The sequence below is a fragment of the Stenotrophomonas sp. YJH_SMC_6 genome (assembly GCF_059371335.1).
Window position 1 is genome coordinate 168,792 of the sequence record NZ_JCAFUM010000009.1, and the last position, 48,781, is coordinate 217,572.

Below are 48,781 nucleotides of genomic sequence, written 5' to 3' on the forward strand. Positions count from 1 at the left end.
CTGGCGGACAGGCGCATTCAAGCGCGGGCGGGGGAACTAGACCGCATCCACGGTCCAGTGATCAAGACGTTTCAGCGAGGGCCAGCCCCAAGCCGGGGCGATCATCGGCCGCTGCGCGCCCAGGCCAGGCGTTGCAACGCGGTGCGCACATGGTTCTCGACGGTGGTCACCGACACCCCGAGGCGGCGGGCGATCTCGGCCTGGGTCAGGCCCTGCAGGCGGTTGAGCCGGAAGATGGTGCGGGTCGGCTCCGGCAGGTGTCCGGCCGCATCCAGCACACGCTGCAGCTCGTCCTGGGCCATGGCCTGTTCCTCGGTCGAGATGACCTCGTCCGCTCCCCACAGGTAGTGGTCGGCCAGCAGGCGGTTGCGCCGGGTCGATTCGCGGCCGTGGTCGGTGGCCAGGTTGGCGGCCAGCCGGTACAGGTAGGCACGCGGATTGTCGATGGCCTGGCTGTCATCGACACCACGCGCCTTGAACCACACCGCCTGGATCACGTCCTCGGCGCCGTTGTCGCCCCCCAGGATGCGTTGCACCCGGCGCAGCAGCGCAGGCCGCTCGCGGATCAGCAGTTCGGTGAGGGAGGCGGCATTGGAGGACATGCGCGGAACCGGGACGACAGACGGAAGGCGCCGCGCATGCTACTCCGTTAATGAGAATCCGTCACGTTCGCATCAATGGATGCACCCGGTCAGCCCGTCATAGACGCTCTGCGAGGTCCCCGGCAACGGGTCATGCAGTGGATTGCGGGCGGCGAGCGCGGCATGGAAGGCCTCCACCGGTGTGCCAGGCACCAGCGGCAGGCGGCACAGCCAGGTCGGTTGCCGGGCGACGATCGCACCGTCATGCCGCGACACAGCCAGGTCACTGGCGGCAAATGCCCACAGGCACTCATGCACCGTGCCGCGCACCGCGTCCACCGAGCAGCGCAGGCGCAGGGCGCGGATATCGCTGTACTCGCCTTCGCAGAAGGTATCGCCGCAGATCGCGTCGAACCCGTACTGCAGACGTCCCTCCAGGGCAAAGAAGCGGTCCCAGTTGGCTTCCTGCCGCGGGTAGTCGATCAGGTCGACGTAAGGAGAGGCCTGGGCCAACGGCGCAACCAGCAGCATGCAGAACAGGGCGAACGGCAGGGCAGACACTTTCATCGGCGGACTCCTTGGCAAGGTCGATCCAGCTTGCGCCCCCGCACCGGCCGGCCCTATCAGCCAACCCCGGCCTGCCGCGTGGGTCCCTGCCCCACGCAGCGGTCAGCCCCTCCCTCTGCACAGCGCCCGGCAAAGGCATAAAATGGGGGGCTATCCGTCTATATCCCCCACCTGGAGCACGACCATGGGTCTGGAACTCGTCTCGCCCGGCAAGAACCCGCCGGAAGAAATCAACGTCATCATCGAGATCCCGAAGGACTCGGAGCCGGTGAAGTACGAAGTGGACAAGGAAACCGGCGCGATCTTCGTCGACCGCATCCTGTCCACCCCGATGCGTTACCCCTGCAACTACGGCTACGTGCCGAGCACCCTGTGCGGCGACGGCGATCCGGCCGACGTGCTGGTGGTGCTGCCGCTGCCGCTGGTGCCGGGCTCGGTCGTGCGTTGCCGTCCGGTCGGCGTGCTGAAGATGAGCGATGAGGCAGGCAGCGACGAGAAGATCCTGGCCGTGCCGGTGTCGAAGATCTTCAGTGGCTACGCCCACGTTGAAGACATCGCCCAGGTCTCGAGCCACTGGCTGGAGCGCATCGGCCACTTCTTCGAGCACTACAAGGACCTGGAGAAGGGCAAGTGGGTCAAGCTCGATGGCTGGGGCGGCGCCGCTGAGGCCAAGCAGATCCTGATCGAGGCGCACCAGCGCCATCTCGACAGCAAGGCCTGAGCCTGAACCGGATCGCTCCGGCATGCCCTGCCGGAGCGATGCGGGTCACGTTTCATGATGACGGCACATCACTCTTGCCGTCGTATTAGGTAAATTGCGTCACTTCACACGTCATCGACATCCACCGTCGAGACAGCCAGGGGAATGTGTCGTGCGTATTCTGCTTGTAGGGGATGCAGCCAGCCTGCCGGCTGAGCTGACCGAATTCATTGCCGATCTTGGGGAAGACTGGCAGCCGCTGACCGCCACCGATGGCCAGGCCGCGATGACCGCGGTTGCCACCCAGGGCGTGGACGCGGTGATTGTCTGCCCGCAGCTGCCGGACCTCAATGCCACCACGCTGCTCGGCCAGATCCGGACCCTGCGTCCGGAAACCATCCGCATCGCGCTGGTGGATGCACAGCATGGCAACCGGCCGCCGCCGGCGCGCCTGATCGGCGTTGCCCATCGCTTCCTGCCGCTGCCACTGGCGCCGGAAGTGCTTCTGGAAGCGCTGACCAGCCTGGAAGAGCTGCGCGAAGTGCTGGACAGCCCGCGCCTGCGCGATGCCATCGGCCGCATCGAGAAACTGCCGTCGCCGCCGCACCTGTACCTGAGCCTGACCCAGGCGCTGGAGCATGATGACGATGCCGACAGCGCCGACGTCGCCAAGCTGGTGGCCGCTGATCCGGCCATCGCCGCCAAGGTGCTGCAGCTGTCGAATTCGGCGTTCTTCAGCCAGGGCCGCACCATCGCCGACCTGCGTACCGCTGTGACCCGGCTGGGCCTGGCAACACTGCGCGACCTGGTACTGGCCAGCGAAGTGTTCTCGGCGCCGACGCTGTCGACCGCCGAACGCAACTCGCTGCAGCAGCGCGCCCTGCTCGCCTCGCGGCTGGCCGCACGCCTGCTGCCCGAATCCAGCGCCGAACTGGGCGCAACCGCAGCACTGCTGGCCGACATCGGCCTGCTGCTGCCCGGCGTACGCAACGAGCGCACCGAGCCGTCGCTGGCTGGTGATACCCGCCCGGGCCATGCCGAAGCCGGCGCCTACCTGTTGGGGCTGTGGGGCCTGCCGATGCCGATCATCGAGGCGGTGGCGTTCCACCTGCAGCCACAGCGCGCCAACACGCGCAGCTTCTGGGTAACCGGTGCGGTGCACGTGGCGCTTGCGCTGGTCAACGGCGATCCGGTGGATGAGGACTACCTGCAGCGCGCGGGCGTGCTCAACAAACTGCCGCAGTGGCGCGATCATGCCAACAGCCTGATGGGGCTTACGCCCAGCGAAGCCTGAGCACACCGGCCATGCATGCGATGAAGGCGCGCCCGCAAGGACGCGCCTTCGTTGCATCAGGGCTGCGCGCAGTGGTCGTACACGCAACGTTCGAAGAGAAGCTGGCAGTAAGCCGCATCTTCGCCGGCCTTGATGCAGTCGCTGCGCACTTCGGCGCAATAGCGTCCATTGGCACACACCAGCGGGCCGGCCGACACACTACCGGCCAGGCTCAGGACGGCAAGAACTGCAGCTGCGAACATCCGTGGCATCGCATTTTTCATTTCGCGCTCTCCTTGGTCCGGAATGGACCTCCGCGACCGTACCAGCGGTCCAATTGCGACAAGCGTGACCCCTGTCGCTGAACCGCCCGATTCAGAGTTTCCCGACCCGGCTCTGCCAAACGCAAAGAGGGCGGGCCTTGCGGCCCGCCCTCCTCGTCTTGCCTTCAGGCTTCGATGGATCAGAAGCGCTGGTTGTACTGGATGAACAGGAAGCGGTCGTAATCCAGCATCGGGTCCAGCTGCACGGCACTGGCGTTGGTCACCGCGTAGGTGATCGGCGGGGTCTTGCCGAACACGTTGCGGGCACCGACGGTCACGCTGCCGTTCCACGGGGCCTGCCAGGTGGCCGAGATGTCGTGATAGACGATCGCGCCCTTCTTGTTCGCACCCTTGCCGCCGGTCCAACCGCCGTTCTCGGTCACGTAGCCCGGGTCGTTGCACTCCAGACCTGCCTTCTGGTCATAGCAGAAGTCACGGAAGCCGCCGTAGTAGCGCATGGTCCAGGTGGCCGACAGGTCACCCTTGGTCCAGCTGGTGGCCAGGGTGCCGCGAACGCGCGGATAGTTCCAGTAGCCTGCGTAGTCATCCCATGCAGAACCCTTGGTGGCCTGCTGGCGGAAGCTGGACAGGTAGTTGGTGTCCAGGTTGAACGACAGGGTACCGAAGCTGTATTCCGGCAGGCGGTAACGAACGCCGAAGTTGTAGCCTTCGGTTTCCAGCGAGCCCAGGTTCGCGTTGCCGCGGCTCAGGCTGTTGACCTGGCCGGTGACCGCGTCACGACCGTACTGGCCGCAGAACTGGTCGACGCCATTCTGGTAGCACTGGTTCAGCACGTAGTTCGCATTGACCGCAGTGATCACGTTGTCGACGGTGATCTTGTACCAGTCCAGCGAGACGTTCAGGCCGCTGACGAAGCTCGGGCTCCAGACCAGGCCTGCGGTGCGGGTCTTGCTGGTTTCCGGCTGAAGGCTGTCGTTGCCGACGCCCGACTGGAACGGGGCATTGCCCTGGGTGTCACGCGCAGCAACCGGACGGCCAGCGGCGTCGGTCTGGCGGAAGCCCGGGGACAGGCCTTCGGCGGCACAGCGGGCGGCGACAGCGCCGTTGCTGCGCTGGCCGAACACGGCATCACACGGATCGGTGAAGTTGTCGAAGGTCTGCGAGCCGCCACCGAAGGTGTCGCTCAGGGTCGGGGCACGGAAGCCCTCGCCGTAGGTGGCACGCACCAGCAGGTCGTCGATCGGCTTCCAGGTCACGCTGAACTTGCTGTTGATCGTGTTGCCGAACTTGTCGTAATCCGAGTAACGGCTGGCGACATCCAGCGACAGTTCCTTGGCACCCGGCAGGTCACGCAGCAGCGGCACCATCAGTTCCAGGTAGAACTCGTTGGTCTTGTACTTGCCTTCGGTCGGCTGTGCGGCCAGGTCGGTGGTGTAACCGGCGGCCGACAGTGCGTCCGGATGGTCGTAGCCCGACACTTCGCGGTGCTCATAGCCAGCAGCGAAAGCGAACTCGCCCGCATTGCCCGGCATGTCGAACAGCGAACCGGTGATGTTGGCGAAGTACTGCTTGCTCTTGCTCTGGCCGGTCGAGTTCAGCAGGGTGTTGATGTACTTCAGTGCATCCGGGGTCGCGGCGCTGGCGCCGCCCAGCAGATCGAACGGGGTGCAGCGGCCCGGGCCGATGCCCAGGTCGATCGGGTTGGCGGCGGTGCCGCACTGTGCAACACCGTTGCTGTTGATGAACGACGGGCCCAGCGCATTCTTCAGTGCCAGCAGGTTGATGTTGCCGGTGCTGGTCTGGGTCACGTCGTACTGGTTGTAGTTGATGCCCACATCCCAGTCGAACGGACGGTTGTTGAAGTCGAAGTTGCCTTCCAGGGCCGCATCGAAGTGCAGCGACTTCACGTTGTTCTGGGTAACGCGCGGCAGCTCGAAGATGCGGCGGCCCCAGCTGGTGAGATCAACGCCGGCACCCGGGTTGGCCCAGTTGCCCATCGGGTTGTAGATGCTGTCCTTGCTGATCGCGACCGGGAAGGTCGGCTGCGAGGTGCCGGTCAGCGGATAGCCGGCGATCTGGCGCTTGGAATCGCGCTCGGAGTACATCGCCGTCGACTTCAGACGCAGGTTGTCGTTGATGTCGTAGCTGGCCGAGGTGAACATCGACTTCGACTCACCGCCCTGGTTCAGCATCATCTGCTGCGAGGCGTTGTAGTAGTCGTCGGTGTTGATGGGGTGGTAGTTGTCCATGTTGTTGGACGGCTGACCCACGCCCACCGGGGTGTTCCACGAACCGGTGTGGTTGACCACCCAGGTGGTGGGTTCCCAGTCACCATCTTCGTTGTACTCGCCCGCACCCGGGGTACCGGCAGCGCGCGGATCGGTGAAGCGGCCCCACGGGCCGGCCGGGCTCAGGCCGTCCGTCGGATGGCCCTGGCCATAGGTGTAGCGGGTCAGGCCACGGTCCTTGGCCCACACCGGATCTTCCTTGGTGTAGTTGGCGCCGAAGACGATCGAGGAACGCTCGCCGCTGGCACCCAGGGTCAGGCTGTACTGGGTCTTGGCACCGTCGCCGTGGCTGTTCTGGCCGTAATAGGCACTGGCCTCTGCGCCGTCGAAGTTCTTGCGCAGGATGATGTTGACCACGCCGGAGATGGCGTCGGAACCGTAGATCGCCGAGGCGCCGTCCTTCAGGACTTCAATGCGCTCGATCAGCGAGGTCGGGATGGTCGACATGTCGGTGAAGCCGGCCAGGCTGGTGCTCCAGCGCTTGCCGTTGACCAGCACCAGCGTGCGCTGCTCACCCAGGTTGTACAGGCTGACGTACTGGCCGCCCTGTTCCGGGTTGGACGCCAGCACGGCCGCCTTGCTGAAGGTCTGGGTGCCTGCCACGGACAGGTTCTGCAGCAGGTCGCCGACGCTGACCAGGCCCGAACGCTGGATGTCCTCATGGCTTACGGTGAGGACCGGCTGGGAGGTTTCCACATCCACCGAGCGGATGCGGGAGCCGGTGACTTCCAGGCGATCAAGGGTGGTCGGGGCACTGGCTTCCTGTGCGGAAGCAAATGCCGGTGCCAGCGCCAGCGCAATGCCGGCGGGCAGCAGGCCCAGCCGCACGGCAGGGGTGCGAACGTTCATCAATCTCTCCAAGGTACGTGTTAGTAGCGTGTTAAAACGCTCCAGCACGTTACGATTGCGTTGCGATGCTGTATTTGCGCGACCCAACCGGAGACTTTGCAGAGTGTGGCGGGAGCAAGCCGCCGTTTTCCCTGAACCGGGAAGCAGACTGCCCGTAACGGGCGCGGAAGGCCCGGGCGAAGCTGCAGCAGTTGTCGAATCCGCTGGCTGCGGCGACCTCGCCCACCATCATGTCGGTGTCGCGCAGCAGATCGGCGGCCCGTTCCAGGCGCAACCGTGCCGAAAGCGACTGGGGGCTCTCTTCATACAGGCTCTGGAAGGTCTTGGAGAGGTACCAGCTGGAGAAGTTGGTCAGCTCGGCGAGTTCGCCGATCCGCACCACGCGGTGGCTGTTGCCCTCCAGATAGAGACGGGCACGCTGCATGCGGCCGAACACCTGGCGCTTGCGGCTGCGCGAGCGACCGGGGCAGCGCTGCACGTTGTCGGCCAGGTCACGCTGCAGGCCGGCCAGATGCAACAGCAGCGGGCGCAGCGCCTGCGCAGGCAGGCCGCTGTCGAGCGCATCGCGCCACAGGCGCAGGGCAACGCGGGCGTCGCCGCGGCTCATGCGACCACGACCGGCATACAGGCCGCAATCGGCCATCTCGGACAGCACCCGCATCGCCTCCGCATTCAGGCTGAGGCCCACGCACAGTCCGTTACGGCCGGCCTGCACCAGCGGGCGCGACTCCTTCTCGAAGGCGATCCACTCGCCATGGCGCAGGCGGAAACGCCCTTCCTTGGCTTCCACCCAGGAACTGCCCCGGACCTGCAGCCAGACCGTGAAGCTTGACCCTGCCGTCTGCAGGCTGCCGAGCCGGGCCACGCCCATGCAGGTCGGCGCGAGATCGTCGAGCGCCTTGTCGAGGGAGACGGTTTGGCCACGATCGGCCAGCGAGAGTTGACGCATAGGGCACCACGGGTTTGCCTGATACAGGCTTCCGTTTTGCCTAATCAGGCGTCAGCCCGTCAGGAAAATCCGCCGAGATCGCCACGAATTCGCGGCGAGAACTCCACGAAGAAATCACGAAGAGATATTTTTCTTAAGTATCAATGACTTGAGAAACGCGGGAAACAGGACTGGCGTCGACCGGGGCAGCTGCATGACGCCGATGTCGGCACCATCGCTGACGGCCAGGGCGACGTACAGATCCCGGCCATCGGCGCTGGCACTGATGCCGTTGCCCGCGCTGAGCCGCTGCCGGTCCAGGCAGCGCTCGGGGGCTTCGGTCCCGGCCTGGATATGGATCAGGGTCGTACCGCACTCGGTCGAGTTGCCGAGATACCCGATGCCACCGGTGCCTGCCACCGTCCAGGTGCGATAGCGCCATCGGCTGGGCCGGTCTTCACTGACCTGCTGCACGCTGGCCGGCGACAGTGCCGCATCCACCGACCACAAGCCGCCGGACGCCAGGCGGGTGAACAGCACGCGGCCATCGCCCCGATCGAAACGTGCCTGGGAGACGCCGTCGATGCTGGCCAGGCGACGCCAGGGGGTCACGCTGCGATCGAACAGGCTCAACCGGGTGCGCTGCTCTGCATCGCGCTCGACCACCAGCAGCTGTTCCGGGGTTGCCCCGTACAGGGCCTGCAGGGGCTGATCCACCGGAACCGGCAACGGTTGCAGGTGTTCGTCGCGCGGTGCGATCTCGTAGACCACGGTACGCCCATGCTCATCGCGCCCGACCACCAGCAGCTGGCGGCTGTCGGCCGACCAGTCCGGCGCCTGCCGTCCCTCCGGGCGCAGGCCCTCGATCGGCCGCAGTGAATCGGGCCGCTGCATGTCCGCCCACCACAACGCGAAACTGCCGGAACGATCGGAGGTGAAGACCAGCTGGCGACCGTCGGGCGCCGCCATCGGTTGCCCGTCACGGCCGCTGGACGCGAACAGCCGCTCGGCGCTGCCGCCGGCCATCGGCACCTTGAACACGCCGAACTGGGCACGGCGGTGAACGAAGGCCAGCACGTCGCCGTGGCGTGACACCGCAGGCCATTGTGCGTCGTCGAGGCCGGCATCACGCAAGGTGCGGCGCTCAACGTCCAGGTAGTACAACCGCACCTCGCTGTCCACGCGCCGGCCGAACACGATGCTGCGCCCATCGCCCAGCCAGGCCCAGCCACGCTGTTCGGCCGATTCGTTGGTCAACTGCTCCAGCTCACCGCCCCCGGCCGGCATCCGCCACAGGTCACCCATCTGCGGATTGCGCACGAACACCAGCCACTTGCCATCGGGGGAGTAGCGTGGCGCGTAGTCAAAATCATCCTGGTCGACCGCATAGTCCAACGCCCGCCACTGGCCGCTGGCCAGGTCGAGCACACGGATGCCGCGATGGGCATAGCGGCCCACCATGCTGCCAAAGACCAGGCCGCGGCCATCCGGCGTCCAGTCGAAGCTGAGCAGCTCGGTTCCGTCGCAACGGGTCGCCTGGCGCACACCGCCGCCGGTAGCGCTGGCGATCAGCACCTGGCAACCGCCGTCGGCTCCAAAGCGGGCAAACGCGATCTCGCGCCCATCCGGTGACCAGCTCGGGAAGCGGTCACTGGCCCCCTTCGGCGGCAGCGCCAGCTGCCGGGCCGGCGCATTGCCCGAGGTCTGCACCTTGATCGCACCACCACCGGCGCCGTCCTCGTTGGCGCCTTCATAGGCAACCTGGGAGCCATCCGGCGAAAGCGTGGGATAGGTTTCAAAACCACTGGTGGCGGTGATCAGGCGATAGGGACGCTGCGGGCTGCCGATCACCCGCACGCCGTTCTCGACCGCTGCATCCACCGGTGAGCTCGGCTCCGGCCCGCGCCGGAGCAGCAATGTGGCCATGACCAGCAGCGCGGCCAGCATCATCACACCCAGCACCCACAACAGCTGGCGGCGCAGCTGGCGCCAGCCACGCCGGCGTGAAGGCGCTGCCGGCACGGCTGCGAGCGGATGCCCGCTGCCACCGGCCACCGCCGGCATGACCTCTGCGACCACATCGGCGTCCAGCACCGGCTCAAGATCCTCCAGCGCCTGCACCGGTACCAGCAGCCGATAACCGCTCTTGGCGATGGTCTCGATGTAGGCCTGGCCATTGTCGTCGTCGTTGGCGAACGCCTTGCGCAGCTGGGTGACGGCCTGGGTCAGCACGTCATTGGTCGGCAACGTATCGGGCCAGACCTCGGCAAACAGCTCTTCACGGGTGACCACGCGCCCAGGCTGACGCATCAGCACGCGCAGCACGCCCAGCGCTTTCGGCGTCAGCCGCCGCGGACGGCGCGCGCCTTCAACCTCGACCTCACGTGAGGACAAGGTAATGACGCAGTCGCCGACCCGCACGCGGTCGGCCTCAATGGGCGTGAGTTCGCTGCTGTTCATTTTCCGCTATACAGTAGGGACGGGACCTGGGCAGGGCTCACCAGCAATACCGTCCCCACCGTCCCTGGACAGGGTCATCGAAAAGCCAGATTCCGCACAAAGCATCGGCGCATACCGCAAAAACAATAACGCCCCCGGATATTAGCCTAAGCCGGTTACCCCGCCTATGACGGGGTCGACACTCAGGCTCTCTCTCGCCGACGCATTCACATAATCTGCATCACTATTCGCGCCCTTTTGGGCGCGAAATTTTTATCTGGCGTTCATTTTCACATGCGCCGAAGCATGGTCAATCCGACCAGACGCGACACCACCAGGCCGATATACATGACGCCTGCGAACTGTTCGAGCATCACCAGAGCCCGTGCCTGCGGGTGCAGCGGCACGACGTCGCTCAATCCAACACCGGACAACAAGCTGAAGCTCAGATAAAGCAGCTCCATCCAGCTGCGCTCGGGGCCAGCGGTCGTACCCTGGAAACTGCCTGGATACCACTGCTGGCACACCGCGAACGCAAAGGCGAACGCCCAGGCCAGCAGCGTGAAGGTTGCCCCGGCCGCGAACAGCTCGTCGCGGGTCACTCTATGGTCCTGCAGCATGTAGGCGATCAACGCCCCCGCCGTATAGAAGTACAGCAGGCTTTCCAGCAGCTGCGCCGTGGTCAGCAGCGCGCTGCGGTCCAGCAGAGCGCCAGCCAGCGAGAACACCACCGAAGGAATGGCCAGCAGCAATGCCAGCCAGGTTCCCAACGGACTGCGCTGGACCACCCACAGCGCAAGGCCGAGCACCGCCATGCCGAACATGCCCAGCGCCGCCCGGCCAGCGGCGGTGTCATCGAGGGCGGGATACAGCAGCACCGCGATCAACTGGGCGGCCAGGAGCCAGGCCGAAGGATGGCGGCGGGCGATGGCCAGCCAGCGGGTGGTCGTGGCAACGGGCATGGCGTCCTTTCCCCTGGGCGATGCGCGGAGGATAGCCGGGCGCGGCGTGATGAACGGTAGTGCCGGCCATTGGCCAGCACTCTCCCCGGTCCCGTGCACGACGGAATGCCGGCCGGCGGCCGGCACTACCCGTTACCCGTCACCCCTGGTGGTAGACCTCGGCACCGGCAGCACGGAACTCCTGCGACTTCTCCTTCATGCCGGCCTCTGCGTAGTCGCGCACGTCCTGGGTGATCTTCATCGAACAGAAGTGCGGGCCGCACATCGAGCAGAAGTGGGCCAGCTTGTGCGCGTCCTTCGGCAGCGTCTCGTCGTGGAATTCCTTGGCCTTCTCCGGATCCAGCCCGAGATGGAACTGGTCCTCCCAGCGGAACTCGAAGCGCGCCTTGCTCAGCGCGTTGTCGCGCACCTGCGCGCCCGGGTGCCCCTTGGCCAGGTCGGCCGCGTGCGCGGCAATGCGGTAAGCCATGATGCCGTCGCGCACGTCCTGGCGGTTGGGCAGGCCGAGGTGCTCCTTCGGCGTCACGTAGCAGAGCATGGCCGTACCGAACCAGCCGATCATCGCCGCACCGATCGCACTGGTGATGTGGTCGTAGCCCGGCGCGATATCGGTCGTCAGCGGGCCCAGCGTGTAGAACGGCGCTTCGCCGCACTCACGCAGCTGCTTGTCCATGTTCTCCTTGATCAGCTGCATCGGCACGTGGCCGGGGCCTTCGATCATGGTCTGCACGTCGTGCTTCCAGGCAATCTTCGTCAGCTCACCCAGCGTCTCCAGTTCACCGAACTGCGCTGCATCGTTGGCATCGGCGATGCAACCCGGGCGCAGGCCATCGCCCAGCGAGAAGGTCACGTCGTAGGCCTTCATGATTTCGCAGATCTCTTCGAAATGCGTGTAGAGGAAATTCTCCTTGTGGTGCGCCAGGCACCACTTGGCCATGATCGAACCGCCGCGGCTGACGATGCCGGTGACCCGCTTGGCGGTGAGCGGCACGTAGCGCAGCAGTACGCCGGCGTGGATGGTGAAGTAGTCCACGCCCTGCTCAGCCTGCTCGATCAGGGTGTCGCGGAAGATTTCCCAGGTGAGCGCCTCGGCACGGCCATCGACCTTTTCCAGCGCCTGGTAGATCGGCACGGTGCCGATCGCCACCGGCGAGTTGCGGATGATCCATTCACGGGTCTCATGGATGTGCTTGCCGGTGGACAGATCCATCACCGTGTCGCCGCCCCAGCGGATCGCCCACACCAGCTTCTCCACCTCTTCGGCAATGCCGGAAGACACGGCGCTGTTGCCGATGTTGGCGTTGATCTTGGTGAGGAAGTTGCGGCCGATGATCATCGGCTCGCTTTCCGGATGGTTGATGTTGTTGGGCAGCACCGCACGACCACGGGCGATCTCGTCGCGCACGAACTCAGGCGTGATGATCTTCTGGATCGACGCACCGAACGCTTCGCCCGGGTGCTGCTGCAACAGGCCGGCATCGCGGATCGCGTCCAGCCGCTGGTTCTCGCGGATGGCGACGAATTCCATTTCCGGCGTGATGATGCCGCGGCGCGCGTAATGCATCTGGGTGACGTTGGCACCGGCACGTGCACGGCGTGGCAGGCTGCGCGCGGGGAAACGCACCGCGTCAAGCTTCGGGTCATGCTCGCGATCGCGGCCGAACGAAGAACTCAGTCCTTCAAGCTGCTCGGTATCACCGCGCTCTTCCACCCAGCCGCGACGCAGTGCCGGCAAACCGGCGGACAGATCGATGCGCACCTCCGGGTCGGTGTACGGGCCCGACGTGTCGTAAACGGTCACCGGCGCATTCTCTTCGCCACCGAACAGCGTCGGCGTACGGGTCAGCGCGATCTCGCGCATCGGCACCTGCAGATCCGGGCGTGAACCGGGCACGTGGATCTTGCGCGAGCCGGGAATGGGCCGGGTCACGGATGCGGAGAGTTGCTGGGCCTGTTGCTGCAGGGCGGAGAGCTGTGCGTTCATCGGGCATCGTCCAGGAAGGTCAGGGACGAAGCGGCGGCGCACGGCACCCGCGCACGGACGGTCCTTGGGCGGAGTCCGGGCACAGCTGCATTGCAAAGCTTCCCTACGCCGGTATGAGCCGGATCAGGTTCCAAGGGACTGTCTCAACCGTGGCCACATGGCCCGGTACCCCCGCTTCTTGGTGCGCATTAGAGCATAGACCGCCCGCCTCCGGGATCAGATCGCCATTCGTTAACGGAACCATGACGTCGCGTTCAGTAACGTGCACGCCATCGCGTTGCTGAGATCGATGCGTTCCCCGCCGCCTTCGCGGCCCCTGCCCGGTCCGTGCTGCATGCCGCCGGCCCTTCGCCGCAAGCTCTGCTCGCTCCCCTCAATCCCCCTTGATCGGAGAAGCTCCTTCATGGTGTTTCGCGTTTCCATCGCACTGGTTCTGCTACTGGTGCTGCTCGCCGGTATCGCCCCCGGCCCCTTCAACACCGTGGTCCAGTCGATGCTGGCGGAAGTCATCCGCAGTGTCGGCTGGCTGTACCTGCTGGTGGTGTTCCTGGCGCTGGTGTTCCTGATGTACCTGGCGTTCGGCCGCTTCGGCAATCTGCGCATCGGCGGCGAGGACGCCGAACCCGAGTTCTCGCGTGCCAGCTGGATGTCGATGCTGTTCGCCGCCGGCATGGGCATCGGCCTGGTGTTCTGGGGTGCGGCCGAGCCCATCTCGCATTTCAGCAAGCCGCCGGAAGGCCTGGCGCCGCAAAGCCTGGATGCGGCGCGCGCATCGATGCGCTATGCGTTCTTCCACTGGGGCCTGCACCCGTGGGCGATCTACGCACTGATCGGTCTGGCGATGGCCTGGTTCCAGTTCAACCGCAATGGACGCGGCCTGGTCAGCGACATGCTGCAGCCGATCATCGGCCGCCACCATCGCGGCTGGATCGGTCGGGTGGTCAACATCGCCGCCGTAGTTGCCACCGCGATCGGTGTCGCCACCACGCTCGGCTTCGGCACCATCCAGATTGCTGCCGGTATCGAACGCGTCTTCAGCGTGCAGGCTACCGTCGCCGTGCAGATGACCATCATTGCCGTCGCCTTCGTTTTGTACATGGCCTCCACCGCCAGTGGCGTGGAGCGAGGTGTGAAGTGGCTGTCCAACTTCAACCTGGCGTTGGCTGCCCTGCTGGCAGCCATCCTGCTGGTGCTGGGGCCGACCGGCTTCATCTTCGATACGTTCACCACCACGCTGGGCTCCTACCTCAACCAGCTGGTGACGATGAGCCTGCGCATGTCACCGTTCTCCGGCAGCACCTGGGTGGCGGACTGGACGATCTTCTACTGGGCCTGGTGGATCTCGTGGGCGCCGTTCGTGGGATCGTTCATCGCGCGCATCTCGCGCGGCCGCAGCGTGCGCGAGTTCGTGATCGGCGTCGTGCTCGCACCGACGCTGCTGGGCTTCTTCTGGTTCGCGGTGTTCGGCGGCACTGCGTTGTGGGCACAGATCTTCGGCCACGCCGATCTGGTGCAGGCGCTTGGCAATGGCTACGAGACGGTGTTGTTCACACTGTTCGACAGCATGCCGCTACCGTTGTTGCTGTCGTGCATCGCGCTGGTGCTGCTGATGATCTTCTTCGTGACCTCGGCCGATTCGGCGGTCCTGGTGCTGGCCAGCATGTCCACCGACGAGGCTGGCGACCCACCGTTGAAGCGCAAGCTGGCCTGGGGCATTGCGGTGGCACTGATTGCAGCGGCGTTGCTGCTGGCCGGAGGCCTGGACGCGCTGCAGGGCATGATCACGATCGCGGCATTGCCATTCGCGCTGCTGATGGTGCTGGTGATGGTGTCGCTGTACCGGGTGCTGGACCAGGAGTACACGCGGGAGCGGCGGCAGGCGCAGCGCCAGCGGCACATGATCGATGCGTGGATTGCACGCGAGATGGCGGCGCAGGAGGAGACGCAGGCCGAGGCAGCGCGCGCGCACGATCAGGATTGAGGGTTGTTTTGCAGCCTGCGGCTGCACCGCTTTTTCAGGCAAGGGCCAAGGTCAAATTCAAAGGCGGCTCTGGATTGCTGCTGGTTGGGTGGGGCGGTGTGGGTGGGCAGGACACGCCGTGAACCCATCCATGGGGGCTCGATGGCGCCATCCATGGCGCCAACGGTCCTGCCCACCCACACCACCCCACCCCCGACAGTTTCCCGGTAACGGTTGGTTTTCCACGCTTTGCGTGGAAGAGGTGTATCGGAAAACAAGAAGGGGTCGGATCCGTTTTCCTTCGGAAAACGGATCCGACCCCAACCCACAGCGCGCGGCTGTTGCTGTTGCCGTTGCCTTTGCTCTTGCTCTTGCTCTTGCTCTTGCTCTTGCTCTTCTTTTTCTTTTCCTGCGGTGACGGCCACGGAAACTGCCCGTGGCCGGGCGGGTGGGTTGGCTGGGGGCGTGAGCCGCATGGATGCGGCGACCGAGCTTACATGGACGTACTTGCAGCGGCCCCCAGACAATCCACCCGCCCGGCCAAGCCCCGTATCACTGCCACCACCGCAGAGGGGGCTCAGCCCGTTGGCCGGGAAACTCAGTACCCCGCCGCCTGCCCATCCTTGCGACTCTCCGAAGCTCCGTAATAAACCCCGCTCTCGGGATCGCGCATGATCGCCTGGTACCCGCCATAAGGCCCATCGGCGAACACGATGCGATGCCCCTTGCGCATCAGCGTACGCACCGTCTCGTAGGGGAAGCCGGTCTCCAGATTCACTTCGCCGCCGTCGGTCATCGCCGTGGCCTGGCCGGTCGGCTCGGTGGAACCTTCATGCTGGATGCGCGGCGCATCGCCGGCTTCCTGCAGGTTCATCCCGAAATCCACCAGGTTCATCACGATCTGCGCATGGCCCTGCGGCTGCATCGCGCCGCCCATCACCCCGAAGCTGGCATACGGCTTGCCGCCCTTGGTGATGAACCCCGGAATGATGGTCTGGAATGGACGCTTGCCCGGCGCGTAGCCGTTGGGATGGTTCTTCTGCAGCACGAACATCTCGCCACGGTCCTGCAGGATGAAACCCAGACCGGGCGGTGCCATGCCGCTGCCCATGCCACGGTAGTTGGACTGGATCAGCGAAACCATCATGCCGTCGGCGTCGGCCACGGTCATGTAGATCGTGTCGCCCTCCTCCAGCTGCTTCGGCGTGCCCGGCTGCACTTCCTTCAACGCCTTGTCCATCGAGATCAGCGCACGACGCTGCGCGGCGTACTCCTTGGAGATGAGCTTCTGCACCGGCGCCGGCTGGAACGCCATGTCGGCGTAGAAACGCGCACGGTCGGCAAAGGCCAGCTTCTTCGCTTCGACAAACAGGTGCACGTGTTCCGGTGAACCGAACGGGATCTTCGAGAAGTCGTAGCCTTCCAGCACGTTGAGGATCTGCAGTGCGGCGATACCCTGGCTGTTCGGTGGCAGTTCCCAGACGTCGTAGCCACGGTAGTTGCTGCTGACCGGTTCGACCCACTCGCCATGATGGTCAGCCATGTCCTGGTAGCTCAGGTAGCCACCGTTGGCCTTGAAGTAGTCACCGATGGTGTGGGCGATCTCGCCCTTGTAGAAGGCGTCGCGGCCACCGTCGGCGATCTTCTGCAGGGTGCTGGCCAGGTTCGCGTTCTTCCACATCTCGCCCTTGCGCGGGGCGTGGCCGTTGATCGTGAACTGCTCCTTGAAGCCCGGGTACTGCGACAACTTGGGCACCGAGCGGTCCCAGTAGTAGGCGATCACCTCGGCCACCGGGTGACCCTCGCGGGCGTAGCGGATGGCCGGCGCCAGGTTGTCGGCCATCGGCTTGCGACCGAAGCGGTCGTGCAGCGCGAACCAGCCATCGACGGCACCCGGCACCGACACCGGCAGTGGACCGGTGGCCGGGATGTCCTTCAGGCCACGGCGCTGGAACTCGGCCAGGGTGAGCGACTTCGGCGAGCGGCCCGAGCCGTTGTAGCCGTAGAGCTTCTGGGTCTTCGGGTCCCACACGATGGCGAACAGGTCGCCGCCGATGCCATTGCCGGTGGGTTCCATCAGGCCGAGCGCGGCGTTGGCGGCAATCGCCGCGTCCACTGCCGAACCGCCGCCCTTCATCACGTCCAGCGCGATCTGGGTGGCCAGTGGTTGCGAGGTCGCGGCCATCGCATGCGGGGCGATCACCTCCGAACGGGTGGCGAAGGTGTGGCCGGTGATGCGGTCGGCGGCGAAGGACAGCGCGGGTACGGCAGCCAGTACGGCGGCGGCGAGCAGGGAACGGGCAAGGCGTCGGGACACGGTCGGGTTCCGATGGACGGGTGGTTCCCCGATCTTCGCCGCTGCGGCCTTCACGCGGTATCGGACAGACGTCATGGACGTTGATCCTTGGGCGGAAAAATCCACCGGATTCCGCGCAAAAACCGCCCCGAAAGGAGTGAATTCGGGTTCACCGAAACACTTTCAGCAGCAACCATCCTTGTGCCGCAAGCGATTGCGCTGGATGCAGCGGAAACCGATAGAAAATCCGTCGCGAGGGTTGACACCGCCGAAATGGCTGTGTTTCTCTCGATCACATGTTGCATCACAACACGCCACCGCGAACCCACATCGAAGCCGCCGACACCGGCGCCGCCTCGCTGCGTTCGATTCTTGTGCTCGTACTTATTACCCAACCAACAGGTGCGGGACGAGCCAGCGTGTAAGCAACACACACACCGGAACTCTTCAAAAACCCGCACCCGCCCCGGTGCGGGTTTTTTCATTTCAGAACCTGGTTTCAGACGCAACCACCATGACCAACGCTCATCGCACAACCCGGACCTGCACCACCACGCCTCGTGGTGGCTGTGCCTGTGCGATGCGCGGCGCCTCCTCCACCGCTTTCCCCTGACCGGCCGGCACGTCACCTCGACGACCGGCCGTTCTTTTTTCTTCCCACCGCAAGGAACCTCCCCCATGAGCACCAACGACCTGCCCCAGACCAAGATCGCCGTCATCGGCTACGGCAGCCAGGGCCGCGCCCACGCACTGAACCTGCGCGAATCCGGCTTCGACGTGGTGGTAGGCCTGCGTCCGGGCGGCCCGACCGAAGCCAAGGCGCAGGCCGATGGCTTCACCGTGATCGCGCCCGCCGAGGCCGTGAAGGACGCCGACCTGGTTGCCGTGCTGACCCCGGACATGGTGCAGAAGAAGCTCTACAACGACGTGCTGGCGCCGAACATGAAACAGGGGGCGTGCCTGCTGTTCGCGCATGGCCTGAACGTGCATTACGGGATGATCGAGCCGCGTGCCGACCTGGACGTGGTGCTGGTCGCGCCGAAGGGCCCCGGCGCGCTGGTGCGCCGTGAGTACGAGATCGGCCGTGGCGTGCCGTGCATCTGGGCGGTCTACCAGGACATCAGCGGCAAGGCCGCGCAGCATGCGCAGGCCTATGCGGCCGGCCTCGGCGGTGCGCGCGCCAACCTGATCCAGACCACCTTCAAGGAAGAAACCGAGACCGATCTGTTCGGTGAGCAGGCGGTGCTGTGCGGCGGTGCCTCGGCGCTGGTGCAGGCCGGATTCGAGACCCTGGTCGAAGCCGGCTACCAGCCGGAGATCGCCTATTACGAAGTGCTGCACGAACTGAAGCTGATCGTGGACCTGTTCTATGAAGGCGGTATCTCGCGCATGTTGGAGTTCATCTCCGAGACCGCGCAGTACGGCGACTACGTCAGCGGCCCGCGCGTGATCGATGCCGGCACCAAGGAACGCATGAAGGAGGTGCTGAAGGACATCCAGGACGGCACCTTCACCAAGAACTGGGTGGCCGAGTACGAAGCGGGCCTGCCGAACTACAACAGGTTCAAGCAGGCCGACCTGGAGCACCCGATCGAGAAGGTGGGCAAGGAACTGCGCGCCAAGATGGTCTGGTTGCAAGGACAGGCCGCGTAACCACGCGGCCCTCCCCCACCCGCTTTGCAAGGTTCCCCCATGAACTCTTCGACACATCGCAGCGCGCCGCCCAACGGCGCGCGCTGGCTGACCCAGGCGCTGGAGGCCGAAGGCGTCCGCACGCTGTTCGGCTATCCCGGTGGCACCATCATGCCGTTCTACGACGCGCTGGTGGATTCGTCGCTGAAGCACATCCTGGTACGCCATGAGCAGGGCGCGGCGCTGGCCGCCAACGGCTTCGCCCGCGCCAGCAACCAGGTGGGCGTCTGCGTGGCCACCTCCGGCCCGGGCGCCTCGAACCTGGTCACCGGCATTGCCGATGCGATGCTGGATTCGGTACCGATGGTCTGCATCACCGGCCAGGTCGGCACGCCGCTGCTGGGCACCGACGCCTTCCAGGAACTGGATGTGTTCGGCCTGACGATGCCGATCGTCAAGCACAGCTGGCTGGTGCGCAGCGTCGATGACCTGCCGCGCGTGGTGGCCGATGCGTTCCGCATTGCCCGTGAGGGTCGCCCCGGCCCGGTGCTGATCGACCTGCCCAAGGATGTGCAGCTGGCCGATGCCAGCCATCTGCCGGCGCATGTGCCCAGCAGCGTCGAACCGCCGCCGGCGCCGGCCGAGGCCGCCATCGCCGAGGCCATCGCCGCGCTGGCGGCGGCCGAAAAGCCGGTGGTCTACGCAGGTGGCGGCATCGCCCTGGGTGATGCCGTGCAGGACCTGCGCGACTTCGTCGAGGCCAGTGCCATCCCCACCGTGATGACCCTGCGCGGCCTCGGTGCACTGCCGGCCCACCATCCGCAGTCGCTGGGCATGCTGGGCATGCACGGCACCCGCGCGGCCAACATGGCGGTGCAGGAAAGCGACCTGTTGCTGGTGCTGGGCGCGCGCTTCGACGACCGCGCGACCGGCAAGCTGGCCGAGTTCGCGCCATTTGCCCGCGTCGTCCACATCGATGCGGACGCCTACGAGATCTCCAAGCTGCGCAGTGCCGACGTCGCCGTGCCTGGCAATGTCGGTCACGCCATCCGCGCCCTGCGTGCGGCCTTCCCCTCCCCCAAGGCCCACCAGGATGCATGGCGCAAGCGCTGTGCGCAGCACCGCGATCGCTTCGCCGCCCGCTACGACGCACCGGGCCAGCACATCTACGCCCCGGCGCTGCTGAAGCGACTGAGCGAGCTGGCCCCGGCCGATGCGGTGATCGCCTGCGATGTCGGCCAGCACCAGATGTGGGTGGCCCAGCACTGCCGCTTCAACCATCCCCGCAACCACCTGACCAGTGGCGCACTGGGCACGATGGGCTTCGGCCTGCCAGCGGCGATGGGTGCGCAGTTCGCCTGCCCGGAGCGCACCGTGGTACTGGTGTCCGGCGACGGCAGCTTCATGATGAACGTGCAGGAGCTGGCGACCATCGCCCGCTGCCGCCTGCCGGTGAAGATCGTGCTGCTGGACAACAGTTCGCTGGGCATGGTGCGGCAGTGGCAGGAACTGTTCTTCGCCGAGCGTTACAGCGAGATCGACCTGTCCGACAACCCGGACTTCGTAGCCCTGTCGCAGGTGTTCGGCATTGCCGCCACCCGCATCGACAACCGCGACGACGTGGAAGGCGGCCTGGCCGCGCTGCTGGCCGAGCCCGGCCCGGCGCTGCTGCACGTGGCCATCGATGCACGCGCCAATGTGTGGCCGCTGGTGCCGCCGAACACCGCCAACAGCACGATGCTGGAAAGCAATCCCGCCCACGCCCGCCAGGAGACCCCCAATGCAATACCGGCTTGACCTGGTGCTGCACCCGGCCGAAGGCGCGCTGCTGCGCGTGATCGGCATGGCCGAACGCCGCGGCTTTGCGCCGCGTGCGATCAGCGGTGCGCCGGTGGCCGCCGACGATGGCCGCTGGCACCTGCAGCTGGTCGTCGATGGCCAGCGCCCGGCGGAAACGCTGTGCCGGCAGATCGAGAAGATCTACGACTGCGTGTCCGTGCAGGTCACCGCCGTGGAAGGAGTATCGCCATGAACACCCGTACCGTAGCGACCACGGTGCCGGTACGGAGGCGTCTTCTTCGCCGCCCGTGCCCGCATGCGGCGGTCTTCCGCACCGCGCTGGTGGCCCATGCCGGCCGCTGACACCAGCCAGGAAAGCGATGTCGGCGACGTAAGCGTCGCCGACGTCCTGGCAGCGCAGGCCCGCCTGCGCCGCTTCCTGCCGCCCACCCCGCTGCACCACGCCGAACGCTTCGGTACCTGGCTGAAGCTGGAGAACCTGCAGCGCACCGGTTCCTACAAGGTGCGCGGCGCATTGAATGCACTGCTGGCCGGCCGCGAACGCGGCGACACCCGGCCGGTGATCTGCGCCTCGGCCGGCAACCACGCCCAGGGCGTGGCCTGGGCCGCCTATCGCCTGGATGTGCCGGCCATCACTGTGATGCCGCATGGTGCACCCGCCACCAAGATCGCCGGCGTCGCCCACTGGGGCGCGACCGTGCGCCAGCACGGCAACAGCTATGACGAAGCCTACGCCTTCGCGGTCGAACTGGCACAACGCCACGGCTACCGCTTCCTGTCCGCGTTCGACGATGCCGACGTGATCGCCGGCCAGGGCACGGTCGGCATCGAGCTGGCCGCGCATGCCCCGGACGTGGTGATCGTGCCGATCGGTGGCGGTGGCCTGGCTTCCGGCGTGGCCCTGGCGCTGAAATCACAGGGCGTGCGCGTGGTCGGCGCGCAGGTGGAAGGCGTTGATTCGATGGCACGCGCGATCCGCGGCGACGTGCGCGAGATCGCACCCGTCGCCTCGCTGGCCGACGGCGTGCGGGTGAAGATCCCCGGCTTCCTGACCCGTCGCCTGTGTACCTCGCTGCTGGACGATGTGGTGATCGTGCGCGAAGCCGAACTGCGCGAAACCCTGGTCCGGCTGGCACTGGAAGAACACATCATTGCCGAGGGTGCCGGCGCGCTGGCGCTGGCCGCTGGCCGCCGCGTCGCTGGCCGCCGCAAGTGCGCGGTGGTCTCCGGCGGGAACATCGATGCCGGCGTGCTGGCCGGCCTGCTTACCGACATCCGACCGCGCCCGCCGCGCAAGCCACGGCGACGGCGCAGCGAAACACCCCGCTCGCCCGCCAAGGCCAGCGCGCCGCCCTCCCCCATGCCTTCCCCTTCCCACCTGCAAGCCGCAACGCCCGCTGTCGAGGAGATTTCCCTGTGACCACCATCGAACGAATTACCACCCCGCGCATCCGCATCTTCGACACCACCCTGCGTGACGGCGAGCAGTCCCCCGGCTGCAGCATGAGCCCGCCGCAGAAGCTGGTGATGGCGCGTGCGCTGGACGAACTGGGCGTGGACATCATCGAGACCGGCTTCCCGGCCAGCTCGCAGTCCGACCGCGAAGCGATGGCACTGATCGGCCGCGAATTGCGCCGCCCGAGCCTGAGCCTGGCGGTGCTGTCGCGCTGCCTGCAGGCCGATATCGAAACCTCGGCACGTGCATTGGAAGCGGCCGCCAACCCGCGCCTGCACGTGTTCCTGTCCACCAGCCCGCTGCACCGTGAGCACAAGCTGCGGATGACCCGCGAGCAGGTCCTGGAGTCGGTACGCAAGCATGTATCGCTGGCCCGCTCCTACATCGACGATGTCGAATTCTCGGCCGAGGATGCCACCCGTACCGAGCTGGATTACCTGATCGAAGTCGCGCGCGTGGCGATCGCCGCCGGTGCCACCACCATCAACCTGCCCGACACCGTCGGCTTCACCACGCCGGAAGAAATCCGCGCGATGTTCCAGCAGGTCATCGCCGGCGTCGCCGACGTTCCGAACGCCGCCAATGTGATCTTCAGCGCGCACTGCCACAATGATCTGGGCCTGGCCGTGGCCAACTCGCTGGCCGCCATCGAAGGCGGCGCGCGCCAGGTCGAGTGCACCGTCAACGGCATCGGCGAGCGCGCCGGCAACTGTTCGCTGGAAGAGATCGCGATGGTGCTGAAGGTGCGCCAGGCCTTCTACGAGCAGGACAGTTCGATCAACACCCCGCGCATCGTCGGCACCTCGCAGTTGCTGCAGCGCCTGGTCGGCATGCCGGTACAGCGCAACAAGGCCATCGTCGGCGCCAACGCGTTCGCCCACGAATCGGGCATCCACCAGCACGGCATGCTGCGCCACCGCGGCACCTACGAAATCATGCGCCCGGAAGACGTGGGCTGGGAGGATTCGCAGATGGTGCTGGGCCGCCACAGTGGCCGTGCCGCTGTTGAAGCGCGTCTGCGTGCGCTGGGCTTCTGGCTGGACGAAGACGAACTGAAACTGGTGTTCGAGCAGTTCAAGGGCCTGTGCGAACAGCAGCGCGTGGTCACCGATGCCGACCTGCAGACGTTGATGCAGGGCGGCTCCAACGCGCAGGGCTACCGCCTGGCCTCGATGACCATCAGCGATGTCGGCAGCCGCGCCAACGCGCTGGTCGAACTGTCCGACCCGGACGGCAACCGCGTGGCCGAGACCGCGCAGGGCGATGGCCCGGTCGATGCGCTGTTCGGCGCGCTGTCGGCCGCTACCGGCGTGCAGCTGATGCTGGACAGCTACCACGTGCACAGCGTCGGCATCGGCGCCGATGCGCGCGGTGAGGCCAACCTGAGCGTGCGCCACGAAGGCGTGGAGTACGACGGCACCGGCACCAGCAAGGACATCATCGAAGCCTCCGCGCTGGCCTGGCTGGATGTGGCCAACCGCCTGCTGCGCCAGCGCCAGGCCACCGCCCACAACAGCACCGACGTTCCCACCCCTGCCACCGCCTGAGGAACCCGCCATGAGCGCCTTCGACACCTTCACCCCGGCCAGCGCCGCTGGCCAGCAGTGGAACGCCCAGGACTATGCGATTGACGCCGGCTTCGTCCCGCTGCTCGGCGGCGCGGTCTCGCGCCTGCTCGACCCGCGCGCCGGTGAGCGCATCCTCGACCTGGGCTGTGGCGATGGCGTACTCAGTACCGAGCTGGCGCTGAGCGGCGCACGCATCCACGGCGTGGATGCTTCGCCGGAACTGGTGGTCGCCGCCCGCGCACGCGGTGTCGACGCGCAGGTGATGGACGGCCACGCGCTGTCGTTCGACAGCGAGTTCGATGCAGTGTTCAGCAATGCCGCACTGCATTGGATGACGACTCCGGACCGCGTGCTGGAAGGCGTGCGCCGCGCCCTGCGCCCCGGCGGCCGCTTTGTCGCCGAATTCGGTGGCCACGGCAACGTGGCCACGATCATCGCGGCGGTACAGGCCGCGCGCGTGGCCCACGGCCATGGCGCCAGCACCTTCCAGTGGTATTTCCCGACGGCCGATGCCTACGCCGACCGCCTGCGCCAGCATGGCTTCCAGGTGCAACTGATCGAGTGCACGCCGCGCCCAACCGCACTGCCGACCGGCGTGGCCGGCTGGCTGCGGGTCTTCGCCGCACCACTGCTGGACGACCTGCCGGCCGAGGCCCGCGCTACCGTGCGCGAGGCCGCCACCGCGTTGCTGGCCGAGCTGCCGCGCAATGCCGCCGGCCAGCCGCTGGCCGACTACGTGCGCCTGCGCGTGCTCGCCCGCCGTCGCTGACTTGACCGTTCCGTTTTCTTTACTGATGTTCGCTATTTCGTACTTCTGCCAGGCATACGCATGACTTCCGCACCCCGCACCCTGTACGACAAACTGTGGGACGCCCACGTGGTGGTTCCCGAAACCGACAGCGCCCCCGCCGTGCTGTACATCGACCTGCACCTGATCCACGAGGTGACCTCGCCGCAGGCGTTCACCGAACTGCGCGAGCGCGGCCTGTCGCCGCGCCGCCCGGACCGCACCAAGGCGACGATGGACCACTCCACGCCAACCCTGCCGCCTGCCGCCGACGGCACGTTGCCTTACGCCAGCGCTGCGTCCGAAGCGCAGGTCGCCACCCTGGCACGCAACTGCGCCGAACACGGCATCGAACTGTTCGACATGGCCTCGGACAATCGCGGCATCGTCCACGTGATCGCGCCGGAACAAGGCTTCACCCAGCCCGGCATGACCATCGTCTGCGGCGACAGCCACACCTCCACCCACGGTGCGTTCGGTTCGCTGGCCTTCGGCATCGGCACCAGCGAAGTCGGCCACGTGCTGGCCACGCAGTGCCTGCTGCAGCGCAAGGCGAAGACCTTCGCGATCACCGTCGATGGCCCGCTGGCGCCCGGCGTCGGCGCCAAGGACGTGGTCCTGCACATCATCGGCGTGATCGGCGTCAACGGCGGCACCGGCCACGTGATCGAATTCCGTGGCAGCACCATCGAAGCGATGGACATGGAACAGCGCATGACCCTGTGCAACATGTCGATCGAAGCGGGTGCGCGTGCCGGCATGGTGGCGCCGGACCAGGTTACCTTTGACTTCGTCGCCGCTACGCCGCGCGGGCCGAAGGGCGCCGATTTCGACGCCGCCGTGGCGCGCTGGCAGCAGCTGCGCAGCGATGACGGCGCGCGCTTTGACAGCGAAGTGCACATCGACGCCGCCGACATCCGCCCGACCCTGACCTGGGGCACGCATCCGGGCACCGCCATCGCGGTGGATGCGCCGATTCCGGCGGCCAACGATGCCGCCGCACAGAAGGGCCTGGACTACATGCATTTCCAGGCCGGCAAGGCGCTGGCCGGAACGCCGGTGGACGTGGTGTTCGTCGGTTCGTGCACCAACGGCCGGCTGAGCGACATGCGCGAAGTGGCGCAGGTACTGCGCGGTCGTCGCGTCGCTGACCGGGTGCGCATGCTGGTGGTGCCGGGCTCGGAGATCGTCAAGCGCGAGGCCGAGGCCGAAGGCATCCACGAGATCGTGCGCGCGGCCGGTGCCGAGTGGCGCGAGCCGGGCTGCTCGATGTGCATCGCCATGAACGGCGATCTGGTCGCGCCCGGGCAGCTGGCCGTCAGCACCAGCAACCGCAATTTCGAAGGCCGCCAAGGACCCGGTTCGCGCACGCTGCTGGCCTCACCGATGAGCGCGGCGTGGGCCGCGGTGAACGGGCACGTCGCCGATACCCGCAAACTGTTCGCACAGGAGGTGGCGTGATGGCCGGTTTCCGTACCCTGACCTCGGCCAGCGTGGTGCTGCGCCAGACCAACATCGACACCGACCAGATCATTCCGGCGCGGTTCCTGTCCACCACCGAGCGTGCCGGCCTGGGCCGCAACGCGTTCAACGACTGGCGCTGGCAGGCCGATGGTTCACCGGTGGCCGACTTCGCCTTCAACCAGCCGCACAACGCTGGCCGCAGCATTCTGCTCGCCGGCCGCAACTTCGGCTGCGGCTCCTCGCGTGAGCATGCGCCGTGGGCGCTGACCGACCTCGGCCTGCGCGCCATCGTCAGCAGCGAGATCGCCGACATCTTCCGCGGCAATTCGCTGAAGAACGGCCTGCTGCCGATCGTGCTGGACGAGGCCGACGTGCAGGCGCTGATGCAGCGCCCGGACGATGCGCTGACCATCGACGTGGCCGCGCGCGAACTGCGCACGCCGGACGGCCGCGTCTATTCCTTCCCGCTGGATGGCTTCTCGCAGACCTGCCTGCTGGAAGGTGTCGACCAGTTGGGGTATCTGTTGGGCCGTGTCCCTGAAATCGAACGCTACGAGAGTGAGCATGCACGCTGAAATTGTTGTCCTGCCCGGTGATGGCATCGGCCCGGAAGTGGCCGCCGCGGCAGTCGCCGTCCTGAAGTCTGTCGCCACGCGCTTCAACCACACCTTCACCTTCAGCGAGCACGACATCGGTGGCATCGCCATCGACCGCCACGGCGAGCCGCTGCCGGCCTCGACGTTGACTGCCTGCCAGGCCGCCAACGCGGTGCTGCTGGGTGCGGTCGGCGGCCCGAAGTGGTCCGATCCCAACGCCAAGGTGCGCCCGGAACAGGGCCTGCTGGCGATCCGCAAGGCGCTGGGCCTGTATGCCAACCTGCGCCCGGTGCGTACCCACGAAGCCGCACTGCACGCCTCGCCGATCAAGGCCGAGCTGCTGCAGGGCGTGGACTTCGTCGTGGTACGCGAACTGACCGGTGGCATCTACTTCGGCGACAAGACCCGCGACGCCGACAGCGCCAGCGACCTGTGCCGCTACACCGTGGCCGAGATCGAACGCGTGCTGCGCAGTGCCTTCCGCCTGGCCCGGCAGCGCCGCGGCAAGGTCACCTCGGTGGACAAGGCCAACGTGCTGGAGACCTCGCGCCTGTGGCGTGACGTGGCCGCGCGCATCGGCCGCGAGGAATTCCCGGACGTTGCACTGGAGCACCAGCTGGTCGATTCCATGGCCATGCACCTGCTGGCCAAGCCGCGCGAGTACGACGTGATCGTGACCGAGAACATGTTCGGCGACATCCTCACCGACGAAGCCTCGATGCTGGCCGGCTCGCTCGGCCTGCTGCCGTCGGCCTCGCTGGGCGAACCCGGTGCAGTCGGCATCTACGAGCCCATCCATGGTTCGGCCCCGGACATCGCTGGCAAGGGCATCGCCAATCCGTACGCGACGATCTTCAGCGCCGCGATGCTGCTGCGCCATTCGCTGGGGTTGGAAACGGAAGCCGCTGCGGTGGAAGCCGCCGTGCACGCCGTGCTGGACGATGGCGTGTTCACCACCGATCTGGCCGCCAACGGCCAGGCGGTGAGCACGGCAGCCGCCACCGACGCGGTGCTGGCCAAACTCAACTGATCCGATAGCGCCACGCCACCTGTGGCGCCTCTCCCTTCGCACATTGCGGGCAGCCACCCATGGGGTGGCTCTACTGTAGAGCCACGCCATGCGTGGCTGCATTATTTGGTGGTGTACCCACCATTGACCAGGATGGTCTGCCCGGTCATCCACCAGCCGTCGGTGACCAGGAAGCGGATCCACGGCACGATGTCGGCGATGTCGGTCAGGCCGGTGCGGGTGAACGCCGAGAGCGCGGCCGCGGTCTTGTGGTACGCCTGCGCATCGGCACTCTCGGCCGGGTAGAAGAACGGCGTGTCCATCGGGCCCGGCCCGATCGCAGTCACCGAGATGCCGCGCTCACCGAACTCCTTCGACGCGGCGCGGGTGAAATGCTCGACCGGCGCCTTGGTGCCGGCATAGCTGGAATAGAACGGCGTGAACGCACCCAGCAGTGAGGTGACCAGAGTGCAGATGCGGCCACCGTCGTTGACGTGGCGTCCAGCCTCCTTGAGGAAGAAGAACGCGGCCTTGGCGTTGACCGCGCTCATCTCGTCGTACTCCGCTTCGCTGATCTCCAGCAGCGGCTTCTTCAGCACCTTGCCGACCGTATTGATGGCGATGTCGGGACGGCCGACTGCGGCCACGGCATCGGCGAACAAGCGCTCCATCGCTGCCGCCGACGTCAGGTCGCCCTGCAGGGCAACGGCCTTGCTGCCAGCGGCCTGCACGGCGGCGACGGTCGCCTCTGCATCGGCCTGGGTGGCGGCGCTGTTGTAGTGGATGACGATGGCTTTGGCGCCCTGGCTGGCGAAGTCGCGGGCGATCAGTCCGCCCAGGTTCTTGGCGCCACCGGCGATCAGCACGGTCTTGCCCTTGAGGGAATGGTCGGTCATGGCCTCGGTCTCGGAAGTGGGCTGTCCGGGGTGGCAACCCTGCCCTGACGACGATATCGTGCAGAAAATGCGGATAAAGCCCGCCGCATTGACTTAACCTTCCAGAGCCAGCGAACAATGGACCGGATCGATCGCTTCCGCATCTTCACCCGGGTGGTGGAGTGCGCCAGCTTCACCCGCGCCGCCGACCAGCTCGGCCTGCCCCGCTCCACCGTCTCGGCAGCCATTGCGGAGCTGGAGCAGCGGCTCGGTACCCGCCTGCTGCAGCGTTCGACCCGCAGGGTGTCGACCACCCACGACGGCGACGTGTTCCATGCCCGCTGCCTGCGCCTGATCGCCGAGGTTGAAGACGCCGAATCGCTGTTCCAGCAGGACGATGCGCAGCCGGTGGGTCTGCTGAAGATCGACGTGCCCAGTCGCATCGGCCGCCGCATCATCGCCCCGGCGCTGCCCGACTTCTTCGCGCGCCATCCGCAGGTGGAAGTCGACCTGGGCATGACCGACCGCGCGGTGAACCTGATCGAAGACGGCTGCGATGCGGTGCTGCGGGTCGGGCAGCTGGGCGATTCCAGCCTGGTGGCGCGCACACTGGGCCAGCTCGACTTCGTCAACGTTGCCGCGCCGGCCTACCTGCGCGAGTACGGTGTGCCGCAGCAACCTGCCGACCTGCAGCAGCATCGGGCGGTGAACTATGCATCGCCGACGACAGCGCGGGTGGAAGCGTGGGAGTGGCAGGAGGGCACGCAGCTACGCACATTGCCGATGCCCGGCTGGGTGCGGGTGAACAGTGCAGAAGCGTCGATCGCGTGCTGCGTGGCGGGGCTGGGGCTGCTGCAGATTCCGCGCTACGACGTGCAGGCCGAACTGCAGTCAGGCGCATTGGTGGAGGTGATGCCGCAGCATGTGGCGCAGCCGTTACCGGTGACCCTGCTGCAGCCGCATCGGCAGCACCGCGCACAACGCGTGCAGGTATTCATCGAATGGCTGCTGCCAGTGCTACGGAGCGGCCTGCAGCTACAGTAGATCCACGCCATGCGTGGATGCGTGCCGCAGTGCCAACCAAGGTTGGCACCTACCAGGGCAAAGACCAGCTGCTGTAGATCCACACCATGCGTGGATGCATGCGTCAGTGCCAACCAAGGTTGGCACCTACCAGGGCGGTGGCCGCAGAACCCGGGGCATTACGCCCCGGATTCGTCCGGCTTCACCCGGAACCATGCCGCGTACAACGCCGGCAGGAACACCAGGGTCAGCACCGTGCCGACGATCAGGCCGCCCATGATCGAGATCGCCATCGAGCCGTAGAACGCGCTGCGCGACAGCGGAATCATCGCCAGCACGGCGGCAAGCGCGGTCAGCACGATCGGGCGGAAGCGGCGCACGGTGGCGTCGATGATCGAATGCCAGCGGTCATGCCCGGCATCGATGTCCTGCTGGATCTGGTCGATCAGGATCACCGAGTTGCGCATGATCATGCCGGCCAGCGCGATCGTGCCCAGCAGTGCCACGAAGCCGAACGGCGCGCGGAACAGCAGCAGGAACAACGTCGCGCCGATGATGCCCAGCGGCGCGGTCACCAGCACCATCGCCGCACGCGAGAAGCTGCGCAGCTGCAGCATCAGCAGCGTGGCCACCACCACCAGGAACAGCGGCATGCCGGCCTTGATCGAATTCTGGCCACGTGCCGAATCCTCCACGGTACCGCCGGTTTCCAGCAGGTAACCGTTCGGCAGCTCGGCACGGATGCCATCCAGCGTCGGCAGGATCTGATGCACCACGTCCAGCGGCTGCATGCCATCGCTGATGTCGGCACGCACGGTCACCGTCGGCAGGCGGTTGCGGTGCCAGATGATGCCGTCCTCGAAGCCGTACTCCATCGTCGCCACCTGCGACAGCGTGATGCTGCCGCCGGTGGCGGTCGGCATCGACAGGCTGGACAGCAGCTCCAGCTGGTTGCGCTCATCGGCCGGGCCACGCAGCAGCATCTCGATCTGGCGGTTGCCCTCGCGGTACACGCTCACCGACTGCCCGGCCAGCGAACTGGACAGGAACTGGCTGACCTGGGCACTGCTCACGCCCAGCGCCCGCGCACGCTCCTGGTCGATCACCAGCCGCACCACCTTGCTCGGCTCGCTCCAGTCCAGGTTGACGTTCATCACGTGCGGGTTCTCGCGCACCTTGGCCTCGACCTGGCGCGCGATCGCCTGCACCTTCTCGATGTGCTCGCCGGAAATGCGCATCTGCACCGGATAGCCGACCGGCGGGCCGTTCTCCAGGCGGGTCACGCGCATCTGCACGTCCGGGAACTTCGGAATCACCTCGTGCAGCAGCCAGTCACGGGTGCTTTCGCGCGCCTTGATGTCCTTGGCCAGCACCACGAACTGGGCGAAGTTGGTGGCCGGCAGCTGCTGGTCCAGCGGCAGGTAGAAGCGCGGCGAACCGGTGCCCACGTAGGACACGTAGTTGGCGATGCCCTCGCGGCTGGACAGCAGCTTCTCCAGCTTCTCGGCCTGGGCCTGGGTCGAGCGCAGCGATGCGCCCTCGGCCAGCTCGATGTCCACCATCAGTTCCGGCCGGGTCGAATCCGGGAAGAACTGCTGCGGCACGAAGCGGAACATCATCAGCGAGAACACGAACAGGGCAATGGTCGCGGCAATCACCCACCAGCGGTGGCGCAGGCAGCCATCGAGGAAGCGACGGAAGCTGCGGTAGAACGGGCGCTGGTACGGATCGTGGTCGTGCCCGTGCTGCGGCGGCGCGATCAGGTTGGCCAGCGCCGGATAACGATCGGCCCACTGCTGGCGCTTGGCGTGCCAGCGCGCGGACACGCTGCCCGGCTTCGGCGGCTGCGGATTGAACAGGTCCGGCAGCATCTTGTCGCCCAGGTACGGGATGAACAGCACCGCCGCGATCCACGACACCACCAGCGCGATGGTCACCACCTGGAACAGCGAACGCGTGTACTCACCGGTGCTCGAGGCCGCCGTAGCGATGGGCAGGAAGCCGGCCGCCGTGATCAGCGTGCCGGTCAGCATCGGGAACGCGGTGGATTCCCAGGCGAAACTGGCCGCGCGCAGGCGGTCGTAACCCTGCTCCATCTTGGTGGCCATCATCTCCACCGCGATGATCGCATCGTCCACCAGCAGGCCCAGCGCCAGCACCAGTGCACCCAGCGAAATCTTGTGCAGGCCGATGTCGAAGTAGTGCATGACGAAGAAGGTCATCGCCAGCACCAGTGGAATGGTCACGCCCACCACCAGGCCCGTGCGCAGGCCCAGCGAGAAGAAACTGACCAGCAGCACGATCACCACCGCTTCGGTCAGCACCTGCACGAACTCGCCGACCGACTCTTCCACCGACTGCGGCTGGTCGGACACCTTGCGCAGCTGCATGCCCGCCGGCAGGGTCTTCTGCAGGCGCTCGAACTCGGCATCGAGATTGGCGCCGAGCTTGAGGATGTCACCGCCATCCTTCATCGCCACTGCCAGGCCGATGGCCTCTTCACCCATGAAGCGCATCTTCGGCGACGCCGGATCGGCGAAGCCACGCTTGACCTCGGCGATGTCGCCCAGGTGCACGGTGCGGTCACCGGCGCGGATCGGGAACTGGCGGATCGCTTCGATGTCGTTGAACTGGCCGGTCACGCGCAGCTGCACGCGGTCGGTGGCGGTCTCGAAGAAGCTGGTGCCGGTGACCGCATTCTGGTCGGCCAGCGCCTGCTGTACCTGCTGCATCGACACACCCAGCGTGGCCAGGCGGGTGTTGGACAGCTCGATCCACACCTTCTCGTCCTGCAGGCCGACCAGGTCGATCTTGCCGACATCGGGCACGCGCTGCAGTTCCAGCTGGATGCGGTCGGCGTAGTCGCGCATCACCGCGTAGTCGAAGCCCTTGCCGGTCAACGCATAGATGTTGCCGTAGGTGTCGCCGAACTCATCGTTGAAGAACGGCCCGACGATCTCGCGCGGCAGCGTCGCACGGATGTCGCCCACGCGCTTGCGCACCTGGTACCACAGGTCCGGGATCTGCCTGGAACGCAGGCTGTCGCGGGCCATGAAGATGACCTGCGATTCGCCGGGGCGCGAATAGGAGCGGATGAACTCGTACTCGCCGGTGTTCATCAGCGCCTTCTCGATCGGCTCGGTCACCTGCCGCGAGACCTGTTCGGCGGTGGCGCCCGGCCACAGCGTGCGCACCACCATCGCCTTGAAGGTGAATGGTGGATCCTCGGACTGGCCCAGATGCTTGTACGACCACGCGCCGATCAAGGCGAAGGCGAGCATCGCAAACAGCACCAGCGGGCGATTGGCCAGCGCCCACTCGGAAAGATTGAAGCGGCGCACCGGCTTACTCCTTGGCCTTGGCGGCAGCGGCCGGCGCGGCCGGCTTCAGCACCGGGCGGTTCTGCCGGTCCACGGCGATCACCGGCTGGCCCGCTCGCAGCAGGTGGCCACCGGCGGCAACCACCCAGTCACCCGCGTTCACGCCGGACAGCACCGGCACGGTCTCGCTGCCAAACGCACCGGTGGTGACCGGGGCGGCCTTCAGCGTGCTGTTGGCCGGATCGACCACCCACACGCTGGCGGCACCGTTGGCACCGCGCTGCAGCGCGCCCAGCGGCAGCTGCAGGGTACCGTGGCGACCGGCGCTGCTGTAGACGCGTGCGCTCTGGCCCAGTTCGACATCGGCCAGCGCATCGGCGGCCAGGCTGACGCGGGTGGCATAGGTGCGTGCCTGCGGATCGGCGGCGGCGGCGATCTCGCGGATCGTACCGGGCAGGCGCTGGCCCGGGCGGTTCCACAGTTCCACCTCGACCGGCTGGCCGACCGCGTAGTCGCGGATGGTCGCCTCGGGCAGGTCGATCAGCACCTCGCGGCCGCCATCGGCGGCCAGGTTGAAGATGGTCTGGCCGGCGGACACCACCTGCCCGGCTTCGGCCTCGCGGCTGGCGATCACGCCATCGGCCGGCGCGCGCAGCTGCGCGTAGTCGGCCTGGTTGCGCAGCACATCGAGGTTGGCGCGGGCCGCATTGGCCTGGCCCTGCGCGGCCTTGAACGCCGCGGACTGCTGGTCCAGCTGCGAGCGGCTGACCAGTTGCTGGTCGGCCAGCACCTGGTAGCGCTTCAGGTCATCGCGGGCACGCACCAGGTCGGCCTCGGCCGCAGCCAGCTGCGCCTGTGAGGCACGGGCCTGCAGCGCGAAGTCAGCCACGTCCAGTTCGGCCAGCACGTCGCCCTTCTTCACCCGCTGGCCGGCATCGACGTGGCGCTTGACCAGGTTGCCTCCGACGCGGAACGACAGCGGGCTTTCCTGACGGGCACGCACCGTGCCCGGGAATGCCGCCGGCGCCTGTCCGGCCTGTTCGCCGGGGTGAACCACCAGTACCGGCACGGCCGCCTGCGGCGCCTGTTCCTGTCCCGAACAGGCTGCCAGCGCAGCCACCCACACCATACCGCCCATCCAGCGCACGATCTTCATCGGTCAACGTCCTGAAAACGCAGGGTTGCAACAAGGGGGAGCCGCGACTGCCGGCCCAATTTAATAAACCGGCCGGTATAGTATAAATATCGAACCGCTTGGTCTAGTATTGTTGCGATGAGTTCTTCCACTTCCCGCAAGCCGTCGGCCAAGCCCGCTGCCAAGGCCGCCGGACCCGGGCGCCCCAAGGATCTGGGCAAGCGCGCGGCGATCCTTGAAGCAGCCAAGGTACTGTTCATCGAACAGGGGTATACCGGCGTGAGCCTGGACGCCATTGCCGCCCAGGCCGGCGTCTCTAAGCTGACCGTGTACAGCCACTTCGGCGACAAGGAGACCCTGTTCTCCGAGGCCGTGCAGTCAAAGTGCATTGAAATGCTGCCCGATGCCCTGTTCGTGGCCGACGCGGACGGCCCGCTGCGCGACCAGCTGATCGGCATCGGCCTGGCCTTCTTCGAACTGATCACTTCCGATGCGGCGATCTCGATCCAGCGCATGATGATGGCGCCGGAGACCGACGAACGCCTGCGCGAGCTGTTCTGGAAGGCAGGACCGGAACGTACCTGCGAGGCCCTGGCTGACTTCCTGCGGGCACGCGCCGAGCGCGGCGAGCTGGAAATCACCGACTATTCGCTCGCTGGCGAGCAGTTCCTGACCCTGGTCAAGGGCGAAGTGCACATGCATATGATGTGTGGCATGCCACTGTCACCGGTGGAGTGCGACCCTCTTGCCCACGTGACCGCCAGCATCGACTTCTTCCTGCGCGCCTATGCGCCGCGAGGGGCCGGGACGGCTGAATAACCAAAACTGAACGAACCGGAGGTCGCGATGACTTCCGGCACTGCGACCCCGGCCACCCGGCAGCTGATGCTCTGGGCGCGCCGCCGGCCTCCGGCACCGGTAAAATGGCCGGCCCACTGCGCTGGATTTGAACCTCATGACGATTGATTACGCCCACGCCCGCGAACTGATGGTGGAACAGCAGATCCGTCCCTGGGACGTGCTGGACATCAAGGTGCTCGACGTCCTGGCCCGCCTGCCGCGCGAGGCTTTTGTCGCCGATGCACACCGGGCGCTGGCCTACGCCGATGTCGAACTGCCGATCGGCCACGGCCAGAAGATGATGAAGCCGGTCATCGAGGGCCGTACCCTGCAGGCACTGGATCTGCAGCCGGGTGACGAAGTGCTGGAAATCGGCACCGGCAGCGGCTTCCTGTCCGCCTGCATCGGCGCGCTCGCGCGCGACGTGCTGAGCCTGGAGATCGACCCGGAGCTGGCCACCGCCGCGCGTGCCCGCCTGGACGCCTCCGGCCTGGGCACCAACGTCCGCGTGGAAGTGGCTGACGCCCTGTCCTGGCAGACCGAACGCCGCTTTGACGTGATCTGTGTCACTGGTGCGGTCGACGTGGTGCCGTCACAGTTCGCCTCGTGGCTGCGTCCGGGTGGTCGCCTGTTCGTGATCCACGGCCGCTCGCCGGCGATGGAGGCCCTGCTGGTCAAGGCCGACGGCAGCACCGAGTCCCTGTTCGAGACCGATATCGATTACCTGCGCGGTGCCGCCCCGGCACCCCAGTTCCACCTCTGAGTCCAAGGAAGCCGCAATGATCCGCCGATCCCTCGCTGTTGCGCTGGCCACTGCCCTGCTGCCGTTGTCTGCCCATGCCGCCGACCTGCTGCAGGTCTACGAAATGGCGCGCAACGGCGATCCGCAGCTGTCCGCCGCCGAATCGACCCGGCTGGTCGACAAGGAAGGCGCCGTGCAGGCGCGCGCCGCCCTGCTGCCGCAGATCAACGGCCAGGCCACGCTGAACCGCACGCGCAGCGAGCCGAACGCCGACATCAACTCCGGCTCGTTCACCAACAAGCGCCGCAATTACACGATCGATGGCAGCCAGACGCTGTTCAACTGGACCCAGATCAACAACCTGCGTTCGCAGCGTGAGCTGAGCAAGGCGGCGGACTTCACCCTCGAATCTGCCAACGACAGCCTGATCGTGCGCACCTCGGCGGCCTACTTCAACGTGCTGGTGGCGATCGAATCGCTGAACGCCGCACAGACCAATGAAGCGGCTGCGAAGAAGCAGTTCGACTTCGCCGACAAGCGCCTGGAAGTGGGCCTGGCGCCGATCACCGACGTGCACGAAGCACGCGCCCAGTACGACCAGGCGCGTGCCAACACCATCGTTGCGCAGAACACCCTGGCCGATAACTACCAGGCCCTGACCGAACTGACCGGCCAGCCGGTGGTCAACCTGCGCGGCCTGCCGGCCGACTTCCGTCCGGAAGTGCCGGCCAACCGTGGCAACATCGATGAGCTGGTGCACCAGGCCACCACCCAGAATCCGGCGCTGAAGGCGCAGGAACTGAAGGTGAGCGCCGCCGAAGCCGGCGTGCAGGCCGCGCGTGGTGGCCACTACCCGACCCTGTCGCTGGGCGGCAGCTGGGGCAAGACCGCGACCTGGGGCGACAGCACCGGCTCCGGCTCGCTGTCCCCCGATGCCCGCACCAACAGCATCGGCCTGACCCTGAACGTGCCGATCTTCGCCGGCGGCGCTACCCAGTCCGGCGTGCGCCAGGCGCTGGCCCAGCGTGACATTGCCCAAGACGGCTACGAGCAGCAGAAGCGTGCCCTGGACCGAAACACCCGCAATGCCTACCAGACCCTGGTACAGGGCATCAGCGAAGTGGAAGCCCGCCGCCTGGCGGTGGTCTCGGCACAGAGCGCCTATGACGCCTCGCAGGTCGGCCTGGAAGTCGGTACCCGTACCGTGCTGGACGTGATCCAGAACCAGCGCATCCTGTTCTCGGCGCAGCTGGACTACGCCCAGGCCCGTTACACCTTCCTGCAGAACCGCCTGCTGCTGAGCCAGTCGCTGGGTGCGCTGGACGTGGCCGAGCTGCAGGACGTCAACCGCCTGCTGACCCAGGACGCGGGCAACCCGGCAACCACCACGCACTGAGTCGTCAGCCTGCCGGTCACGAAGAAGCCACCCGCGAGGGTGGCTTTTTTGTTGGTCGCGCGGACGGAAGCATGCACCCACCGACCGTCAGCCGGGCCAGACCCGCATCCGTTCGACTGCGGCCAGCAGACACAGTGCGATGGTGACGGGAGCCAGCACCGGCAGGGCACGTGACCGCGGTGCCCGTCCGCGCAGCACGGCCACGCACACGGCCCCCATCACCAACAGGGTTGCCGGACCAGGCAGTACCGGCAGGCTGCCCATGGGCGCCCACAACGCCAGCAATGCCGCCGACAGGACGACGGCAACCGGCACCAGTCTCTCCCGGAACTCCAGGGATTGGTCACCTGCCGTCGGCCACAGCTGCATCGCCACCCGCGCAGCCAACATCAGCAGCACCAGGATGAGCGCCACCAACCCTGCCACTCCCGCCAGCGGCAGCAAGGGCATCACCCAGTACAACTGCGGGTGATGCTGCAGGGCGACCGACAAAGGCCGCGTGCTGGCCAGGGCCGGAAATTCGACCAGGCCAGCCTGCAACGCGGCCAGTACGATCAGCAGCACCATGGCCAGCAGCACGCACGCCGGCAGCAGCGGCGGCCGTGCCCTCGCCTGCCTGCCGATGCCAGGAAATCCCAGCGCCAGGCCAACGGTGGCGAACACACCGTACAGCGGCACGCTCGCCGCCAGTACACCGCCGATCCCGAAGCGATAGGGTGCCGTTGCTGGCGGCAGCCATGGAATCCAGTACGCGTAGTGCACATGGCGGGCTGCCAGCACCAGCAACAGCAGGCCGGCGCCGACCTTCACCGTCAGCAGCACGCAGGCAACCAGCACCACACGGTGTGGCCGCAGCAATCCGACCACTGCAAGCAACAGCAGGCTGGCAGCAGCCGTCAGTTGACCCGGCATCCCGTTGCTGGCCTCGATTCCACAACCAGCCAGCAGTACATGCAGATGGTTGGCGACGGACTGCGCAACGCCAGCGGCAGTCACCACCAGTTCCAGCAGCAGCGCGCCACCGAGCAGAACGGCCGGCACGCCTCCCCAGCAGTCCCGCACCACGCCATGCAGGCCATCGGCAGCGGGCCTTTGCTGGTTCAGAACGTGCAGGCAGTACAGCAGCGGCCCTGTGCCCAGCGCGGCCAGCAGCAGGCTCAGGACGATGGCCGGGCCTGCCTGGGCTGCGGTGTGCTGGCCGACCAGCGCGACCACGCCGCCTCCCAGCAGCAAGGTCAGTGCCACCACCACAAGGCGATCGCCGTACCCGGGCTCATCGATGCCGGGGCTGCTGTCGCTGTCCATCGCAAGTTCCCTTGATATCCGCCCAAGCGCGGTCGACAGCAGACTGACAGCCTGTGCCGGGAGGCGGTATCGGAATACGCGCCATGCGCATCACGATGTGACGGCAGGCACGTTGGCAAGGAAGCTCACGGTCCCGCTACGACAGATTCCAGGTCGCTAAGCAGAATTGACGCGGTCTTTCACGACAGTCACGTCGCGTGCGCCGGCCCTTCGGACTCAGCGGCAAGGTGGCGGCAGATGCGGTCCGACCAGCGCCAGCGTACGCTGCAGGGCACCGCGTCCGTTGCTGATCAGCGTGCAGCCTGCCCGCGCCATGTCCTCGCGTGCCTGCGGATCTTCGAGCAGGTGCTGCAGCAGTTCGCCGACCGCCTGCACGTCTTCGCCGATCAACAGCGCGCCCGCCTCGCGCATGCGGCGGGAAATTTCCGAGAAGTTGTGCAGGTGCGGGCCCGTCACCGCAGCGGTGCCCATCGCCGCCGGCTCCAGCAGGTTGTGGCCACCGATCGGCTGCAGGCTTCCACCGACAAACGCCACCTGCGCGCAGGCATAGAACGGCATCAGCTCGCCCAGGGTATCGATGACGAACACATCGGTTCCAACCTCCGGCCACTGCTTCGCGCGCCGGGTTGCCACGTTCCAGCCCTGCTCCCGCGCCAGCGCCTCCACCTTCGGGAAGCGCTCGGGATGCCGGGGCGCCCACAGCAGCAACAGGTCGGGGTGCTGCCGGCGCAGGCGCCGATGCAGATCGATCACCGCCTGTTCTTCACCATCATGGGTACTGGCGGCGATCCACACCGGCCGCCGGGCCGGCACGCGGGCATGGAACTGCTCGACGAAGCCCTGCACGTCCGGCGTAGTGATGTCGAACTTCAGGTTGCCCAGCGCCTGCACCTGCTCCGGCGCGGCACCCAGCTGCACGAAACGCTCGGCATCGCCCTGCGACTGCGCGGCCACGCAGGTGACCGTGCGCAGCGCGCGGCGGATCAACGCCGCCAGCAGCCGGTAGCCCCGCAGCGAACGTGCCGAGAGGCGCGCGTTGAGGATGTAGACCGGAATGCCACGGTCACGGCAGCCGAACAGCATGTTCGGCCACAGTTCGGTTTCCAGGATCAGCGCCAGGCTGGGCTGGAAGTGGCCGAGGAAGCGGTTGACGCTGCCGGGCACGTCATACGGCAGGTAGACGTGGTCCAGGGCGTCGCCCCACAGCGCACGCACGCGCTCGGAGCCGGTCGGGGTGATGGTGGTGATGACCCAGCGGATGTCCGGGCGCTCTTTGCGCAGCGCGTTCACCAGCGGCGCAGCGGCATTGACTTCGCCCACCGAGACCGCGTGCAGCCAGACCCGCGGTTGGCCGGTGGGCTGCGGATAGGAGGCATAGCGCTCATCCCAGCGCCGGAAGTATTCACGGACCCGGAAGCCGCGCCAGACCAGGTGGTACACGGTGATCGGCAGCAGGATGTAGAGCACGACCGAGTACAGGCCGCGCAGGATCCATTCGACAGGGTCTTTACGCATGCGGCAAGGATACGGGAGCCCCCCGGGAAAGACACGCGGCCGCCTTGGTAGAATGGGCCAATGTCCGATGCCACCACCGCCGTCCGCCCGTCGCTGCGCGATCCCCGCAACTGGCCGATGTTCGCCGCCATGCTGGGCGCCTTCGCCATCGCCCGCCTGCCGTGGATGCTGCAGCGGGCGCTGGGCCGGGGCGTCGGCTGGATCACCTGGCGCCTGCTGGGCAGCCGTCGCCGCGCCGCCGAGGTCAACCTGCAGCTGTGCTTCCCCGAGAAGGACGAGGCCTGGCGCCAGCGCCTGGTGCGCGACAGCTTCGATGCCCTGGGTGTGGGCGTGTTCGAGTGCATCCGCGCCTGGTGGGGCAGCATCGACAGCATCCGCCCGCAGGTGCAGATCGAAGGACTGGAACATCTGCGGCAGATGCAGGCGGAAGGTCGTGGCGTGCTGCTGGTGTCCGGCCATTTCATGACCCTGGAAATGTGCGGGCGCCTGCTGTGCGACTACGTTGATCTTTCAGGCATGTACCGCAAGCACAAGAACCCGGTGTACGAGTGGGCGGTGAAGTTCGGCCGCCTGCGCTACGCCAAGGCAATGTTCGCCAATGAGGACATCCGCACCACCGTGCGCCACCTGAAGAAGGGCGGCTTCCTCTGGTACGCGCCCGACCAGGACATGCGCGGCAAGGACACCGTGTTCGTGCCGTTCTTCGGCCACACCGCTTCGACCATCACTGCCACCCACCAGCTGGCGCGGATGACCGGCTGTGCGGTGATCCCGTATTTCCATCGCCGCGAAGGCGGGAAGTACTTCCTGAAGATCGGCGCGCCACTGGAGAATTTCCCCAGCGACGACGTGGAAGCCGATACCACGCGGGTCAACCAGGCCATCGAAGAGATGGTGCGCGAGGCACCCGACCAGTACCTGTGGATCCACCGCCGCTTCAAGCGCCAGCCAGGCGGGCGGAGCGATTTCTACAAGTAGATCCACGCCATGCGCGGATGCTTTTCGATTCCGTGCCGGGATTCACAACGGCCAGCGGCACCAGGCGTACCGGTACTCCCCCACCACGCACGCCAAGCCCGCACGGACCGGATTGGCCAGGATGTACATCGCCTTCTCGTGAAGTGATTCGTCGGTCCGCACTGCATGGTCGTGATAGCCGCGCTGCCACTGCGCAGTTCCATCAGCCAGTGCAGATGGTCGGGCATCACCACCCAGGCGAGATTGTGGCCGAAGCCCCTACGCTCGACGAAGCGCAGGGTGTCGATCAGGATCGCCATGTTCGCCGCATCGGCGAACAACGGTTCACGGCCAAGGGTTGCCGTGGTCAATGAGTACACGTTGCCGGATCGGGAATATCGACCGTAGCGGAGTCCTGGGCTGGCCATGCCTCGAGCGTGCGATACGCATGGAAACACCGGTAGGGGTGGGTTACCTGTGTTTGCGTCGGGAAAGCTCCATCCACGCATGGCGTGGATCCACCACAGCAATCTCCGTTCGGTACGCGCAGTAGAGCCACGCCATGCTGGATGGACGATCACACCGCCGTCGGCGTGTCGTCCGCGTCGCGCGCCAGCAGGCTGCCGGCGAACAGCGCGGCCAGCAATACGGTCAGGCCACCCCAGAAAGCCGAATAGAACGCCAGATGGGTGTTCAGCGGGAACACGGTCACCGCCAGCGCCAGCATCGCCGGACGCGCGCGTTCGCGGGCCATTGCCGGCGCGTAGCGCCATGCGCGCCAGGCCTGGGCCACGGCCGCCAGCCACAGCAACAGACCAATCACTCCAGTCTCTGCGAGGATTTCCAGCACGATCTGATGGGCATGAAGCGCCGGGGCATTGCCCCACACGGCCGGCCCTTCCTCCGCCACGCAAGCGGGATAGGCATCGCGGAAACCACGTGCACCCACGCCATTGATCGGGTGCTCTTCAATCATGCAGGCGGCGGCTTCCCAGATCCGCGCGCGCCCTGACAGGGCCTCGTCGACACCACGCTCACCCCCATCCAGGGCCATGGCCGTTCGCGCGAAGCGCTCGCGCAGCTGCGGCACGCTGACGGTCAGCGCACCGGCGCCGAGCACCGCCACCAGCGCCAGCGCGGCCAGCCGTTTCCAGCCGAACTGGCGCACGCCGCTGTAGGCCAGCACCAGCGCGAAGGTGATCCACGAGGCGCGCGAACCGGCCAACAGCAGCACGCTGCCCAGCGCTGCCGCAGCCAGCAGCCAGCCCGTATTGCCAAAGCGCCGCGCGGCGGGCAGCAGCAGAAACGGCGACAGGCTGGCCAGCACCTGGCCGAACTTCAGGTTGCACGGTCCCAGTGCGCCACTGAGGCGATCTGCCAGTGCGGCCTCGTCGGCCGGGCACAGTGCGTGGCCACTGACCGCCAGCTTCAGGTGTTCCAGCGACCAGAACCAGGGGCTGGTGCCGGCCACCGCCTGCACCAGTGCATCCAGCGTCCATGCGCCGGTGATCAGTGCCAGCCCCGCGAAGGTCAGCCGCCGCCGCTCCGGCGTAGCCACCGCGATCGCCACCAGCCACATGAAGGGCAGATAGCGCAGGCCCGCAGCAGCCTTGGTCCACGAGGCCGCCGGATCGATCGCATCGAATGCGGAGAATGCCTGCGGCAGCCAGTAACCAAGGAACAGGATCGAAGTCAGTGCCCAGGCCGCCGTGCTCAACAGATGCGGGCGGCGCTGCAGGCGGCGCGTCACCATGCGCACCGCCGCGTACAGCGCGCCCAGGCCCAACACGGTTTCGGCGATGCCTGGCAACGGCCACATCGCCACGTACGCCAGCACCCACCAGGGCGCCCAGCGCCCGGCGCGGTCGTCGCGCACGATGACGGCGGGGTCAGCCGGCGAGGTCGGCATAGAGGCGGAGGGTATCGCGCTGCATGGCCTGCAGGGTAAACGGGATGCGGGCCGGCAAGGACGGGGGCTGGGCCAGCAGGGCCAGCGCACGTTCACCCAATGCCCGCGCATCGCCGAGCGGCACGGCACCTGCGGGTTGCAGCTGCCGAAGCAGCTCACCGACGCCGCCATGGTCCCAACCCAGCACCGGCCGGCCCACCGACAACGCCTCGACCACGGTGCGGCCGAACGCTTCGGGCTTGTCCGACAGCTGCAGTACCAGGTCGCTGGCCGCGTAGGCCTGGGCGATGCGTGCGGTCGGCGTGCTGATGTGCACGGCCTCGGCCACGCCGAGCGCGGCCGCCTGCCGGCGCAGGTCGGCGACGTAGGCTTCACGGCCGGGTTCATCGGTGCCCAGCATCCACAACTGTGCCGGCACGCCGGCGGCGCGCATATCCGCCAGCAGCTGCAATGCGTATGCGTGGCCCTTCAGGCGGGTGCCACGCCCCGGCAACAGCAGCAAGGGGCCTTCAACCTGCGCCAGCCGTGGGTACTCTGCCGCAAGCGCCATCCGCGGACGGCGATCGGCACGCGCCACGCGCGGGAACTGGGCCACATCGACGCCACGCGGAATCACCTGCAATGCCTGTTCGGGCACGGTCGGGTAGTGGCGCTGCACGTAATCGCGCACGGTGTTGGACACGCAGATCACGCGTTCGCCGCTGGTCATCACCGCGCTGTAGCGGCTGGGCGAGTTCAGCCCATGCACGGTGGTCACCCAGTGCGGGCGTTGCGCGGCAGGCAGGGCACGGATTGCGTACAGGCCCAGCCAGGCCGGCAGCCGCGAGCGGGCATGCACGATATCCGCACCAACCTCGGCAAACAAGCGACGCAGGGTCGGTAAGTGGCGCAGGGTCAGCAGCGACTTGCGGCCGATGTCCAGTGTGAGGTGCTCGGCACCGCTGTCGAGCAGCGGCTGCACCAGGCGGCCACCGGCGGAAACCACCAGCGCGCGATGGCCGGCGGCGACCAGGGCCGCAGCGATTTCCAGGGTCGAGCGCTCGACGCCGCCGGAGTGCAGCGCCGGCAGCAACTGCACCACGGTCAATCGGCGCATCGAAGGGGCGGCCGCTTAGTCGGCCAGCACGAACACGGAACCGCAGTACGGGCACTGCGCTTCGCCATTGGGCTCGTCTTCGATCGGCAGGTACACGCGCGGATGCGAGTTCCACAGCGCCATTTCCGGGGTCGGGCAGCTCAGCGGCAGATCGCTGCGGTGCACGGTGTAGCGCTTCTCGGCGTTGGCGGGCGCAGTGGCGGTATGGCTCATGGCGGATGTCGATGAACGGGTTACGAGGCCTGTGATTCTAGCATCCAGGCCGCCCCGACATTGCGCCGCAACGGGTGTTTGCGCGTACCGGGCCGATTCCCTGCGACCTTGCATGCCACTTCGGGATGAGGTGCCGGCGGGAATGCCCGACCGATCCTGCAGATTCACCCCGGGAAACCACCGACAACGATATTTACCGCATTTGGATCGAACTAAATGGCACTTGTCAGGTTGCCACGGCTGTTGCAGGATCGGGCCAGGTCGTGAACCGGCCTACCCCAATCCGACCCGATCGCATGGCCCGCCCCCACCGGACCGGCATCGCCTCTTCCACTGCCATCGCGGCGGGCGGAGCGATGCTGTCCGTGGTGTCCGCCGATGCGGGTTCTGCCCGCCGCCAGCCCTTCCGGGAGACCCTTGCATGACCCTGTCCGATCCACGCCGCGCCCTGCTTCCGCTCGCCCTGGCCCTGGCCTGTGCGACTACCGCGATGCCGGTGCTGGCACAGGGACTGCAGAGCTCGTTCGAGCCGGGCCAGCCGGCTCCGGCACCGGCCGCAGGCGCATTGCAGGTCACGATCGGCAATGGCCCTGCGGCGCCCTACGCCGCCAAGCGCAATGTCGGCTACGGCGGCCTGCACGCACTGCGCTACAGCAGTGAAGGTGGCAATGTGCGGCGCGAACTGTTCAAGGCGGACGTGACCATCGAGGCCGATACCACCCTGTCGTGGTTGGTGCTGCCGGAGATCGTCGGCAAGGACACCGTGGCGTCAACCTATGTGTCTCTGGACCTGCTGCTGGACGATGGCAGTCGGGTTTCGGCCGGCGCTGCGCGTGACCAGCATGGGGTGGCCCTCGGCGCCCGCGCGCAGGGCGACTCGAAGACGCTGTACCCGCAGCAATGGGCGCGCAAGGCGGTGCGGCTGGGCGATGTGCCCGCGCTGAAGGGCCGCCGCGTGGTGGCGATCGAACTGGAGGTGGCCAGTGCCGACGGCGCACCGGTCTCCGGCTGGATTGATGACGTTCGCCTGGACACAGTGCCACGGCAGCAGCCAGCGCGCGTCTCCGACTGGGTGCTGACCACCCGCGGTACCCAGGCCAACGGCACCTTCTCGCGTGGCAACAATTTCCCGGCCACGGCGGTGCCGCACGGGTTCAACTTCTGGACCCCGGTCACCGATGCCGGTGTGCTGAACTGGCTGTACCGCTGGAACGAGCAGAACGACGCGCAGAACCGTCCGCAGCTGCAGGCGCTTGCGCTGAGCCACCAACCCAGCCCGTGGATGGGCGACCGCCAGACCTTCCAGGTGATGCCATCGGCCAGTCGTGGCGTGCCGGAGGCTGACCGCCGCAAGCGTGCCCTGTCGTTCGACCGCAGCCATGAAAGCGCCCGCCCTTACCGCTACGACGTGCGCTTCGACAACGGCGTCGCGGCATCGATCGCGCCGACCGACCATGCCGCGCTGTTCCGCTTTGACTTCCCGGAGGACGGCGACGCCAACCTGCTGTTCGACAACGTCGATGCCCGCGGTGGCCTGACTCTGGACGCCGCCACGCAGACGCTGTCCGGCTACACCGACACCCGCAGCGGCCTGTCCAACGGTGCCAGCCGCATGTACGTGGTGGCCAGCTTCGACAAGCCGTGGCGCAGCAGTGGGCGCCTCAGCACCGGCCGCCCGACCGGCTACATCAAGTTCGATGCCGGCAGCGACCGGCGGGTGACCATGCGCATCGCCACTTCGCTGATCTCGGTGGAGCAGGCACGACACAACCTGGCGCTGGAAATCACCGCCACCGATACGCTGGAGAGCGTGGCCGGCCGTGCGCAGGATGCATGGGACGCACGCCTGGCCCGCTTCGACATCGGCGATGCCAGCGACGACCAGAAGACCACGCTGTATTCCAGCCTGTACCGGCTGTTCCTGTACCCGAATTCCGGCCATGAAAACGTGGGCAGCGCCGCCGCACCGGAGTGGCGCTACGCCAACCAGGCCAGCGCCAGCGATGACAACACCGATGGCAGCGCGACCCGCACCTTTGCCGCCGTGCGCGATGGCAAGGTGTTCGTCAACAATGGCTTCTGGGACACCTTCCGCACCACGTGGCCGGCCTACGCGCTGTTCACGCCCGACGATGCCGGGCAGATGGTGCAGGGTTTCATCGAGCAGTACCGCGCTGGCGGCTGGATCGCGCGCTGGTCGTCGCCTGGCTACGCGGACCTGATGGTCGGCACCAGCTCGGACGTGGCCTTCGCCGATGTGTGGCTGAAGGGCGTCGGCGGCTTCGATCCGGGCGAGGCCTACGCCGCCGCGCTGAAGAACGCGACCGTGGTACCACCCGACCGCCATGTCGGCCGCAAGGGCATGGACCGTTCGACCTTCCGGGGCTACGCCAGCGCCGACGTGCATGAGGGCATGTCGTGGACGATGGAAGGCGCACTCAATGACTTCGGCATCGCCAACATGGCCGATGCGCTGGCCAAGCGCGCGGCCACGCCGGCCGCACGCGAGCGCTACAGCACCGAAGCCGACTACTTCCGCCACCGCGCTGCCAGCTACGCGACGATGTTCGACCCTGCCGCCGGCTTCTTCCAGGGCCGCAAGGCGGATGGCCGCTGGCGCGTGGACGCCAAGGACTACGACCCGCGCGTGTGGGGCCACGATTACACCGAATCCAACGGCTGGACCTTCGCCTTCACTGCCGCCCATGACGGCGAAGGCCTGGCCGCGCTGTACGGTGGCCGCGACAAGCTGGCGGCGAAGCTGGATACCTTCTTCGCCACGCCGGAAACCGCAGACCCGGCACTGGCCGGCTCCTACGGCGGCACCATCCACGAGATGACCGAAGCGCGCGACGTGCGCATGGGCATGTACGCGCACAGCAACCAGCCGGCGCACCACATCCCGTGGATGTACCTGTATGCCGGGCAGCCGTGGAAGACCCAGCAGCACGTGCGCGAGATCCTGTCGCGGCTGTACGTCGGCAGCGAGATCGGCCAGGGCTATCCGGGCGATGAGGACAACGGCGAAACCTCGGCATGGTACGTGCTGGCCTCGCTGGGCCTGTACCCGCTTCGCATGGGCGCCCCGGAGTACGTGATCGGCTCGCCGGCCTTCGAACATGCACGCGTGGAGCTGCAGGGTGGCGCGGTGCTGACCGTGAACGCGGCCAACAACTCGCGCGAGAACGTCTACGTGCAGTCGCTGAAGATCAACGGCAAGCCGTGGACGAAGACCTGGGTGCCACACGACCTGATCGCCAAGGGCGCGACCCTCGACTTCGTGATGGGACCCCGTCCCTCGCGCTGGGGCAGCGGCGTGGACGATGTGCCGCGCTCGTTGACCGCGCGCGGCCAGCGCCCGCAGCTGCTGCACGACCTGCTCGGCAGCGGCGCGAAGGCGACGCTGGCCGATCGCCGCGCCCTGCCCGCACTGGTCGATGACGATGCGAGCACCACCGTGGGCCTGGGCGGCGGCGCAACCATCGCGCTGACCGGACTGAGCGACGGCACGCCGACGATGTACACGCTCACCAGCGGCGACGGCCGCATCCAGGGCGGTGAGTGGACGCTGGAGGCGCGCAACGGCGGCGGCAGCTGGACCGTGCTCGACCAGCGCAGCGGCGAAGACTTCGAATCCGCCCGCCAGACCCGGCCGTTCCGCATCGCCAGACCCGGCCGCTACAGCGAATACCGCCTGCGCCTGGCGGCACCGGCACGGCTGCCACTGGCGGAGATCGAACTGCTGGCGGCCGGCACCGTACAATGAGCCGCATGCGCTACCGTCTTCTGCCTCTGGCCCTTGTTGCCCTGTCCTTCTCAAGTTTCGGCCAGACCCAGGCGTTCGATACGCAGCTGACCCGCGACGGCGTGACGCTGAACTACCAGGACGCCCGTGGCGCCCTGGCCGCGCCGCAGCGCAAGCGGGTAATCGATACGTTCTTCTTCGCCTACCTGCGCGAACGCGCGGACTTCCACCCGGCCGCGCCGGCGATGGTGCGCATCGTGATCGATCCGGCCTACACCGGCATCGCCTTCGTCGGCGACAAGGACCAGGCAGCGACGATCACCATCAACCCAGGCTGGTTGGCGCAGCACCCGAACGACATCGACCTGGTCACCCATGAGGCGATGCACATCGTGCAGGGCTATCCAGGTTACGGCGATGCACGGGTGCCGGGCTGGCTGGTGGAAGGCATCGCCGACTACGCACGCGACCGCTACGGCATGGACAATGCCGCCGCAGGCTGGGTACTGCCGGGCAAGGTCGAGAAGGGGCAGAATTTCGACAGCGGCTACCGGGTGACCGGTGCGTTCCTGAAATGGGCCGAGGCCGAGTATCCCGGCCTGGTGCTGGCGCTGGACAAGGCCCTGCGCGACGGCCGCTATACGCCGGCGCTGTGGCAGAAGCACACCGGCAAGGCACTGCCGGCGCTGTGGACGCAGTACGCCAAGCCGCGTTCGGATGCACCGCCGCCGGCACCAGCGCGCCGCGGCAAGCGGCGCTGACTGGGCGATCAACTGGGTATTGCGGCGACTGGGTAGAGTCGACTGTTAGTCGACTGCCTTTCGTACAGCCCCCGAAAACCCCGCGCTTCGCGCGATAGTCGACCAACGGTCGACTCTACCTCGCTGCGTCTACGCCTCAGCGCGACTGCACGAAGCCGGCGTACAGCGCGAACAGCTGCTGGAAGTACCGCCGCGTCACTCGATTGCGCATGACACCCTCACCCGTGGAAAGTTGGTCGGGCCCAGGGTGGGAAGGCCGGTCCGGTCCCTTCCCACGGCCGGGCCGCGTGGGCGTATTGGGCCGCAACGGCGTTGCAGGGAGATGACCGGGCGGCGTAGCGCGTGTGGCAGCGTTGGGACCGGCGTTGGGACCGGTATCGGGACCGGTAGAGTCGACTGTTAGTTGTGTAAACCCACCACGTTGTTCAGCAGGACTCTGGAAATAGGTGGCTGGCCACCGATCCCCATGTGAGGGCGGTGCCAGTTGTAGTGGTGCAGCCATTGGGTCAGCACGGAATTGCGCTGG

General features: G+C 66.9%; 38 protein-coding genes, 1 pseudogene and 1 riboswitch. Of the genes and pseudogenes, 19 read left to right on the forward strand and 20 right to left on the reverse strand.

What is annotated here, in order from left to right:
* Positions 1 to 101: 101 nt before the first annotated feature.
* Complete coding sequence (locus AC5P9N_RS12220) at positions 102 to 602, reverse strand: RNA polymerase sigma factor (RefSeq protein ID WP_005410933.1); 501 nt, start codon at positions 600 to 602, stop codon at positions 102 to 104.
* A 72-nt stretch (positions 603 to 674) separates the two neighbouring features.
* The gene (locus tag AC5P9N_RS12225; protein WP_005410934.1) at positions 675 to 1,148 is read right to left on the reverse strand and encodes a hypothetical protein; all 474 of its coding nucleotides are present in this window, start codon (positions 1,146 to 1,148) and stop codon (positions 675 to 677) included.
* Between the two features lie 184 nt (positions 1,149 to 1,332).
* On the opposite strand from AC5P9N_RS12225, the gene ppa reads away from it, so the two are divergent.
* Both ppa and AC5P9N_RS12235 read left to right on the forward strand, forming a co-directional pair.
* A complete protein-coding gene (gene ppa / locus AC5P9N_RS12230) occupies positions 1,333 to 1,869 on the forward strand; it encodes an inorganic diphosphatase (protein WP_005410935.1) in 537 nt (178 codons plus the stop codon).
* Between the two features lie 151 nt (positions 1,870 to 2,020).
* Positions 2,021 to 3,142, forward strand: a complete 1,122-nt coding sequence (locus AC5P9N_RS12235) for an HDOD domain-containing protein (protein ID WP_099484127.1) — start codon at positions 2,021 to 2,023, stop codon at positions 3,140 to 3,142.
* 56 nt (positions 3,143 to 3,198) lie between these two features.
* On the opposite strand, the gene AC5P9N_RS12240 is transcribed toward AC5P9N_RS12235, so the two are convergent.
* The 6 genes from AC5P9N_RS12240 to thiC all read right to left on the reverse strand — a co-directional run bounded on the left by AC5P9N_RS12240 (position 3,199) and on the right by thiC (position 12,855).
* The gene (locus tag AC5P9N_RS12240; protein WP_049429946.1) at positions 3,199 to 3,405 is read right to left on the reverse strand and encodes a hypothetical protein; all 207 of its coding nucleotides are present in this window, start codon (positions 3,403 to 3,405) and stop codon (positions 3,199 to 3,201) included.
* 179 nt (positions 3,406 to 3,584) lie between these two features.
* On the reverse strand, positions 3,585 to 6,542 hold the full coding sequence (locus tag AC5P9N_RS12245) for a TonB-dependent receptor plug domain-containing protein (protein ID WP_099484128.1): 2,958 nt from the start codon (positions 6,540 to 6,542) through the stop codon (positions 3,585 to 3,587).
* 49 nt (positions 6,543 to 6,591) lie between these two features.
* Positions 6,592 to 7,491: a helix-turn-helix transcriptional regulator gene (locus tag AC5P9N_RS12250; RefSeq protein WP_049429948.1), complete on the reverse strand. Its 900-nt coding sequence runs from the start codon at positions 7,489 to 7,491 to the stop codon at positions 6,592 to 6,594.
* A gap of 114 nt (positions 7,492 to 7,605) precedes the next feature.
* Positions 7,606 to 9,930: a winged helix-turn-helix domain-containing protein gene (locus tag AC5P9N_RS12255; RefSeq protein WP_099484129.1), complete on the reverse strand. Its 2,325-nt coding sequence runs from the start codon at positions 9,928 to 9,930 to the stop codon at positions 7,606 to 7,608.
* Positions 9,931 to 10,199: 269 nt separating this feature from the next.
* Positions 10,200 to 10,871 (reverse strand): ion channel, encoded by a 672-nt coding sequence (locus tag AC5P9N_RS12260; RefSeq protein WP_099484130.1) that lies wholly within the window; start codon positions 10,869 to 10,871, stop codon positions 10,200 to 10,202.
* 139 nt (positions 10,872 to 11,010) lie between these two features.
* Positions 11,011 to 12,855 (reverse strand): phosphomethylpyrimidine synthase ThiC, encoded by a 1,845-nt coding sequence (gene thiC, locus AC5P9N_RS12265; RefSeq protein WP_099484131.1) that lies wholly within the window; start codon positions 12,853 to 12,855, stop codon positions 11,011 to 11,013.
* Between the two features lie 82 nt (positions 12,856 to 12,937).
* Positions 12,938 to 13,038, reverse strand: a riboswitch (TPP riboswitch).
* Between the two features lie 220 nt (positions 13,039 to 13,258).
* Between thiC and AC5P9N_RS12270 the strand changes: the two genes are divergently transcribed.
* Positions 13,259 to 14,836: a BCCT family transporter gene (locus AC5P9N_RS12270; protein WP_005410943.1), complete on the forward strand. Its 1,578-nt coding sequence runs from the start codon at positions 13,259 to 13,261 to the stop codon at positions 14,834 to 14,836.
* Here the strand turns inward: AC5P9N_RS12270 and AC5P9N_RS12275 are convergent.
* Both AC5P9N_RS12275 and ggt read right to left on the reverse strand, forming a co-directional pair.
* Complete coding sequence (locus AC5P9N_RS12275; protein WP_154329595.1) at positions 14,827 to 15,240, reverse strand: hypothetical protein; 414 nt, start codon at positions 15,238 to 15,240, stop codon at positions 14,827 to 14,829. The two genes, AC5P9N_RS12270 and AC5P9N_RS12275, sit on opposite strands and share 10 nt — an antisense overlap.
* Before the next feature lie 173 nt (positions 15,241 to 15,413).
* Entirely contained in the window at positions 15,414 to 17,132 is a 1,719-nt protein-coding gene (gene ggt, locus AC5P9N_RS12280) for a gamma-glutamyltransferase (RefSeq protein ID WP_099484851.1), read from the reverse strand.
* A 657-nt stretch (positions 17,133 to 17,789) separates the two neighbouring features.
* On the opposite strand from ggt, the gene ilvC reads away from it, so the two are divergent.
* The 9 genes from ilvC to leuB all read left to right on the forward strand — a co-directional run bounded on the left by ilvC (position 17,790) and on the right by leuB (position 27,444).
* Entirely contained in the window at positions 17,790 to 18,764 is a 975-nt protein-coding gene (gene ilvC, locus AC5P9N_RS12285) for a ketol-acid reductoisomerase (protein ID WP_005410945.1), read from the forward strand.
* Between the two features lie 39 nt (positions 18,765 to 18,803).
* Positions 18,804 to 20,540 (forward strand): acetolactate synthase 2 catalytic subunit, encoded by a 1,737-nt coding sequence (gene ilvG / locus AC5P9N_RS12290; protein WP_012481199.1) that lies wholly within the window; start codon positions 18,804 to 18,806, stop codon positions 20,538 to 20,540.
* The gene (locus tag AC5P9N_RS12295; protein WP_005410947.1) at positions 20,524 to 20,775 is read left to right on the forward strand and encodes an ACT domain-containing protein; all 252 of its coding nucleotides are present in this window, start codon (positions 20,524 to 20,526) and stop codon (positions 20,773 to 20,775) included. The genes ilvG and AC5P9N_RS12295 overlap by 17 nt, the downstream gene beginning before the upstream one ends.
* Before the next feature lie 96 nt (positions 20,776 to 20,871).
* Positions 20,872 to 21,963, forward strand: a complete 1,092-nt coding sequence (locus AC5P9N_RS12300) for a threonine dehydratase (protein WP_033835631.1) — start codon at positions 20,872 to 20,874, stop codon at positions 21,961 to 21,963.
* Complete coding sequence (locus AC5P9N_RS12305; RefSeq protein ID WP_012481201.1) at positions 21,960 to 23,546, forward strand: 2-isopropylmalate synthase; 1,587 nt, start codon at positions 21,960 to 21,962, stop codon at positions 23,544 to 23,546. Before AC5P9N_RS12300 ends, AC5P9N_RS12305 begins: the two co-directional genes overlap by 4 nt.
* Before the next feature lie 10 nt (positions 23,547 to 23,556).
* Positions 23,557 to 24,336 carry a class I SAM-dependent methyltransferase gene (locus tag AC5P9N_RS12310; protein ID WP_005410951.1) on the forward strand — a complete coding sequence of 260 codons (780 nt, stop codon included), beginning with the start codon at positions 23,557 to 23,559 and terminating at the stop codon, positions 24,334 to 24,336.
* A gap of 60 nt (positions 24,337 to 24,396) precedes the next feature.
* Positions 24,397 to 25,815, forward strand: coding sequence for a 3-isopropylmalate dehydratase large subunit (gene leuC / locus AC5P9N_RS12315; RefSeq protein WP_099483928.1), 1,419 nt, complete (start codon positions 24,397 to 24,399; stop codon positions 25,813 to 25,815).
* Positions 25,815 to 26,393 carry a 3-isopropylmalate dehydratase small subunit gene (gene leuD, locus AC5P9N_RS12320; protein WP_099483929.1) on the forward strand — a complete coding sequence of 193 codons (579 nt, stop codon included), beginning with the start codon at positions 25,815 to 25,817 and terminating at the stop codon, positions 26,391 to 26,393. Before leuC ends, leuD begins: the two co-directional genes overlap by 1 nt.
* Positions 26,383 to 27,444, forward strand: a complete 1,062-nt coding sequence (gene leuB, locus AC5P9N_RS12325) for a 3-isopropylmalate dehydrogenase (RefSeq protein ID WP_099483930.1) — start codon at positions 26,383 to 26,385, stop codon at positions 27,442 to 27,444. Before leuD ends, leuB begins: the two co-directional genes overlap by 11 nt.
* A 101-nt stretch (positions 27,445 to 27,545) precedes the next feature.
* Here leuB and AC5P9N_RS12330 read toward each other — a convergent pair whose 3' ends face one another.
* Entirely contained in the window at positions 27,546 to 28,319 is a 774-nt protein-coding gene (locus tag AC5P9N_RS12330; RefSeq protein WP_005414410.1) for an SDR family oxidoreductase, read from the reverse strand.
* Positions 28,320 to 28,436: 117 nt separating this feature from the next.
* Here AC5P9N_RS12330 and AC5P9N_RS12335 point away from each other — a divergent pair, with 117 nt between their 5' ends.
* Positions 28,437 to 29,342: a LysR family transcriptional regulator gene (locus AC5P9N_RS12335; protein ID WP_495223833.1), complete on the forward strand. Its 906-nt coding sequence runs from the start codon at positions 28,437 to 28,439 to the stop codon at positions 29,340 to 29,342.
* 158 nt (positions 29,343 to 29,500) lie between these two features.
* On the opposite strand, the gene AC5P9N_RS12340 is transcribed toward AC5P9N_RS12335, so the two are convergent.
* Both AC5P9N_RS12340 and AC5P9N_RS12345 read right to left on the reverse strand, forming a co-directional pair.
* Positions 29,501 to 32,662, reverse strand: coding sequence for an efflux RND transporter permease subunit (locus AC5P9N_RS12340; RefSeq protein WP_099483932.1), 3,162 nt, complete (start codon positions 32,660 to 32,662; stop codon positions 29,501 to 29,503).
* Between the two features lie 4 nt (positions 32,663 to 32,666).
* Positions 32,667 to 33,797 carry an efflux RND transporter periplasmic adaptor subunit gene (locus AC5P9N_RS12345; RefSeq protein WP_012481207.1) on the reverse strand — a complete coding sequence of 377 codons (1,131 nt, stop codon included), beginning with the start codon at positions 33,795 to 33,797 and terminating at the stop codon, positions 32,667 to 32,669.
* Between the two features lie 117 nt (positions 33,798 to 33,914).
* Between AC5P9N_RS12345 and AC5P9N_RS12350 the strand changes: the two genes are divergently transcribed.
* The 3 genes from AC5P9N_RS12350 to AC5P9N_RS12360 all read left to right on the forward strand — a co-directional run bounded on the left by AC5P9N_RS12350 (position 33,915) and on the right by AC5P9N_RS12360 (position 36,754).
* Positions 33,915 to 34,595: a TetR/AcrR family transcriptional regulator gene (locus tag AC5P9N_RS12350; RefSeq protein ID WP_049440717.1), complete on the forward strand. Its 681-nt coding sequence runs from the start codon at positions 33,915 to 33,917 to the stop codon at positions 34,593 to 34,595.
* Between the two features lie 136 nt (positions 34,596 to 34,731).
* Positions 34,732 to 35,379, forward strand: a complete 648-nt coding sequence (locus tag AC5P9N_RS12355) for a protein-L-isoaspartate O-methyltransferase family protein (protein WP_005410960.1) — start codon at positions 34,732 to 34,734, stop codon at positions 35,377 to 35,379.
* A 16-nt stretch (positions 35,380 to 35,395) separates the two neighbouring features.
* Positions 35,396 to 36,754: a TolC family outer membrane protein gene (locus tag AC5P9N_RS12360; RefSeq protein WP_005410961.1), complete on the forward strand. Its 1,359-nt coding sequence runs from the start codon at positions 35,396 to 35,398 to the stop codon at positions 36,752 to 36,754.
* Between the two features lie 87 nt (positions 36,755 to 36,841).
* Here the strand turns inward: AC5P9N_RS12360 and AC5P9N_RS12365 are convergent, their stop codons facing one another.
* Positions 36,842 to 38,059: an amino acid transporter gene (locus AC5P9N_RS12365; RefSeq protein WP_099483933.1), complete on the reverse strand. Its 1,218-nt coding sequence runs from the start codon at positions 38,057 to 38,059 to the stop codon at positions 36,842 to 36,844.
* Between the two features lie 216 nt (positions 38,060 to 38,275).
* Positions 38,276 to 39,574 carry a lipid IV(A) 3-deoxy-D-manno-octulosonic acid transferase gene (waaA, locus tag AC5P9N_RS12370; protein ID WP_099483934.1) on the reverse strand — a complete coding sequence of 433 codons (1,299 nt, stop codon included), beginning with the start codon at positions 39,572 to 39,574 and terminating at the stop codon, positions 38,276 to 38,278.
* A 60-nt stretch (positions 39,575 to 39,634) separates the two neighbouring features.
* Between waaA and AC5P9N_RS12375 the strand changes: the two genes are divergently transcribed.
* Complete coding sequence (locus AC5P9N_RS12375) at positions 39,635 to 40,552, forward strand: LpxL/LpxP family Kdo(2)-lipid IV(A) lauroyl/palmitoleoyl acyltransferase (protein WP_099483935.1); 918 nt, start codon at positions 39,635 to 39,637, stop codon at positions 40,550 to 40,552.
* Between the two features lie 42 nt (positions 40,553 to 40,594).
* Here AC5P9N_RS12375 and AC5P9N_RS12380 read toward each other — a convergent pair.
* The 4 genes and pseudogenes from AC5P9N_RS12380 to AC5P9N_RS12395 all read right to left on the reverse strand — a co-directional run bounded on the left by AC5P9N_RS12380 (position 40,595) and on the right by AC5P9N_RS12395 (position 43,749).
* Positions 40,595 to 40,959, reverse strand: a pseudogene (locus AC5P9N_RS12380) (transposase).
* Between the two features lie 149 nt (positions 40,960 to 41,108).
* Complete coding sequence (locus AC5P9N_RS12385) at positions 41,109 to 42,440, reverse strand: O-antigen ligase family protein (RefSeq protein ID WP_099483936.1); 1,332 nt, start codon at positions 42,438 to 42,440, stop codon at positions 41,109 to 41,111.
* Positions 42,421 to 43,536, reverse strand: coding sequence for a glycosyltransferase (locus AC5P9N_RS12390; protein ID WP_099483937.1), 1,116 nt, complete (start codon positions 43,534 to 43,536; stop codon positions 42,421 to 42,423). Before AC5P9N_RS12390 ends, AC5P9N_RS12385 begins: the two co-directional genes overlap by 20 nt.
* A gap of 15 nt (positions 43,537 to 43,551) precedes the next feature.
* On the reverse strand, positions 43,552 to 43,749 hold the full coding sequence (locus tag AC5P9N_RS12395) for a zinc-finger domain-containing protein (protein WP_005410967.1): 198 nt from the start codon (positions 43,747 to 43,749) through the stop codon (positions 43,552 to 43,554).
* A gap of 421 nt (positions 43,750 to 44,170) precedes the next feature.
* Between AC5P9N_RS12395 and AC5P9N_RS12400 the strand changes: the two genes are divergently transcribed.
* Positions 44,171 to 47,515: a GH92 family glycosyl hydrolase gene (locus AC5P9N_RS12400; RefSeq protein ID WP_099483938.1), complete on the forward strand. Its 3,345-nt coding sequence runs from the start codon at positions 44,171 to 44,173 to the stop codon at positions 47,513 to 47,515.
* A complete protein-coding gene (locus AC5P9N_RS12405) occupies positions 47,512 to 48,255 on the forward strand; it encodes a basic secretory protein-like protein (RefSeq protein WP_032966989.1) in 744 nt (247 codons plus the stop codon). Before AC5P9N_RS12400 ends, AC5P9N_RS12405 begins: the two co-directional genes overlap by 4 nt.
* Before the next feature lie 399 nt (positions 48,256 to 48,654).
* Here the strand turns inward: AC5P9N_RS12405 and AC5P9N_RS12410 are convergent.
* The coding region (locus AC5P9N_RS12410; RefSeq protein WP_146257439.1) for an integrase core domain-containing protein at positions 48,655 to 48,781 on the reverse strand (127 nt) is incomplete at its 5' end.

What these genes read in the sequence shown, in the direction of transcription:
- AC5P9N_RS12220 (WP_005410933.1), bottom strand. Translation starts at nt 602, where the DNA reads ATGTCCTCCAATGCCGCCTCCCTCACCGAACTGCTGATCCGCGAGCGG.
- AC5P9N_RS12225 (WP_005410934.1), bottom strand. Translation starts at nt 1,148, where the DNA reads ATGAAAGTGTCTGCCCTGCCGTTCGCCCTGTTCTGCATGCTGCTGGTT.
- ppa (WP_005410935.1), top strand. Translation starts at nt 1,333, where the DNA reads ATGGGTCTGGAACTCGTCTCGCCCGGCAAGAACCCGCCGGAAGAAATC.
- AC5P9N_RS12240 (WP_049429946.1), bottom strand. Translation starts at nt 3,405, where the DNA reads ATGAAAAATGCGATGCCACGGATGTTCGCAGCTGCAGTTCTTGCCGTC.
- AC5P9N_RS12245 (WP_099484128.1), bottom strand. Translation starts at nt 6,542, where the DNA reads ATGAACGTTCGCACCCCTGCCGTGCGGCTGGGCCTGCTGCCCGCCGGC.
- AC5P9N_RS12250 (WP_049429948.1), bottom strand. Translation starts at nt 7,491, where the DNA reads ATGCGTCAACTCTCGCTGGCCGATCGTGGCCAAACCGTCTCCCTCGAC.
- AC5P9N_RS12255 (WP_099484129.1), bottom strand. Translation starts at nt 9,930, where the DNA reads ATGAACAGCAGCGAACTCACGCCCATTGAGGCCGACCGCGTGCGGGTC.
- AC5P9N_RS12260 (WP_099484130.1), bottom strand. Translation starts at nt 10,871, where the DNA reads ATGCCCGTTGCCACGACCACCCGCTGGCTGGCCATCGCCCGCCGCCAT.
- thiC (WP_099484131.1), bottom strand. Translation starts at nt 12,855, where the DNA reads ATGAACGCACAGCTCTCCGCCCTGCAGCAACAGGCCCAGCAACTCTCC.
- AC5P9N_RS12270 (WP_005410943.1), top strand. Translation starts at nt 13,259, where the DNA reads ATGGTGTTTCGCGTTTCCATCGCACTGGTTCTGCTACTGGTGCTGCTC.
- ilvC (WP_005410945.1), top strand. Translation starts at nt 17,790, where the DNA reads ATGAGCACCAACGACCTGCCCCAGACCAAGATCGCCGTCATCGGCTAC.
- ilvG (WP_012481199.1), top strand. Translation starts at nt 18,804, where the DNA reads ATGAACTCTTCGACACATCGCAGCGCGCCGCCCAACGGCGCGCGCTGG.
- AC5P9N_RS12295 (WP_005410947.1), top strand. Translation starts at nt 20,524, where the DNA reads ATGCAATACCGGCTTGACCTGGTGCTGCACCCGGCCGAAGGCGCGCTG.
- AC5P9N_RS12300 (WP_033835631.1), top strand. Translation starts at nt 20,872, where the DNA reads ATGCCGGCCGCTGACACCAGCCAGGAAAGCGATGTCGGCGACGTAAGC.
- AC5P9N_RS12310 (WP_005410951.1), top strand. Translation starts at nt 23,557, where the DNA reads ATGAGCGCCTTCGACACCTTCACCCCGGCCAGCGCCGCTGGCCAGCAG.
- leuC (WP_099483928.1), top strand. Translation starts at nt 24,397, where the DNA reads ATGACTTCCGCACCCCGCACCCTGTACGACAAACTGTGGGACGCCCAC.
- leuD (WP_099483929.1), top strand. Translation starts at nt 25,815, where the DNA reads ATGGCCGGTTTCCGTACCCTGACCTCGGCCAGCGTGGTGCTGCGCCAG.
- leuB (WP_099483930.1), top strand. Translation starts at nt 26,383, where the DNA reads ATGCACGCTGAAATTGTTGTCCTGCCCGGTGATGGCATCGGCCCGGAA.
- AC5P9N_RS12330 (WP_005414410.1), bottom strand. Translation starts at nt 28,319, where the DNA reads ATGACCGACCATTCCCTCAAGGGCAAGACCGTGCTGATCGCCGGTGGC.
- AC5P9N_RS12335 (WP_495223833.1), top strand. Translation starts at nt 28,437, where the DNA reads ATGGACCGGATCGATCGCTTCCGCATCTTCACCCGGGTGGTGGAGTGC.
- AC5P9N_RS12345 (WP_012481207.1), bottom strand. Translation starts at nt 33,797, where the DNA reads ATGAAGATCGTGCGCTGGATGGGCGGTATGGTGTGGGTGGCTGCGCTG.
- AC5P9N_RS12350 (WP_049440717.1), top strand. Translation starts at nt 33,915, where the DNA reads ATGAGTTCTTCCACTTCCCGCAAGCCGTCGGCCAAGCCCGCTGCCAAG.
- AC5P9N_RS12355 (WP_005410960.1), top strand. Translation starts at nt 34,732, where the DNA reads ATGACGATTGATTACGCCCACGCCCGCGAACTGATGGTGGAACAGCAG.
- AC5P9N_RS12360 (WP_005410961.1), top strand. Translation starts at nt 35,396, where the DNA reads ATGATCCGCCGATCCCTCGCTGTTGCGCTGGCCACTGCCCTGCTGCCG.
- AC5P9N_RS12365 (WP_099483933.1), bottom strand. Translation starts at nt 38,059, where the DNA reads ATGGACAGCGACAGCAGCCCCGGCATCGATGAGCCCGGGTACGGCGAT.
- waaA (WP_099483934.1), bottom strand. Translation starts at nt 39,574, where the DNA reads ATGCGTAAAGACCCTGTCGAATGGATCCTGCGCGGCCTGTACTCGGTC.
- AC5P9N_RS12375 (WP_099483935.1), top strand. Translation starts at nt 39,635, where the DNA reads ATGTCCGATGCCACCACCGCCGTCCGCCCGTCGCTGCGCGATCCCCGC.
- AC5P9N_RS12385 (WP_099483936.1), bottom strand. Translation starts at nt 42,440, where the DNA reads ATGCCGACCTCGCCGGCTGACCCCGCCGTCATCGTGCGCGACGACCGC.
- AC5P9N_RS12390 (WP_099483937.1), bottom strand. Translation starts at nt 43,536, where the DNA reads ATGCGCCGATTGACCGTGGTGCAGTTGCTGCCGGCGCTGCACTCCGGC.
- AC5P9N_RS12395 (WP_005410967.1), bottom strand. Translation starts at nt 43,749, where the DNA reads ATGAGCCATACCGCCACTGCGCCCGCCAACGCCGAGAAGCGCTACACC.
- AC5P9N_RS12400 (WP_099483938.1), top strand. Translation starts at nt 44,171, where the DNA reads ATGACCCTGTCCGATCCACGCCGCGCCCTGCTTCCGCTCGCCCTGGCC.
- AC5P9N_RS12405 (WP_032966989.1), top strand. Translation starts at nt 47,512, where the DNA reads ATGAGCCGCATGCGCTACCGTCTTCTGCCTCTGGCCCTTGTTGCCCTG.